Here is a 56,143-nt window from a genome sequence, read left to right on the forward strand (position 1 = left end):
GCACGCTGGCCGAACCCGACTTGCAGGCGCTGGCGCGCTGGCTGCGCACGGCGCCCGCAGCCACGCCGCAATGGAAGGCAGAGGCCATTCGCGCCAGCCATATCGTCCACCACGCCCCCGGCAGCCTGCCGGCACGGCCCGTGTTCAGCGCCGATCCGCAAAACCTGTTCGTGGTGGTGGAGGCCGGCAGCCATCATGTGACCGTGCTGGACGGGGATCGGCTGGCACCGGTCCATCGCTTTGCCACCCGCTTTGCGCTGCACGGCGGCCCCAAGTTCAGCCGCGACGGCCGCTATGTCTACATGGCCAGCCGCGATGGCTGGGTCAGCAAATACGACGTGTGGAACCTGGCCTATGTGGCGGAGATCCGGGCCGGTGTGAACACGCGCAACGTCGCCGTCAGCGACGACGGCCGCTGGGTGCTGGCCGGCAATACGCTGCCGCGCACGCTGGTGCTGCTCCATGCCGAAGACCTGTCGCTGGCGCGGGTGATCGACGTGAGGGGGCGCGATGGCGAGGCCTCGCGCGTCTCCGCCGTCTACGACGCCGCGCCGCGCCACAGCTTTATTGCCGCGCTGAAGGATATCGCCGAGGTCTGGGAGATTCCGTATGCCGATGCGGCCGGCGCGCCGCTGCCCGCGCTGGCACCGCGCGTAGTGGTGCTGGATGATGTGCTCGATGACTTCTTCTTCGACCAGTCCTATCGCCATATCCTGGGCGCTTCGCGCAAAGGTGGCGGACAAGTGATCGACCTGCAGAAGGGCCGCAAGGTTGCGGCGCTTGCGCTTGGCGGCATGCCGCACCTGGGCAGCGGCATCACCTGGCAGCGCGATGGCCGTGAAGTGATGGCCTCGCCCGACCTCGGGCAGGGGCGCATCACGGTGATCGACATGCAGGCCTGGCATACGATCGCCACCATACCAACCAACGGCCCGGGCTTTTTCCTGCGCAGCCATGAAAACAACCCCTACGCCTGGGCCGACGCCATGATGAGCCCGAAGCGCGACACGCTGCAGGTGATCGACAAGCAAAGCCTGCGGGTGGTCGGCAGCGTCACGCCGAGCCCTGGGCGCACCGCCGCCCACGTCGAATTCACGCGCGACGGGCGCTACGCGCTGGTCAGCCTGATGGAGCGCGACGGCGCCATCGTGGTGTACGACGCGGCCACCTTGCAGGAGGTCAGGCGCCTGCCGATGGACAAGCCAATCGGCAAGTACAACGTCTTCAACAAGACCACGCGCTCGGCCGGCACCAGCCACTGAGCCGGCGTGGTGATGCCCCATTGCAGGAGGCCAAGATGAATTCCCCCCTGAAGCCCGGCAAGGTCTGGCTGGTCGGCGTCGGCCCCGGCAGCCCGGACCTGGTCACGGTACGCGCCATGCGCGCGCTGGCCGCGGCCGAGGTCTGGCTGGTCGATGACCTGGTCGCGCCGGAGATGTCCTGCTATGCCAGCCCCGGCACCCATGTGGAGTGGGTCGGCAAGCGCGGCGGGCGCTGCTCGGTCAGCCAGGAACGCATCCAGCAGCTGACGCTGCAGCATGCGCTGGCCGGCCGCAACGTGGCGCGCGTCAAGGGCGGAGATCCGCTGCTGTTCGGGCGCGGCGGCGAAGAAGCGGCCTTCCTGCGCGGCCACGGCGTGGCCGTCGAGATCGTCAACGGCATCAGCAGCGGCATGGCCGCCGCGCAGGCACTGGGGATTGCGCTGACCCACCGCGCGCACTGCCATGGCGTGACCTTTGTCACCGGCCATACCAGCGCGCACGGCTCGCCCGACTGGCAGGCGCTGGTGCGTGGCGGCACCACGCTGGTGATCTATATGGGCATGAGCCGGATCGCGGCGATCCGCGACGGCTTGCTGGCGGCGGGCATGTGCAGCAACATGCCAGCGGCGGTGGTGATGCATGCCGGCAGCGAGCAGTCACGCAGCTGGACCGGCTCGCTCGGCACGCTCGCCGAATCGCTCGCAGCGGGGCTGGCCAGCCCGGCCGTGGTGCTGGTGGGTGGGGTGGTCGGAGACACGCTGCAGGCGGTCCAGGCGATGGTGCCGGGTGCCGGCGCGCTGGTAGCGTAGCGTTGGCTGCCGGCAAGTGCTACCGAGTTCCGGGAACCCGATTGTTTGCTCCCTCTCCCGCTCGCGGGAGAGGGAGCAAACCCGCAGCATGCAAAAGCTGTCAGCAATCGCGCAGCGCACTCAGCTCAATACGGCAACCCCACATAATTCTCCGCCAGCGCCCGCGACGCCGCCTCCGACCCCACCAAATAGTCCAGCTCCGCCCGCTGCATCCGCAACGAGAACGCATCCGCATCCGGAAACCGGTGCAACAGCGAAGTCATCCACCACGAGAAGCGCTCGGCCTTCCACACCCGCTGCAGGCAACGCGCGGAATAGCCATCGAGGCCGCTGGCATCGGCATGGCGGTAACGGGCTTCAAAACCCTCGGACAACGCCAGCACATCACTGGCCGCCAGGTTCAACCCCTTGGCCCCGGTAGGCGGCACGATATGCGACGCGTCGCCCGCCAGGAACAGCCGGCCAAAACGCATCGGCTCGCACACAAAGCTGCGCAGCGGCGCAATGCTCTTCTCGATGCTGGGCCCGGTCACCAGCGCGCTTGCCGTCTGCGGATCGAGCCGGCTGCGCAGCTCCTGCCAGAAGCGCTCATCGGACCAGTCTTCCACGCGCTCGCTCGACGCCACCTGCACGTAGTAGCGGCTGCGGTGGCGTGAACGCATGCTGCACAGCGCGAAGCCGCGCTCATGGCTGGCGTAGACCAGCTCATCGGCAACGGGTGGCGTCTCCGACAACAGCCCCAGCCAGCCAAACGGATAGACGCGCTCGAACACCTGCCGCGCCGCCACCGGCACGCTCTCGCGGCAGATGCCGTGAAAGCCGTCGCAGCCGGCGATGTAGTCGCAGGCAACCTCGTGCATGGCGCCATCCTTGCGATAGCGCACCGACGGCGTGCTGCCGTCGAAGCCCTGCACGCTGACTTCCTGCGCTTCATAGATGGTGGGGGTGCCGTCGGCGCGGCGCGCTTCCATCAGGTCGCGCGTGACCTCGGTCTGCCCGTACACGGTGACGCTGCGCCCGATCAGCGCATGCAGGTCGATATGGTGGCGCTGCCCGCCGTACGACAGTGCGATGCCGTGGTGGACCAGGCCTTCCGCATGCAGCCGCCGGGCCACGCCGGCGCGTTCCAGCGCGTCGACGGTGACGCTCTCCAGGATGCCCGCGCGGATGCGGCCAAGCACGTATTCGGGGCTGCGTTGTTCGATGATGATGTTGTCGATGCCGGCGCGTGTCAGCAACTGGCCGAGCAGCAGGCCGGCCGGGCCGGCGCCGATGATGGCAACCTGGGTGCGCATGTCTTGTCTCCTTGTGGGTATCCGTCTTCTGCCGCTAAAGATAGTCGGCGGTGGCCCGCCAAGGAATGGACAGATCGAACCAATGACAGGACAATCGGAACATCGCTGGTAAACACTGAAGCCACCGTGAGACCTGTCCCGACGTACTCGCTGTACGGCACCAATCCCTCGGAATTGCTGTCAAACCAGCTGCATTTTGAGTCCATTGCCGCGCGCAGCCGCCTGCACGGGTGGGAGATCAAGCCACACCGGCATGAGCGCTTCCTGCAAATTCTGTACATTCACTCAGGCGCCGGCGAAGCCTTGCTGGAGGAGCGGCGCGAACCGCTGCGCAGCGGTTCGCTGGTGACGATGCCGCCACGGCACATCCACGGCTTTGTCTTCACTCCGGACACCGACGGCATGGTTGTGACCATGACCGACAGCCACCTGCGCACGCTGCTGGCCGGTGTGCCGGATGCGCTGCCGCTGTTCGCCCGTCCGCGCCACGACCGCGTGCGCCGGGGCCACGCGCTGGCCGATACGCTGGCGCTCGTTCGTGGCGAGATGGAAACTGTGTCCGCCTGGCCGGGGGCGTCGCTGTCGGCGTTGATGACGCTGCTGCTGATCGGCATCGCGCGGCTGGCCAATGCCACCGCGCCGGCCGCGGTGCGCAGCAACAGCCGGCCCGCGCGGCACTTCCAGCACTTTCAGCAGATGCTCGAGTCAGCTTATCGTGAGCAGAAGGAAAGCGCGCACTATGCCGGCGCCATCGGCATCACGCCCACACAGCTCAACCGCGTGTGCCGCCAGGCGTGCGGGCAGTCGGCCCTGCAGATGATCCATGCGCGCGTGCTGGCCGAGGCGCAGCGCGACTTGCTCTTCAGCGACCTGGAGGTCAAGTACATCGCCCTGTCGCTCGGGTTCTCCGACGCCGCCTACTTCTCGCGCTTCTTCGCGCGGCTGGTAGGACAGTCGCCGACAGAGTTCCGGCAATCGGGGCGCGCGCGGCTGCCGGCAGCCATGCCGCCGCCCGCGGATGCGGCGGGGTGACCGGTCAGCCGGCCTGGTCCATCCCGGCGAACACCTCCTCGGCCAGATGAAAGGCCGAGTTCGCCGCCGGCACGCCGCAATAGATCGCGGTCTGCAGCAGCACCTCCTTGATCTCGTCGCGCGTCACGCCATTGTTGGCGGCGGCGCGCAGATGCAACCTGAGCTCCTCCGGGCGGTTCAGCGCCACCATCATGGCGATGGTCAGCAGGCTGCGCGTATGCCGCGGCAGGCCTTCGCGCGTCCAGATCTCGCCCCAGGCATAGCGCGTGATGAGGTTCTGGAATTCCTCGTTGAGCGGGGTCAGCCGCGCGAGCGAACGGTCCACGTGCGCGCTGCCCAGCACCTCGCGCCGCACGGCAAGGCCGGCGTCGTAGCGCGCATGATCATCGGTCACCGGCAGCCGGCCGCGCACGAAATCGAGCAGCGCTGCCGTGAAGCGGCCGGGCTGCTCGAAGCTGGAAATATGCGCGGCGGGCAGTTCGACAAAGCGGGCGCCGGGAATCGCATCAGCCAGCTCGCGGCCTTCCTGCGCAGGGGTCGACGGGTCCTGGCTGCCGGCGATGACCAGCACCGGCACTTGGATCGATGCGACCGACTCGCGGAAATCGGCGTCGCGCACGGCCGCGCAATTGGCCGCATAGCCGCGCGGATCGAGCCCGGCCAGCACATCGCGCAAGCCGTCCAGGGCGCGCTCCGCCGTGGCGGCAAACCCCGGCGTGAACCAGCGTTCGACCGAAGGCGCGACCATCACGGCCATGCCTTCGCGCAGCACGGTGTCGATGCGGGTATTCCAGCCGTCGGCATTGCCGATCTTCGCGGCGGTATTGGCCAGCACGATATGCGAGAACCGCTGCGGCGCATGGATGCCCAGCCACATCCCGGTGAGCCCGCCCATCGACAGGCCACAGAACACCGCCTGCTCGATCCCCAGCGCATCCAGGATGGCGATGACGTCCTGCCCGAGCTGCGCCACGGTAAAGGCATCGCCAGGCGCGGTCGAGCGGCCGTGGCCGCGGGTGTCGTAGCGCACCACGCGAAAGCGCCCTGCCAGCGCGGCAGCCTGCGGCTCCCACATGGTGTGGTCGGTGCCGAGCGAGTTCGAGAAGAGGATGGCCGGCGCGGAATCGGGGCCGTCAACGGTGTAGAAGAGCCGGGCGCCGGCGTGGTCGAGGTAGGGCAATACAGTCTCCTTGGGTGCGCGGCCGGCGGCGTGGCCGGCGCATCGCGGTAGTTCCGGGCTCAGGGCAGTCTCAGGACTGGCGCGCCGCCAGCGCGGATTGCCAGGCCTGCACGGCGGCGTCCGCAAAGGCCGCTGACTGGCCCGCGTAGTTGGCCGGGTCGGCAAGGCGGTCCAGCACGGCGTCATCGAGCAGGCCGGCATGCGCCGGGTCGGATTGCAGCGTGAGGGCCAGCGCGTCGCGCAGGCTGGTGCCGTCGGCCACCGCACGTTGCGAGGCACGCTCTACCAGATGGTGCGCTGGCAGCCGACCGATCCTGCTGCCAAGTTCAAGCATCGCCGCCTCGCCGAGGATCAGGCCATGGGTGAGGCCGAGGTTGGCACGCATGCGCGCCGTATCGACCTGCAGCCCCGCCACGACCTCGCCCATCTGGCGCAGCGCGCCGGCGGCCAGCGTCACGATCTGCGGCAGCGTGTCCCACTCTGCCTGCCAGCCGCCCAGGGCGCGTTCATGTTCCTGCACCATGCCCGCCAGCATCGTCGCCACCAGCGGGGGCACGCGCACCGCGGCCGTCAGCACTGCCGCGCAGCCGACCGGGTTGCGCTTGTGCGGCATGGTGCTGGAGCCGCCGCGGCCGGGGCCGGCAGGCTCGGCCACTTCCGCCACCTCGGTCTGCATCATCAGGGAGATATCGCGCGCCATCTTGCCGAGCGTGCCGATCAGCATGCCCAGCGTGGTGGCGATCTCGGCCATGCGGTCGCGATGTGCGTGCCACGGCAGCACAGGGGCGGCCAGGTCCAGTTCGCGGGCCAGCGCGGCGGTCACCGCGGGCGCGGCCTGACCAAGGCTGGCGAGCGTGCCGGCGGCGCCGCCGAACTGCAGCACGCGGGTCTGGACACGGGTGGCATCGAGACGGCCGAGATCGCGGCGCAGCGCATCGAGCCAGCCCGCGGCCTTGAGGCCGAAGCTGGCTGGCAGGGCATGCTGGAGCCAGGTGCGCGCGACCATCGGCGTGGCCCGATGCGCCGAAGCCAGCGCGGCGCAGGCTTCGCCCAGGCGCACCAGGTCGGCATTCCAGCGCGCGCAGCGCGTCGCCGGCCTGGAGCACCAGTGCGGTGTCGATGATGTCCTGGCTGGTGGCGCCCCAGTGGACAAAGCGCGCCGCCTCGGCATCGCGCGCGGCCACGGCGGCGGTCAGTTGCCTGACGAAGGGAATGGCGAGATTGCCGGCAGCGACAGCGGCTTGCGCAAGCGCGTCGCGGTCAATGATGCCAGGGTCGCGGCAGACGTCTGAAATCACGGCCGCGGCCGCGGCAGGGATCACGCCGCTGTCGGCTTCGGCGCGCGCGAGCGCGGCCTCCACGGCAAGCATACGCTGCACCGTGCCGGCGTCGGAGAAAATGTCCAGCACGGCCGGGCTGCCGGACATGGGATCGGTAAGACGCGTAGCGGTTGGCATTGGGGGCGATGGGTAGCGTGAGTGGCCGTGACATCGACGGCCACCCGATTATGCGTCTGTTGCCGGCAGCGGGGCCTTCAGATATCGAAGAACACCGTCTCGCCCTGCCCCTGCAGCGCCACGTCCCAGCGCAGCGTGCCGTTGCCGGCATCGCTGGCAATCAGCGTGCCGCGGCGCTCGGCGGGGACCAGCGCCAGCACGGCATCGGCAGCATTGGCGGCCGCTTCGTCCGGGAAGTACATGCGCGTGGCGACATGCTTGACCAGCCCGCGCATGAACACCGACACCATGATGTGCGGCGCCTGCGGCCGGCCGTCCGGACCGGGCACGGTGCCGGGCTTGACGGTGACAAAGCGGAACGAGCCGTCGGCCTCGGTCGGCACGCGGCCGAAGCCGGTAAAGCCAGGCACCAGCGGCAGCTCGCGCGCATCGTCGGGGTGGCGGTAGCGGCCGGCGGGGTTGGCCTGCCAGATCTCGACCATGCCGTCCGGCACGGGCTCGCCGTCGGCGTCGGTCACGCGGCCTTCGATCACGATGCGCTGGCCAGCCAGTTCCGGCGCGCTGGCGGTCAGGTCGGCGCAGTTCAGGCCGTTCAGGCCGATATGGAGATAAGGGCCGACGGTCTGGGATGCGGTGGCGTAAAGCATGGTCTTACTCCATCGGCGTGGCATCGCGGCCACGCAGCACGATATCGAAATGGTAGCCGAGCGCGTATTCGGGCTGGGTCGTCTCCCAGTCGAGGCTGGCCACAAGCCGGTCGCGCGCCTTTTCGTCCGGCACGCAGTTGAAGATCGGATCGAACGGCAACAGCGGATCGCCGGGGAAATACATCTGCGTCACCAGCCGCGTGGCGTAGGCGTTGCCGAACAGCGAGAAGTGGATATGCTGCGGCCGCCAGGCATTGTGGTGGTTGCGCCAGGGATAGGCGCCCGGCTTGATGGTCTTGAACTGGTAGCGCCCGCTGGCATCGGTGACGGTGCGGCCCTCGCCCGAGAAATGCGGGTCGAGCGGCGCATCATGCTGGTCGCGCTTGTGCACGTAGCGGCCGGCCGCATTGGCCTGCCAGACCTCGATCAGCGCGTTCGGCACCGGCCTGCCATTCTCGTCCAGCACGCGGCCGGTCACGAGGATGCGCTCGCCGATGGGCTCGCCGCCGTTGCCGACGGTGAGGTCGTTATCGCCTTCACGGACGAACTCGGCGCCAAAGGTGGGACCGGTCACTTCAGACAGCGACTGCGGCAGCGCAATCAGCGGCTGGCCCGGCGAGCGCTTCTGCGTCGAGGCATAGGGATCGAAGCGGTATTCGGGCTGGGTGTCCCAGTAGGGACGGCGGTACTGGGCAAGACGGGTCATCGCGCAGTCTCCTTGTCATTGGAATGGTTTGACTTTAAACAACACATAAAGTCATGTAAATTAAGAATTCGTCGAAATACGATAACTTTTTGACATGAAACTCCAAGGCCCACTCGCGCTCGAAATCTTCCGCAATCGCGTGCGGCTGCGGCACCTCTATTGTTTCGTGGCCGTGTCCCAGACCCAGCACCTGGGCCGCGCCGCCGAACGCCTGGGGCTGACGCAGCCGGCTGTCTCCAAGACACTGAGCGAGCTCGAGGAACTGGCCGGCACCCGCCTGCTGGTCCGGCAGCGGGCCGGCACTGAACTGACCACCGCCGGCACGCGCTTCCTGCGCCACGCCCTGCGCATCCTCGCGGATATCGATGCCGCGGCGGACAGCATGGCCGGCGCGGATGCGCTGCCGCAGGAGCGCATCCGGCTAGGTGCGCTGCCAAGCGTGGTGCCGGCGGTGTTGACTGATGCCCTGCTGCGTTTCCGCGCCGCGCATCCCGAGGTCGGTCTGGCCGTGCAGACCGGCATGAACCGCAACCTCATCGACCAGCTCAAGGCGGATGTGCTCGATCTGGTCATTGGCCGGATGGACGACCCGGTGGCCATGGAGAGCTTGTGGTTCGAGTCGCTGGGCCCGGACTCGCTGGCACTGGCGGTTCGTCCCGGGCATCCCCTCGCCGCCGTATCGCGGCCAACGCTGGTTGACGCACTGGCGTGGCCGCTGGTGATTCCGGCCGCAGGCTCGATTCCCCGCCACAACACCGAAAGCCTGCTCGCCCGGCACGGCCTGCCGCTGCCGGACGGCTGCGTGGAAACTTCGGACGCCTATCTCGGACGGCTGCTGGCCCGGCAGAGCGACAGCGTGTGGGCAGCGCCGCTCTCGGCCACCAGCCGTGCGGTATCCGAGGGGGATCTGGTACTCCTGCCAATCGATACGCAGGGCACCGAGGAACCGATCGGCCTGCTGCGGCACGGCGACCGCACGCTCACGCCGATGGCCGAGGCGCTGGCGAACTGCATTCGCGCCGCGGCGCAGCCTGCTCCCGCTCAGTGACTTGCCACGCTTGCGCCGCCATTGACCGAGTCGGCGGCAGCCACGGGGCGGCTGTTGAAATGCTTCACCAGCAGCGCTCCGGCGGCAAGGAATGCCGGCACGGTGAGCAGCGTAAAGATCGTGTCGAAGCCCAGGTGCAGGCGCAGCAGTTCGGCACCGAGCAGCGCACCGGTGATGCCGCCGAAACGGCCGATGCCAAGCATCCAGGCAACGCCAGTGGCGCGGCCCTGCGTCGGGTAAAAGGCCGCGGCCAGCGAAGGCATCGAAGACTGGGCGCCGTTCATGGCCGTACCGGCGAGGAAGATCAGCACGCCCAGCAGCACCTGGCTGCCGGTGCCGTGGCCCACGGCGTAGATCAGTACGCCGGTTGCAGCGTAGGTGATGGCGATGACCTTGTTCGGATTGAAGCGGTCCATGAACCAGCCGGCCGCGATGGTGCCGATGCCGCCGCCGAGCGGGAACAGCGCCGTCAGGAATGACGCGTGCTGGATCGAGAAACCGGCGTCCTTCATCAGCGTAGGCATCCAGCTCGTCAGCAGGTAGAAGATGACAAGGCCCATGAAGTAAGTGGTCCACAGCATCGCCGAGCCCAGGCGATAGCCGGGCGCCAGCACGGTGCCGATGGCGGATCGGGTCGCAGGGGCCTGCTCGCCGATGATGAAGTTGTTGGCCTCGGACAGGTCTGCGCCAGTCACGCGCCGCAGCACGTTGCGGATCTGGGTGGCAGGATAGTTGCGCAGGACCATGTAGCGCACGGACTCCGGCAGCAGCACCACCAGCAACAGCGCGAGCGCAAGCGGCACGATGCCGCCAAACAGCAGCACGCTGTGCCAGCCGAAGTGCGGAATCATCGCGGCGGCGACAAAGCCGCCGGCCGCGGAACCAAGCGGAAAGCCGCAGAACATGGTGTTCACGAGCACGGCACGGCGGCGTTGCGGCGCAAACTCCGATGTCAGCGTCACGGCATTGGGCATGGCGGCACCCAGGCCCAGGCCGGTCAGGAAGCGCCAGACCGTGAGCCAGCCCAGCGTGGGCGCAAACGCGGTGGCGAGGCTGCAGGCGCCAAAGAAGAAGACGGACAGCACCAGCACCTTCTTGCGGCCGACACGGTCAGCCAGCGGACCGGCGAAGATCGCACCGAAAGCAAGACCGAACAGCGCCGCGCTCATGACGGGCCCGAGGGCTGCTTTCTCGATCCCCCATTCCTGCACCAGCGCCGGCGCGATATATCCGATTGCGGCGGTATCGAAACCGTCAATGGCAACGATCAGGAAGCACAGCACAAGAATGAGCCACTGGTAACCAGTGAATCGCTGTCCGTCGATCAGGGCCTGGACGTCCGTGACGCCGCCCTTCATTTGGGTGGGATGTTGCACTGCTGTCTCCGTTTGCCTGGAAATCGCACGAGCCGTCCTGCGGGCCGGACATGCGATATTGTTCTAATTGCGAACTGCTGTTCTCCAATTGAACGGAATCTTAGGCAACGGGCGTTGGGACTCAGAATTAGCGTTAACCCGGCGGGAAATTGGCCATCCAGCGTGTGGATTTCGCCGGAAGGCGCCATTTTTGTGGAACCAGACTGAACATCTGGATCACGGAACAGTGCTTTCTATCAGAAAACTGGCTGATCGTGAAATTTACTATCAGACTAACCTTGCGGCATTCCGGCGGTATAACCAAATTTCATGCAAAGAGCGCCAACTCTCAATTTACATTCCGAAACCCGCGACCTATAGTCCCTGCCCCCGGTGCGCCGAGCCGATGCAATCCTGCGGCGAAGTGCCTGTCCAACGTCTCAGGACCCGGGGCGCCACAAGCCGCCGGCCCGAACAAATCCATCCGATCATGCAACGCCTGCTTCTCATCCTTGGCTGCCTGCTGATCGCAGCCGCCGCTGCCTGGCCCTGGCTGTCGAAGCTGCCGCTCGGGCGGCTGCCCGGCGATATCCATATCGTCCGGGACGGGTTCAGCTTCTACTTTCCGATCACGACCTGCATCCTGGTGTCGGTGCTGGTGTCGGTCGTGATCTGGGTCTTCCGGCGCTGAGCACTGCGAGGTGCACTAGGCGTGCGCCTCGGTCCGGAACACCGCCACTGCCCGCTGCATATGCAGCGCCTGCTCCTGCAGTGACTGCGCCGCCGCGGCGGCCTCCTCCACCAGCGCCGCGTTCTGCTGCGTGACCTGATCCATCTGCGTCACCGCCTGGTTGACCTGGGCGATGCCGCTGCTCTGCTCGCGCGAGGCATGGCTGATCTCATCCATCATCGCCGTCACGCGGCCGATGGCGGCAACGGTGTTCTCCATGGTCGCGGCAACGTCCAGCGCCAGCGTGTTGCCCGACGCCACGCGCTGCGCCGATTGCGAGATCAGCGTGCGGATCTCCTTGGCCGAGCTGCCGGCGCGCTGCGCCAGCCCGCGCACTTCAGTCGCCACCACGGCAAAGCCGCGGCCTGCCTCGCCCGCGCGCGCGGCCTCCACCGCCGCGTTCAGCGCCAGGATATTGGTCTGGAAGGCAATGCCGTCGATCACCGCGATGATGTCGACGATGCGCCGCGAATCGGCCTCGATCTCCTGCATGGTCTGCTGCATGCGCCCGACCGCATCGCCGCCGGCGCGCGCCACGCCAGACGCCTCGCGCGCCAGCTCGCTGGCCTGGCCGGCATTGCTGGCGTTCTGCTGCACGGTTGCAGTCAGCTGCTCCATGCTGGCCGCGGTCTGCTCCAGCGACGAGGCCTGCTCCTCGGTGCGCTGCGACAGGTCGATATTGCCCTGCGCGATATCGCCCGCCGCCGCCAGCACGTTGTGCGCGCCGGCCTTGGTGTCGCCGATCAGCGCGCGCCAGCTGTCCACCAGCGACAGCAGGTGCCGCTTGATCTCGCTCAGTTCGTCGCGCCCGCGCACCGCGATGCGCAGGGTCAGGTCGCCCGCGTTGATGCGCTCGACCATCTCCGCCACCTGCCGCACGTCGCCGCGCATGCCGCGGCTGAAGCCGATGAACAGGTAGAACGCTGCGGCCACGGTCACCAGCGCAATGCCCGCCAGCAATACGAACTGCCCTTCCTGCGCCGCGACACGCTGTGCCAGGATGGTGTCCACGATCCCGGCAAACGCCTTGTTGGCGGCCGCCACGCCTTCGATGGCCGCGGTGGCCTCGTCGAAGTAGGTCTTGGCATCGATATCGATGCCGGTCGCGCCCAGCATCCGCACCTTGAGCGTGCGATGGAAGTTGTCCATCGCGGCGAGCCGCGCCAGCGCGGCATCGATGCGCGGCCGGTACGCGGGTGCCGCGTTCCCGACGCGCGCGATGTCGCGCCGCACCGTTTCCAGCCCCTCGTGGATCTGCTCGGCGAGCGCGCCCAGGCCCGCCTGCTGCGCGGCATCGGCATAGCCGCCCTGCGCGATGATGCCGGCCCCGCGGCCGCGCGCCAGCGCGCTCAGCTCAGCCAGGCGCGGCATCGGGCCCACCAACAGGTTGAGCAGGTAGTACGAGCCCGCTTCACTGTCCAGCGCCAGCTGCGAGCGCTCGGCCACGTCGCCGATAAACGCCTGCGTCTGCCGCACCAGCGCGCTGTGGCGCTCGAACAGCGGCCCCGCCGTGGTGTCCAGGCCAAGCCCGCGCAGATGCTGCCAGTCCTGCTCCAGCTTGCGCGCCCCGGCCGCCAGTTCAAAGGCAGGATTCTCCGCGATGCTGCGCGTCAGCCCCGCCAGGCTGGCCGCGGCCTTGTTGTCGGCCGCGTCGAAGGTGGCGCGAAAGGCCGCATTGCCCGACAACACCGCATTGCCGGCGCCGCGCCGGACCTGGGTCTCGCGCATGAAGTCGAGCGCATGCCCGGCCACGGCAAGCCCCCGCACTTCATCGCCGGTGGTGCGGATCGATCGCGCCGCATCGCTCAGCACCACGTACATCGCGCCGCATAGCGGCACCAGGAACAGCACGGCGATCAGCGCGAGCTTGCGGTTGATATTCAGGCGCGCCATCAGGCGCTCGGCGGGAAGGAAAAAGGGATTCATGGCGGTCACAGAACCTGGCTTGGATTTCCTCCTATCGGCCTTGATTTGCAGGCCTGAAGCGCGGATTTCGAAGGCCTTGATAATGCGCAAATCCAGTGCAGAAAACGCGCTGAAGTGGGGCAGAAAGCACGGGTTGCGGGCAGCGTCGGCACCGCTGCCTGCCCACCTGCACCGAAGAGGTGTGGGGCATTGGGCAAAGGGTCACAGCGGCCTGTCCGGCCTTGTGCCCTTGACGGCGTCGTCTTCCGCGCCTCCCTTAGCGCGCTCATGCGCGACGGGTCCGCTCGCCGCGCTCGCGCCGCCGCGGGCCCGCGCTCCCGACCATACCCGGCGTGGGAATGGCTTGCCGCATGGCATCGACAAACGACCTGAGCTTCGCCGGATAGAAGCGCGCATAGGGGTAGACCAGGTAGATCGGCAAGGGATCGGCCTGCCACTGCGGCAGCAGGTGCAGCAGCCTGCCGCTGGCAATGTCGTCGGCAAAGATCCAGGCCGAGCCGACGGCAACACCCAGCCCCAGCCGGGTCGCCGAATGCAGCGCGTAGAGGCTGTCCGTGCTCATGCGCGGCTGGAATGCGATGCCTTGGCGCGCCTGCGTCTGCGTGTTCTGCAGCACGACCTCATTGCGATAGAAGGTGCGCAGCGCCAGCCATGGCAGGCCCTCCAGGTCTTCCGGCCGGCGTGGCAGCGGCTTACCCTCAAACAGCGACGGTGCGGCAATGACCGCGCGCGGCACGTCGGCGAGCCGCACCGCCACCACGCCGGGTTCATGCACCTCGCCTACATGGATCGCGCAATCGATGGCCTCGGCGATGAAATCCGGGGTACGGTCATGCAGCAGCCATTCCACCGAGACTTCGGGGTACTGCTGCAGGAAGCCGGCCAGCGGGCCGACCAGCAGCTCCTGCCCGAAAGCGTGCGGCACCACCACGCGCAACGTGCCTGCCGGCGCATGCCCGACCCCGCGCACGTCGGCCTCGAACATGGTCCAGTCGGCCACCAGCCCCTTGGCACGCTCATAGCAGCGTTCGCCGTCCTCGGTCAGCTTCATCGCATGCGTGGAGCGCTGCAGCAGGCGCACGCCGAGCAGCCGCTCCAGCGTCTGCAGGCGCCGGCTGACGGTGGGCTGGGTCGTCTGCAGCTGCGCTGCCGCCATCGACAGGCTGCCCGCCTCGACGATGCGCACAAAGGTCTGCATCAGCTCGATGCGGTCGGCACTGGTGGCGCCGCGGGCAGCTGCCCTGCCCTGCGTGGCGGGGGTTCGCGGCAATGCTGGCTGGCGTTTCATACGTATCTCGTATAACCATTGTTCATCCCGCACGTCTACCAGAATCTGCCCGCGTGGACAACACTTCGAGCCATCCAAACCCGCCTGCGGACCACGCAACCCCAACATGTCCTCTGCTCCCGCCACCCCATCCGCCGCCACCGTTGCCAGCCCGTCCTTGCCGGCACGCCTGGTGCTGCTGCTTGCCGTCGGCGCAGGCCTTTCAGTCGCCTCGCTGTACTACAGCCAGCCCATGCTCGGGGTGATGGCACCCGACCTGCATGCTTCCGATTCAGCAACCGGCGCCATCCCGACCCTGACGCAGCTCGGCTATGCGCTGGGCATCCTGCTGCTGGCGCCGCTGGGCGACCGCTATGACCGCCGCCGCATCATCGTGGCCAAGGCGGTGGCGCTGGTCGGCGCCTTGCTGCTGGCGGGCCTGGCGCCCGGCATTGGCGCGTTGCTGGTATCCAGCCTGGTGGTGGGCCTGGCCGCCACCATGGCCCAGGACATCGTGCCCGCTGCAGCGGCGCTGGCGCCCGCGGCGCAGCGCGGCAAGGTGGTCGGGACGGTCATGACCGGACTGCTGCTGGGCATCCTGCTGTCGCGGGTGGTGAGCGGCTTCGTCGCCGCCCACTTCGGCTGGCGCGCCATGTTCATGATTGCGGCGGCCAGCATCGCGGCGGTCGCGCTGGTTGCCCGGCGCCAGTTGCCGCGCTTCACGCCCACCACGGTGCTGCCGTATCGTGCGCTGCTGGCCTCGCTGGCGGCCCTGTGGCGCGAGCATGGCGCCTTGCGCCGCGCTGCGCTGGCGCAGGGGCTGCTGTCGGTGGGCTTCAGCGCGTTCTGGTCGACGCTGGCGGTGATGCTGCATGGCGCACCGTTCCATCTTGGCAGTGAAGCCGCGGGCGCGTTCGGCCTGGCCGGCGCCGCCGGCGCGCTGGGCGCGCCGCTTGCCGGGCGCCTTGCCGACCGCAGCGGGCCGGAGCGGGTGACCCGGCTGGGCGCGGCACTGGCGGCGCTGTCGTTTGCCGGCATGCTGCTGACCCCGCTGGTATCGCCGCATGCGCAGCTGTGGCTGATCGGCGCCAGCGCCATCGGGTTCGACCTGGGTGTCCAGATCGCCCTGGTCGCGCACCAGACCATCGTCTATGGCATCGATCCGGGCGCGCGCAGCCGCCTGAATGCCGTGCTGTTCGTCTGCATGTTCACCGGCATGGCCGTCGGCGCCGCGCTCGGCAGCCTGGCACTGGCGCGTTTCGGCTGGACCGGCGTGGCCGCGCTGGCGACCGCCGCCGCGCTGGCTGCGCTGGCCGTGCGGCTGGCGCCGCGGCGTGGCGCGCGCTGAGCGCCAGCCCCCGGCCTGGCATGCTGAGCCTTCGCGCCCAGCCCGCCCGGGCCTCTACGCGGCGGGCGCGATGCCCTCCCGGTCGGTGCCAGCCTCATCGCCGTCTCCCGGCGCCAGCGGCACCTCCACCGTCAGCGCCGTACTGCCCGGCGCCGACCGGATCTGCAACCGCCCGTCGATGGCCGCCGCGCGCACCTGCATATTGCGCAGCCCGCGCCCGCCGCGCGTGGCCTCGGTGTCGAAGCCGCGGCCGTTGTCGGCCAGCGTGATCCGGATCACCTGCGCGTCCATGTCCGCATGGGCGGTCACGGTAAGGGCGGTTGCCCGTGCGTGCTGCAGCACGTTGGTGATGCCTTCGAGCAGCAGGTATTGCAGCTCCTGCACCTTGCGCGCGGTGAAATGCGCCAGCGTGGGCAGGCGCTCGACCTCCCAGTGGATATCGAGGCCGCCATCGGCGATGCGCGGCCCCAGGCGGTAGCGCAGGTTGCCCAGCACCGCCGCCAGGTCGCCGCCGGTGTCCTGCATGGCGTCGATGGAAAGCTTCAGCGAATCCAGGGCGTGCCGGACCTGCACGGCGATTTCCGGCGAGCTGGCCTTGCCGGATTCCAGCATCGAGATCGTGGTGACAAGCTGGCTGCCCAGGCCATCGTGCATGTCGCGCAGGATGCGGCCACGCTCGCGCAGGGCGGTCTCCTCGGCAGCGATCTTCTGCGTGCGTGCGAAGGCCGCGCGCAGCTGCGCCTCGCGCTGCGCGACGCGCTCGGTCAGCACCTGGTTGGCGTCCTGCAGGCTCTGCACCGCGCTGGTGTAGCGCTCCACCAGCATCCACGCCATCACCACGCTGAACGGCACCGACACATAGCGGGTCATGGAATGGACCCAGTAGTAGTCGCCGGTCAGCCAGACCTTGATCCAGTCCGCCAGGAACAGCACCGCCGACACGCCCACGGTGGCGGCCAGCAGCGTTGCCTCGCGGCTGGGCCGGCGCAATGCGCCCCATACCATCGCGCCGGCCACGGTCAGGATGATGCCCACCTTGACCAGCCAGCTCAGCGGAAAGACCATCGGGTGGCTTGACACGGCGGCCAGCGGCGCGATCACCGGCAGCGCCAGCCACAGGTAGGCATTGAGCGTGCGATGCAGCCAGCGCCACGGCACGCGGATCACCAGCAGGCAGAACCGGGCGATGGCGCCCAGGAACACCTCGCGCGCGGCGGCGACGATATAGCTGCGCAGTTCCGCGGGAATCGCCAGGTCATCGACAAAGTAGTCGAGCAGCCGCACGCTCCACGCGACCTCGGCCAGCCCGTACAGGCCGAACAGCGGATCGCGCTGGCGCCACCAGATCAGCAGCGCGAGGCCGCCCAGCACGACGCTGAGCACCGCCGCGATTAACGGGCCGACCACGCGCAGGCGGAAGGCCTGCTCGAACTGCGCGCGCACTTCGGCGGCCGGGCCCACCGTCACCGGCAGCAGGCCCGAGCGCGCATAGGCGCGCGCCGCCACGGTGATGCGCAGCAGGTTGCCGTGCGTGCTTGCCAGCTCGGGCGGCATGGCCACGTAGTAGGGTCGCTTGGCCAGCGCCGACGAGGGTGCGTCCAGGCGCCCGCCGGCAGCGATCAGCACGCCATTGAGCCGCACCTCGTAGCTGCCGCCGGCCCATGGTACGAACAGCCCCCCAGGGTCAGCCGCGGGCCATTTGCGGTCAAAGCGCAGTTCGTAGACTAGCGTGCCGGACTTGCCCGGCATCTCCCGGTCCCAGTAATCAGGCAGCGTCAGCGGGAGCGCCGGCAGCACCGTGCCGTCGGTCAGCGTGGCCGAGCGCGTGGCCGCGGCCAGTTCCATCGTGCCCGCGGCTGCCGCCATGCCGGACAGCATCAGGCAGGCCCATGCCAGCAGCACGGCAAGCAAGGTCCGGAGGTGGCGCGGTCGATGCAGCATTAGGTGGGGTCACAAGGACTTGAGCAGGCCCAGCTTGGCCGCCTCGAACACGGCCTCGCCGCGCGAGCGTACTGCCAGCTTGCCGTAGATGTTCTTGATGTGCGATTGCACGGTATGCACGCTCAGCCCCAGGTAGCGGGCAGTCTCGGCATAGGTATAGCCGCGCGAGATCAGGTCCAGGATCTCGTTCTCGCGCACCGACAGCACCACGGCGCCGGTGGCCGCGGTATCGCGCGCAACCGCCTCGGCCGGCGCGCCGCGCAGCCGGTTCACCACCTGTCGCGCGATCAGCGGGCTCATCGGCGAGCCGCCCGCGCGCAGCTCGCCGATGGAGGCGGCGATGCGGTCCGTGGTTTCGTCCTTGAGCAGGTAGCCGATGGCGCCCGCCTCGATGCTGGCCAGCACGTGCTGGTCGTCGCCGAACACCGTGACCACCATGCAGTCGCAGGCGGGATAGCGCTCGCGCGCGTCGCGGATCACGTCGATGCCGCTGCCGTCCGGCAGGCCGAGATCGCACAGCAGCACGTCGGGCTGGTGCTGCGCCAGCCAGGCCAGGGCTTCCGCCGCACTGGCGGTACAGCCGGCCACCACGGTGGCCGGCGCATGCATCTCAACGGCCTGCACCAGCCGGCTCAGTGCCGCGGGATCGTCCTCGACGATCAGGACTCTTGTTGTGCTTGCCATGCCTGTGTTCCCGAGCCATGCCGTTGTGCTGCCCGTTGTGCTGCCCGTTGTCGGGCCAGTCTTGCTGCCCGTACTACTGCATGCTGTGCTCCGGGCACGACGGCGGATTCTGACATATCCGCCCGCGCATGGGACGGCCGGGCGGATCCCTTCAGGGTAAACGCCGCCGCGCTTACTCATCGCATAGCCGCGCGTCGTTGCCCATCCCATATTCTGGGGAGGCGTCGAACCGGCCGGCTCCTGAGCTTGCGCCGGGACAGCCCCATTCGGGGGATGCCACCCCATTTTTGCCGAAAATAGAGCGTTTTTGCCAGTTCTGTTGGATTTTGCAGGCTGTACGAATACAATGCCCCGGCGCTGGCCGAGGGTGCTGGCGGACCTGGAGAAAAAAAGAATGAAGACGGGAAAACTGGTGGTAGGGCTAGCGCTAGCCGGGTTGCTGGCGGGGTGTGAATCGATGGACGGCGCAATGTCCTCCATCAGCGGCGTGCTCGACGGCACCGGCGACGTGCTGAGCGGCGACTTCCGCATGCTGGCGGATCCGAAGCCGGCTTCGCTGGGCGATATCTGGTCGGACTGGAAGAAGAACGAAATCACCGCGAAGAAGAAGTGGGATTCGCAGGCGATCCTGGTAACGGGTACGGTCGCCCGCATCACCAAGGTGGATGGCCTGCGCAAGTCGGACGACACCATTGCCGTCTACTTCAAGGACTCGGTCAATCCGCAGTGCACCGGCAAGGCGCTAATGCGCGACGCGCTGATGGTCAACCAGAAGAAGATCAGCAACCTGCAGACCGGGGACAAGATCAACGTCACCGGCGTGCTGGCCACAAGCGATTCGGAAACGTACAACAACAGCAATACCGAATGCTATTTTGCGTTCGCCAAGTCGAAGATCGAACCGGCCCCGGCGACCACGGCCGCTGGCAGCGCAGCCGCCCCTGCGAAAGCCACGGCCACCAAGTCGACCAAATCGACAAAGTCGACCAAGACCAGCAGCACGAAGTAAACCGGCAAAAAGGTGGCGACGGGCGGCAGTACGGCCGCCCGGCACGCCTGCCCCGGTGCGCGTGGCGCCCTGCCTCGCGCCATGTGGATACTGCGGCACGCCCCGCCCATCCGGACCGGCATCCCTTACAAGCTCTGAAACCCTTGCATGGATGGCAATGCGCCAAAGTGCCGGCAAACCCCCGTCCGCGGGGCATCCCGCCGCACGGTACGAATCTTGCCCCTTCTTGATTACCCGCCAGCGGTTCGCGCACGGCGTGTGCGCCTGCGCCCGCACATGGCGCCACACGCACACTGTCAGGAAAACAGCATGGGCTACTACTACGATGAGCGCAATGCGCGCGCCGCGCGCCAACGCCGCCAGGCATGGGAAGACGATGACTGGCAACCTGAATCCGAACAGGAGCGCTGGCAAGCGCGGCGTCGGCGCCAGCAAATGGCCCCGGGCCAGACCAGCTACGGCGGCTCCGCCCGCCCGGACCGGGATTTCAACGAAGCGTACGGCGCCCGCAGGTACCCGGAACACCCGTCCGGCGCACGCTCCGGCAGCAACCTGCGCTACGGCCTGAACGGCGGCTATGGCTGGGAACGCGCCAGCGAATGGCGCGATCCGCAGGCATGGCAACGCGACGACGAGTACGCCGAGCGCCAGTGGCGCCGCAGCGCCGAACGCGCACGGGATCCGCGTGAATCGCCTCACGCGCGCGGCCATGACACCTACTTCAGCGACTTGCGCAGCGACACCCGCTACTGGGTCGACCCGCACGAGGACTGGGAAGAAAAGCAGCGCTATGAGGCCCGGCGTCACAGCCCGGGCTACCGGGAATATGCGCAGCGCCGCGGCTGGGAAACCGACAATCTCGATGACGAGCGCGAAGGCTCGCATGGCGTGCTCTACAACCTGGGCCGCCGCATCGGTGAAGCCGTGGGCGACTGGTTCGGCACCTCCGAACGCCACACTGGCCCACGCGGCTACCAGCGCAGCGACGAACGCATCCGCGACCAGATCTGCGAGCAGCTGAGCTATGCGCGCGGCGTTGACGTCAGCGACGTCAGTGTGGACGTCAGCGAAGGCGTGGTGTCACTGACCGGCACCGTGCGCGACCGCGGCCAGAAGTTCTATATCGAAGACCTGGCCGACGGCACCTACGGCGTCAAGGAGGTCAACAACGACATCCGCGTGCGCCGCGAGCTCCCCGAAGCCCGCAGCACCGGCGATGTGACCGGCAGCACCTGGCGCGGATGACGCCAGCGATGGCGGGCGCCGCAGGCCAGCTTCGGCCTAGGCGCCCGCCACGCCAACCTCCGCCGCCAGCCGTTCGCGGATAAACCCCAGGAACGCACGCACGCCCTCAGGCAGCGTGCGGCCGGCCAGTGTCTGCAGTTCGACCGCGCGGCTGCGCATGCCGCGCTCCCGGATCGAGGCGGCGCGCAGTTCGCCGCGGCGCAACCTGTCGCCCACGGTGACGGCGCCAGAGATCGACAGCCCGCCACCGTGCAGCACGAAGTTGGTCAGGGTCTCGAAGTGATTGGTCACCAGCACCGGTTCAAACACCATGCCGCGTTCGCCACAAGCGATGTCGAACAGCTGGCGCACGGTGTTGTCGCCCTCCGGCAGCGCCAGCGGGTAAGGCTGCATCTGCGCCAGCGTGACGCTGCGAAAGCGCGCCAGCGGATGGTCCGGACGCATGATGGCAATCACCGGCGCGGGCTGGCGGTGCTCCACCCGGATGCCCTGCTCCGCGGCGCGGCTATAGGTGATACCGATGTCCGCATCGCCATGCAGCACGATGCCGGTGACTTCGGCCGGCGGCGCCACGCGCACATGGAACTGCAGGCCCGGATAGCGCTGGCGGAACTCGGCAATGATGCGCGGCAGGAACTCGATCGCAAATCCCGCCGAACTGGCCAGCCGCACCCGGCCCCGGCGCAGGCCCTGCAGCGCGGCAATCTCTGACACCACCCGATCGGCTTCCAGCGCGCCGCGCAGGGCATAGGCCGCCAGCAACTCCCCGGCCGCGCTGGCCACCATGCCACGCGGCCGGCGGTCGAACAGCGGCACGCCGAGCAATGCCTCGAGCGCGCCGACCTGGCGGCTCACGGCCGACACGGTGACATTCAGCCGCTGCGCCGCCTCGGTCAGCGAGCCGCTGCGTATCACCTCCAGGAAATAGCGCAGCGAGGTTTCCTGCAGGCGATGCGACAGCATGGGCGGCTCCGGCGGCTGGTTTGCGTTTTACGCAAGGATATTTGAAAAAAACATCGATTGCGGGAAACCGTGCGCCGCCCGTATGCTTTTTCCCGACACCACAGGAGACACCCGAGCCATGGCGCCCACCCAGACCCCTGATCCCATCACCGAACTCGATGCCGTCGCCCTGTCGCGCGCCATCCATGGACGCGAGGTCTCGTGCGTGGAAGTGCTCGATGCCTTCCTTGGCCAGATCGACCGCCACAACCCGCGCGTCAATGCCATCGTGGCGCCGATGGAGCGCGACACCCTGCGCGCGCAGGCCGCCGGGCTCGACGCCGAACTGGCACGCGGCACCAGCCGCGGCCCGCTGCATGGCTTCCCGCAGGCGCCCAAGGACATCAGCCCGGCCGCGGGCATGGTCACCACCAAGGGCTCGCCGATCTTCGCCGGGCAGGTCAGCGAGGCCGACGCCGTGATCTTCGAGCGCATGCGCGCCGGCGGCGCGGTCTTTGTCGGGCGCACCAACTCGCCGGAGTTCGGCCTGGGCGGCCATACCTACAACCCGGTTTACGGCACCACTCGCAACGCCTTCGACCCGGCACGCTCCGCCGGCGGCAGCAGCGGCGGCGCCGCGGTGGCGGTGGCGCTGCACATGCTGCCGGTGGCGGATGGCTCGGACATGATGGGGTCGCTGCGCACGCCCGCGGCGTTCAACCACGTGTATGGCCTGCGTACCTCGGTCGGCTGCGTGCCGCACGGCCCGGGCGACGAGGTCTTCTTCCAGCAGTTCAGCGTGGCCGGCCCGATGGCGCGCAACGTGCCGGACCTGGCCCTGCTGCTGTCGGTGCAGGCCGGCTTCGACGCGCGCCTGCCGCTGACGCACCGCGCCGAAGCACCCGGCACCTTCAAGCTGCCGCCCGAACGCGACTGGGCCGGCGTGCGCATCGGCTGGCTGGGCAACCTGGGCGGCCACCTGCCGACCGAAGCCGGCGTGCTCGATACCTGCGAGCAGGCGCTCGCGCACCTGCGCACGCTCGGCTGCACCGTGGACGCCGCGCTGCCCGAATTCGACCTGGAGCGCCTGTGGCGCGCGTGGATCGACCTGCGCAGCTTCTCGGTGGCTGGCGCCAGCGCGGCGCTGTACCACGACCCGGCCAGGCGCGCGCTGCTCAAGCCCGAGGCCGCATGGGAGATCGAGCGAGGCCTGGCCCTGCCGGGCACGCGCGTGTACCAGGCCCTGTGCGAGCGCAGCGCGTGGTACCAGGCACTGCTCGCGCTGTTCGAGCGCTTCGACTACCTTGTGCTGCCGGCCGCGCAGGTGTTCCCGTTCAATGCCGACTGGGACTGGCCGCATGTCATCGACGGCCGCGACATGGACACCTACCACCGCTGGATGCAGGTGGTGGTGCCGGCCACCATGGCCGGACTGCCGGCCCTGGCCGCACCAGCCGGCTTCAGCCCCCAGGGCCTGCCGGCCGGCATCCAGATCATCGGCCCGGCGCAGGCCGACGCCGCCGTGCTGCAGCTCGGCCATGCCTATGACCAGGCCGGCGGCTTCTCGCGCGTGCGCAGCCCCTGGCTCGATTGAGCCTTCGGCTAGTCCTGGCCCCGCTTCGTATTGCTTCCGATTGCCTTCTATTCCTACAACTGCCGGCAGGAGTGCCAACGATGACCGCAATGCCCCCGAAGCTGTTTCTCGCCTGCGCCGCCGCCCTGACCGCGGTGCTGTCCACAACGCCCGCCGCCGCGCAGGCCCAATCCTGGCCGGACCGCCCGATCCGGCTGGTGGTGCCCTTCGCCGCGGGCGGCGCCACTGACGTGCTGGGCCGCCTGCTGGCGGTCGGCCTTGGCGAAAAACTCGGCCAGTCAGTGGTGGTCGAGAACAAGCCCGGCGCCAGCACCGTGATCGGCGCCACCCAGGTATCCAAGGCCGCGCCCGACGGCTACACGCTGCTGCTGGCGGCCAGCACCACGCTGACACTGAACCCGGCCATCCGCCAACACCTGGGCTACGACCCCATCAAGAGCTTCACCCCGCTGGGCCTGGTCGCCGACATGAGCCTGGTACTGGTGGCCAACCCGGACACGCAGATCACCTCGCTCAAGGATCTGGTGACGCAGGCCAAAGCCCACCCGGACAAGTTCTCCTATGGCTCGTTCGGCGCGGGGTCTTCGGTGCATTTCGGTGCGGAGATGCTCAAGTCCGCCACCGGCATCCGCATGGTCCACGTGCCCTTCAACGGCAGCGCCCCCAGCCTGACCGCGCTGGCCGGCGGCCAGGTGCCGGTCGCGGTCGATACCGTGGTGGCCACCCTGCCGCTGATCAAGGGCGGCAAGATCCGGCCGGTGGCGGTGTTGTCGCCGCAGCGACTGCCAGCGTTGCCGCAGGTGCCTACCGTCGCGGAGAGTGGCTACCCCGGCTTCCAGATGGGCACGTGGTTCGCGCTGCTGGCACCCGCGGGCCTGCCCGCGCCGGTGCAGCAGAAGCTGGAGAAGGCCCTGGCCGACGTCGCCAACGCGCCGGCTACCAAGGCGCGCATGGTCGAACTGGCGCTGACGCCGGCTTATGGTAATGGCGCAGCAGTGAAGGCGCGGGTGGAGAAGGAATTGCCGGAGATGCGGGCGGTGGCGGCGCGGGCGGATATTCGGGCGGACTAAGTCCACCGGGGCGGCCATCGGTTGCCGCCCTTACTCCACATGCGCCGCGAACCCCACCGTTCCCGGCGCCACCTCCTCGCGCAGCGTCAGCTGCGGAATCCGGTAGTCCCCCGCGTTCTGCCGCCGGAACGGGATCGGTGGGGTAGTCCTGAGGGTATCCAGCCGCTGGCCCAGTTCCTCGCGAATCTCCGCGAAGCGCGCCTCATCGACCTTGCTGGTCCGATAAACCAGATACGGCGGCAGCACGTCAAACCCGGGGTAGTACAGGATGCCGTGGTGGATCGGGAACAGGATGTCGTCGATCGGGCCATTGATGCCTCGCGCGCTGTAGTGGGATTCCCAGCCGCCGGTGGTGACGACCAGCATGGCACGCTTGCCAGCGAGACTGCCTTCGCCATAGCGGTCGCCCCAACGCTCGTCGGAGTGTTCACCTACGCCGTAGGCAAAACCATAGGCATAGACGCGCTCGACCCAGCCCTTCAGGATGGCCGGCATCGAGAACCACCACAGCGGGAACTGCAGGATGACCGTGTCGGCCCAGCGCAGCTTTTCCTGCTCATGCGCAATGTCATCGCTCTGCAGCCCGTTCTCGAAGGCATGTTTGGAATCCAGTGACGGGTGGAAGGGCGCATCGCCCGGCTGCGCCTTGGTGTCGGCGCCGTCGATCTGCGCCTTCCATTGCATCGCATACAAGTCCGAGACCTGGACCTGGTGCCCGGCATCGCGCAAGCGCTGCACGGCAAAGTCGCGGATCGCCCCGTTGAGCGACCTCGGTTCCGGATGGGCATAGACAAGCAATACGTTCATGACAGCGGCTTCCAATGATTGAGTGAAGCCAGCATAGGCCGTCGTCCGCTATATTAGAAATGAATATCCAATATCCCTGGTATTGTCATGACTAATCTCAGGCGGCTGGACCTGAACCTGCTGGTGACGCTGGATGTGCTGCTGTCCGAGCACAACGTGACCCGCGCGGCGCAGCGGCTGCACCTGTCACAGCCTTCGGTCAGCGTCCACCTGTCCAGGCTGCGTGATTACTTCGGCGACCCGTTGCTGTTGCCGGGCCCGCGCGGCATGCGCCCCACCGCCAAGGCCGAATCGCTGCGCGAACCGTTGCGTGAAGCGCTGGGCGCGCTGGAGCACGCGGTCTCGTCCGATAGTCCGTTCGATCCCGCTGCCTCGACCCACACCTGGCGCGTGGCCGCGACCGACTACGGCGAATCGACCATCGTGCTGCCGGCGCTGCAGGCGCTGCGCATGGCGGCTCCCGGCGCGCGCCTGGCCGTAGTGGAGATGGTGCCGCCGCGCATCGCCCGGCAGGCCGAGCGTGCCGAACTGGACCTGGCCCTCCACACCACCGATGGCTCGCCGCCGGGCCTGCACCGGCGCGCCCTGTTCACCGAGCGCTATGTGCTGGTGGGTCGCGCCGGTCATCCGCGGCTGAAGCGGCGGCCCACGCTTGCGCAGTTCTGCGCGCTCGACCACGTGATCGTGTCGCCGGACGGCGGCGGCTTTTACGGCGTCACCGACGAGGCGCTGGCGCTGGCCGGCATGCAGCGGCGTGTCGTGCTGTCCGTGCCCCACTTCCTGTTTGTCACGTCGGCCGTCGCCAGCACCGATCTGGTGGCGATGCTGCCCGAGCGGTTGGTGCGCGGCGTGCCGGCAGTAAAGGTGGTGGAACCGCCAGTCGAAGTGCCGGGCTATGAGATGTCGATGTTGTGGCCAGAGCGCGTGCATCGCGATCCGGCACACCGCTGGCTGCGTGAACTCATCGCCACATTGGTCTAGCCGACAGCGCCCCGTACTTTTGCATACAAACCTGGAATACAATCAACGCTTTCAACGCCGCGGCATGGGGTGGATAACCCGGTGCCGCCCCAGTTTTGGAGGAGACCATGACGTATTCAGAAACGGGCCTGACTTCCCGCCACGTGGCCGCGCTCGCGCCGATCGAGGACTACCTGCAGGGCCATATCACCGGCAAGGCCGAATTCATGTACAAGGCGTTTGCCGCCGACGCGCGCATCGTCTCGTTCCGTGACGGCAAGCTGCATTCGCTGACGGTTGAGGAGTTCACCTCGGCGCGCTGCCCCGGCCATCCCGCGGCGGACGAGGCGCAGCGCAAGCGCCTTATCACGCAGTTCGATGTGGTGGGCAATGCCGGCGTCGCCAAGGTGGTGCTGGAATACCCGGGCGTGACCTTCACCGACTATATGACGCTGCTGGAGATCGACGGCGTCTGGAAGATCGTCAACAAGACTTTCAGCGCCGCACCGCGCTGAAGATAGGACATCCGCTGCGGCAAAGCGCCGCAGCACAGGCCTACTTTGCGGCTGCAGGCAATCCTGCCTTTGACATCGGCCCGAAGAACATTGCCTTCATCCGCCCGCGCCCGACCACGCGCGCCACTTCGGCAATCACGCAGTCGTTGAGTTGCGTTCAGCCCGGCAGCACCGCCGTCGCTTCGATCTCGAACAGCATATTGTCCAGCGCCAGCCGCGGCACCGGAATCAGCGTGCAGGCCGGCGTTGGCTTGTCGCCCCACATCTCGCGCAGCGCCGCGCCGAAGGTGCGCAGGCGGTCGTGCGAGTGGTCGACCACCAGCACCGTGAGCTTAGCCACATCGCCCACGTCGGCACCTGCCGCTTGCAGCGCGATGCGCAGGTTCTGCATGGCGCGCGCCACCTGGCGCGGAAAATCGAGCGGCAGGCAACCGGCCGCGTCCTCACCGCCCTGCCCCGCGATATAGACGATGCGGGCCGGGCCTTCCACCATGGCCACATGCGAATAGCCGTTGGGCCGCGGGTCGTACAGCCCCTCGGGATTGATGAGGCTCAGCGAGGGATTGGGGCGGGCGACCGGCATGGTGGGCATGGAAGGCAGCGCGGGCATCGAGGGTGAACGCAAGGATGAGGGCGAGAAGGGGAACATGATCATCAGCTCTGTATTTGAGGCGTGGCGAACAGTGGAGTCGCAAGTATCAAACCTCAACTTAGCTTGAGGTCAAGCGCGGCCTTGGTGGTAGCATGGACATTCCTCCGTTCCACTGGTGTCTTCCACTGCCGATGGCCTCCGCGAACAAGCCCCCTTCACCGCGCCGGCGCCGTACCGCGCCCTCAGAAGAACTGCTCTCCGTCGGCGAAGTCGCCGCGCGCACGGGCATCGCCGTGTCCGCCCTGCATTTCTATGAATCGCGCGGCTTGATCGCCAGCACCCGCAGCGGGGGCAACCAGCGCCGCTATGCGCGCGCCGTGCTGCGGCGGCTGGCCGTGATCCGCGTGGCGCAGCGCATGGGGCTGCCGCTGGCGGTGATCGCCGATGCCATGCAGAAGCTGCCGGACGGGCGTGCGCCCACTGTGGCCGACTGGCGCCGGCTGTCGGCCAGCTGGCGCGATGACCTGGATGAACGCATTCGCACGCTCACGCAATTGCGTGACCAGCTAGATGGGTGTATCGGGTGTGGGTGTCTGTCGTTGAAGGCGTGTCCGTTGCGCAATCCGCATGACGCGCTGGCCGGGGAAGGGCCGGGGCCGCATTTCCCGCCTACTGGAATGTCTGCAGGTAAGCCAGCAGATCGCTGATCTGCTTGTCATCACTGAGACCCCAGAAGCGCATCTTCGTGCCAGGCACGACCTTGCCGGGCGAATGGATGAAGGCACGCAGCGTGTCATGCGACCACACCACCTTTGAAGCGCGCATTGCCTCCGAATACTGGAAATCACTGGTGCCGCCCGCGGCACGGCCGAAGATGCCGTTCAGCTGCGGGCCAAAGCCTGCGCGCGCGTTGCGGCCGACGTGGTGGCACGAGGCGCAGCGCGTGGTGAACAGCGCCTTGCCGGCCTGGATATCGGCGGCGGCAGTGGCTGCGGTGGGGATGGCGGTGAAGGCGGTCAGGGCCAGCAGGACAAGGGCGGTACGGGGCATGGAGCAGCTAAGGAAGGAAAGAGCTTCGGCAACGGGGTTGCATGATACAGGCGTAGCCAAGACGTCCCAGCCCTGCAGCAGGGTTACACCACGTCACACTTGCAACACTTCGCGCGCCCCATATTACAAGCCCGCCCCCTACAGTGAGCCCATGTCCAACGCCCCTTGGGAGGCAACCATGAAACGAATCATCGCAATGGCGGTAGCAGGTGGTGCAATGCTGGTGGCCAGCGCCGGGGCTCACGCCGGTGTGAATATCGATATCGGCATCGGCGTGCCGGGCGTGGTGGTGGCCCAGCCGGCGCCGGTCTATCGTCCGGCCCCGGTCTATGCTCCCGCGCCGGTATATGCGCCGGCTCCGGTTGCCTATGCGCCCAGCCCGGTAGTGGTGGCACCGCGCCCCGTCGTGGTGGCACCGGTGCCGGTACGCTATGACTATGACCGCGGCTATCGCAGGGACTACCACCGGGACTACTACCGGGAAGGCTATCGAGACAACCGCCGCGACTGGCGCGAGCGCGAATGGGCATATCGTCATGGCGACAATGACGGCCACGGCCACGGGCGCCGCTGGGACTGACGGGACTGATGGGACTGATGGGACTGATGGGACTGATGGGACTGATGGGACTGATGGGACTGATGGGACTGATGGGACTGATGGGGCGGGCGCCCGGCCACGGCCGCGGCGCCCGCCTGCAAGGATTCGCCAGTCAGGCTACCCTGTCGGCAATTTCCAGATCCGGGCCGGGGCCACGCCCCTGCCCACGCCAGGAGTAGCCATGCCCCAACCCATCAAGATCGACTTCGTCTCCGACATTGCCTGCCCCTGGTGCGCCATCGGCCTGTCTTCACTGCAGTTGGCGCTGCAGCGCCTTGGCGATGCGGTGGATGCCGAAATCGTCGTGCATCCGTTTGAACTCAACCCGGGGATGCGCCCGGAGGGCGAGGCGATCGTCGATTATCTAGGCAGGAAGTACGGGCGCACCCCGGCGCAGATCGCAGAGACCCAGGCCATGATCCGCGAGCGCGGCGCCGGCGTGGGCTTTCCGTTTGGCGAGCGCACACATGTCTACAACACCTTCGATGCCCACCGGCTGCTGCACTGGGCAGGCCTGGAAGGCAAGCAGCTGCCGCTGAAGCTGGCGCTGCTGCGCGCTTACCATGCCGACGGCAAAGACCCGAGCAATCACGAGGTACTGGTCGAAGCCGCGCAGGGCGTTGGCCTGGATGCCGCGGCGGCGCGCAAGGTGCTGGACAGCGATGACTATGCCAATGCGGTGCGCGCGGAAATCCAGGAGTACCAGCGCATGGGAATCCAGTCAGTGCCGTCCATCATCTTCAACAACCGCTACCTGGTTACCGGCGGGCAGCCGGTGGAGGCTTTCGAACAGGCGATCCGGGAGATCGTGGCCGAGGCGCCGCAGCAGCCCGCGAACGGGTGAACCAGCCTCGATCGCAGGGCGACACCTCAGTCGCCCTGCCGACGTTCCTCCCGGGACTCAAGGCATGACCGGTGGATGGTAAGGCAGCGTCGTGGCGAACGCCCACAGCATCAGCAGCACCAGCGGCGTGTGCACCAGCAACTGCGTGAAGGTGAAGCCGACCACATCCTTGGCCCGGATCCCCAGCACGCCGAGCAGCGGCAGCATCCAGAAGGGATTGATCAGGTTCGGCAGCGCCTCGGCCGCGTTGTAGACCTGTACCGCCCATCCCAGGTGGACTTGCAGTTCATTGGCGGCCTGCATCACGTACGGAGCCTCGATGATCCACTTGCCGCCGCCCGACGGCACGAAGAACCCCAGCACGGCCGAATACACGCCCATGACCGCTGAGAACGATTCGGTGGTCGCCATCGTAACAAAGGCCGACGCGAGATGATGGGATAGCGTCGCACCGTCGACTCCGGTCGCCTTGGTGAGGATAAAGGCGATACCGCCATACAGCGGAAACTGGATCAGCACGCCTGAGGTCGACGGCACCGACCTGGCCACGGCGCGCAGGAAGCGCTTCGGGCGCCAGTTCAGCAACATGCCGAGAAGCAAGAACAGGAAGTTGTAGGTGTTCAGGTTGGAGATGGCGAGGATCGGGTCTTTTGCGGAAAACTCCTGGTAGAGCCAGCTTGCGCCCATCGCCACCAGCGCCAGCGTCAGTAGCGGGCTGTATTCCAGCCACTCGCCAGGGCGCGACGGCCACGCGACGCCGTCGTCGGCATCGTTCAGGTCTACACCCATATCGGCCGCGGTGCGGGCCCGCTCCCCGGTGGGCGCAGAAAAATATGCAATCAGCAGTGACGCGACAATCAGCACGACGGTCATCGCCATCGATTGCCACAGGAAGATCGTTTCAGCGAACGGGATCACCCCGGTGATATCCAGCAGCGACTTCGGCAGGCTGACAGGATTTGCCTGTAGCTGCGCGGCCGAGGAACTGAGCCCTAGCGCCCACGTTGCGCCCATCCCCAGATAGGCCGCCGCGCTCGCGGCCCGATAATCCACGCGCAAGCCCCCACGTCGGGCAATCGCGCGCACCAGCAAGCCGCTGAAGATCAGGCTGATGGCCCAGTTGAGCAGCGACGTCAGCAGGCTCACCAGCGCCACGAACGCGACTGCGCCGCGGGCCGTACGCGGCAGCGATGCCAGCCGCGCGATCAGCATCGACGCTGGCGGCGAGACCGCCACCACATAGCCGGCGATCGCCACCACCGCCATCTGCATCGTGAACGGGATCAGGCTCCAGAAGCCGTCACCGAATGCCTTCGCCACGGCCGGTGCCGACGCCCCGACCAGCATAGCGCCGAGCGCCACCACCACGACGGCGATCGCGGCAAAGATGTAGGAATCCGGAAACCAGCGCTCTGACCAGTTCGTCACCCGTACGGCCAGGCTCTCCAGGCCACCTTGCTGCGGCTTGCCGGCATCGGCAAATGCCATCCTCGTTGTCTCTTTCATGCTGAACTCCTTGGCAGTTTCCTTGATCGTTCTAGTTATTTGCCACGGCTTCGAAACACATCGCCGCGGCGGCAAGATCTTCCAGGGCGGTACCGACAGCCTTGAAGACCGTAATCTCATCGTCTGAAACTCTTCCTGCGTGCCGGGCCCGACAGAGACCGGCAAGGTCGCTACGGATATCTTCCCGGGCGATCACGCCGTTGCCGAGCGGGGACAGCAGGTCGCCGGCCTTGGTTGCCGCCTCGTCCGTATCGACAAATACAGAGGTGCCCGCAAAGCAAGCGTCATCGGTTTCACGCATCGCTGGCGTAAAGCCACCGATCAGGTCGACATGGGTGCCGGGACGAAGGTATTCGCGACGGATCAGCGGTTCGGTCGAAAGCGTCGCCGCGCTGATGACGTCCACGGCGCAGGTGTCCGTCTCGAGCCTGTCCACCACGTATGCGTCGAAGCCATCGCTGCAAAGCTGTTCGGCCAGCCGGCGGCCCTGAGCAGGGTTGATGTCCCACACCCCGACCCGCTCGATCTGCCGAACGCTGCGCCAGGCATACGGCACCAGGCTGGCCACCCGACCGGCGCCCAGCAAGAGCATGGATCTGGCGTCCTTGCGGCTCAGGAAGGATGCGCCGAGCGCCGACGCGGCCGCGGTGCGCCGGGACGTGATCTCGTTGCCGTCGATCAGCGCCAGTGGCTCGCCGGTCTCCACGCTGTAGAGGATGTAGGTCGAGAACAGTCCCGGCAGCGAGCGCGCGGAGTTGCCGGGATAGATCGAGACGGTCTTGACGCCAAGGTATCCCTGCGACGGGCTCCAGGCCGGCATCAGCAGCAGCGTCCCCTGCTGGCCCTGCGCGGTGGTGACGGTATGGTTATGCCGCAGCGGCACCTCGCAGCCAGAGGCAAACGCTTCCTTGAGTGCATCAACAAGCCGGTCAAAAGGGAGCGACGCGCGGGCGCTCTCTGCATCGATATTCAGCATGGCGTTATCGGGTCAGAAGTAGAAAGGGAGTCAGGCATCGATCACCAGGTCACTGGCCGGTACGGCCTGGCACGCGAGACAAATACCGGGGTCATCAGGTACCTCGCCTTGCAAGTGGTGCGCCGACCCGGAAACGATCCTGACGGCACAGCTTTCGCATTGCCCGACGCGGCATCCGCTGGGCAAGCGCACGCCACGCGCCTCGGCAAAGCCGAGCAGAGCGCCGTCCTCGGAACGCCATTGGTGGACGACCCCCGACTTGCGGAAATGCACCTGGAATGCCTGTCCGTGCTCGATCTTCGCGACAGCCGGAGAGCGAAAGATCTCCTTGTGGATATCGAAGTGCGGCACGCCTCTGGCGGCCATGCCCTCGGCGAAGGCAGTCATCATCGGGACCGGGCCGCACATGTAGATCAGCGGGCGCATGGCGAGCAGCGCTTGCGGGACCGCGTCGGCGGATACGCGCCCATGCACGTGGAAGTCGCGCCCCGCGATGTCCCCGTCAGCCGGCGCATCGTAGTAATTGATCACCGACAGCGTGGGAATCGCCGCTTCCAGTTCGCGAATCCTGCGCTTGAAGGCGTGCGTCGCACCGTTCTGGTTCGCATAGAGCAGCAGGATCCTGGGCGGCTCCGCCTGGCCGGCCAATGACTCCAGCAAGTTGATGAAAGGCGTGATGCCGATGCCGCCGGCAAGCAGCACAAGGGGCCGCGCGGTACGGGTCGGCATGACAAAGGTGCCGCCGGGCGCGCGCAGTTCGACAACGTCGCCGACTGCGAGCTGTTGGTTGATGAACGATGAGGCGCGGCCGGACACCAGTTCACCATTGGCGAGCCGCGCCACTGTCTGTCGCACCGAGATCGAATAGCACTGGCGGTCTGCCATGATCGCGGGTCCGGTCAGCGAGTAGGACCGGATCACCTCCTGCCCCCCGCCGCCGATGAACAACCGGATGGTCGCGTGCTGGCCCGGCAGAAAGTCGGGCAGGCGGCCGCCATCGGTGGGTGCCATGTACACCGATGTGACATCGGCGGCTTCCTTGCACAGCGCCACCACGCGGAACACGCGGAAGTCCTCCCACGGCCGGCGCCGGATATCGAAAGCGGTTTCGCGCTCGATGCTGCAGCGATAGGCGCGCAACGGCGACGAGCCGCTGACCGGATCCTGGCGCTGCGCGTCGATCAACCCGTTGAAGTTGACACTGTCCGCGCCACACACGGCGAGCGGTGCTTGCCCCATCGCGTCGCAGCGTTGCCACCAGCCGTACTCGCCCACCAGCACGGCGGGATGCAGGCCCGGATCGATGCGTGCCGTGAACAATGCACTGCCGCCCGGCGTCGAGATGCGCACGGGGTCGCCGCTGCGGATGTCCCGTGCCGCGGCGGCTTCCCTGGAGATATCCAGCCGCGGCAGCATCGCCTTGCGCCGCAAAGACGCGACACCGCGCTGCTGGCTATGGCAGTAGTAGCCATTCTTCGCCGACGTCAACAAATAGGGGAACGCAGATCGCGCGGCATCTCCCTGTTCAATCGAAGGTTCCTGGTAGCCGGGCAAAGGCGAATAGCCATGCGCCAGCAGCCCTTCGGAGTACAGCTCGACCAGGCCTGTCGGCGTATTGAAAGGCCTGGCGGATTTGCCCATGCGGTATTTCATCTCGGTGTCCTCGACCGGGATGCGAACCCCTTCTGGCTTGGCGCGTAGCGCTGCCACGGTCAGCCCCATCGGCGCGAGCATGTAGTCCCAGCCGGCTTCCAGGCTTGCGCCGAAGAATGCTTCCTGCAGCCCGATGCGCGCCGCCAGCGCAAACACAATCTCGTTGTCCGAACGCGCCTCGCCGCGCGGCGGGACCATGCGCTGACGCAGCTGCACCAACTTCTCAGCCTCGGCAGAAACCTCGAAGCCGATGCGCAGCCCCTCGCGTTCCCATGGCGTGCTCACGGGCAGCAGGATGTCCGCATACTTCGCGCTCGGATTTTCAAAGAGATCGCAATGCACGTAGAACGGCAGCGCGCGCAGTGCCCGCTCCCCCATTGCCACATCCGGCTGCGAGAGCAGCGGATTCGTGCCGAACGCGATCAGCGTCGTCACCGCATAGGGCTTCTTGTCGGTAATGGCGCGATACAGGTCGCGCGCGGTGATCCAGCCCTGCGCGGGCGGCCCCAGCGGGCGTTCTGACAATCCCAGGGCCTTGCGCCCCTGCTCCGGACTCAGCAGGTCCAGGCGGCTCACCGCATTGAACGGCGGCTTCTGGTAAATGCGGTTGCCACCGCGCCGGTCGAAGCTGCCCGTCAGGGCGTAGAGGCAGGCAATCGCACGCTCGGTCTGCGTGGCGTTCTCATGCTGCCCGACGCCGGACCAGGCGTGATAGGCAACGCGCCGTGCCGTGCCGATCATGCTCGCGGCATGGCGGATATCGCCCTCCGGAATCCACGTCAGCCGGGCCGCGCGATCGGCGGGATAGCGCGCGCATTCCGCCGCATAGAGCTCGAACGCCGGCTGGCACATCAGCATGGACTGGTCATGGCGATCGCCAACGGTCACCTCAAAGGTTCCGCGCAGCGCGATGCGGCCGGGAACATGGCACTGGCCGCCCGCCGGCACGGCCATGCGCTGGTGGGCGTCCCAGACGACAAAGGCGTCTGTCTGCCCGATACCGATGTCGCGCCCGCGCAGGAAGGCGCCATTGTCCTTGCGTACCAGCAGCGGACCGTTGGTCCATTGCCGCACGAAATCGATATCGAAGGCATTGGCCTCGATCAGCAGGTTGGCCAATGCCATGGCCAGCGCGGCATCGCTGCCAGGTTTCACACGCAGCCATTGATCGGCTTCTTCCGCCAGTCCGGTCTGCCGCGGGTCGACCACGATCAGCCTGGCGCCGGCGGCCCGTCCGGCGCCGATTGCCTCTGCCTGCGACAGCCACGTGTTGGCGGGATTGTGTCCCCACAGAAGAATCAGTTCGGCATTGCGGTAATCCGCCGTCGGCATCCCGCAGCCAAAGGTAAAGGCATGCGCGAAGTCCTTGTGCCAGTTGCAGATCTCGGTGGCGTAGCAGATGTTGGGGCTGCCGTAGAGGCGGACGAAACGCTCGATCCAGTCGATGCTGTCCGACAGCGCCGTGCCACTGGGTGTGGTCACGGCGAAGGCAACCGACTCCGCACCCAGCGTGGTGCGCGCCTCGATCAGGCGCGCCGCGATCTGATCGAGCGCCTCCTCCCATGAAATGCGCACCCACCCTGGATCCGCTGCGTCTTTTGGGTTCGTCCTGCGCATCGGATGCAACAGCCGCTCGGCGCTGTGCACGAGTTCGGGCGCTGCCTTTCCCTTGAGGCACATCGCCTTGCCCGTGGGGTGTTCGCCATCCGGGCGGACCGCAACGAGGGTGTCTCCGTTCACGACATTGATCGTTCCGCAGCGGGAACGACACAGCGTGCAAAACCCCTTCTTTTCGACTTCGCTCATCGCCACTTCCAGCAACTTGTATTTGTGCTGGATGCTAGCTAGCATGGGGCGATATAGCTAATTCATAGTTCTGACATTGCAATATCGGAAAAATCGATGCTCCCAACCTTGAAACAGATACAGCACTTTGTGGCGATTGCTGAGACGGGCCAGGTATCGAGAGCGGCGCAACGCTGCAATGTTTCGCAATCGTCCATGACCGCCTCACTCAAGGGATTGGAAGACGTCGTAGGCGCCCCGCTGTTCTCCCGGCACGCAGCCGGCGTAAAGCTGACCGCGGCCGGCATCCGCTTCCTGCGGCATGCCCAGCAGATCGAGGCTGCGGTACGGGATGCCGTCAGCGCTGCGGCGGTGACCCCCAGCACGGTGACAGGCGCCATCCGCCTCGGTGTCACCGAAACCATCACGGCGTACGTGCTGCCCAAGCTGCTGCCGGCGCTTGAACAAAAGTTTCCGCTACTCGAACTCGAAATCCTGGAAAGGCCTCGCGGCGATATCGAGGCCGATATCCAGGCCGGCAAGCTCGACCTGGCATTGCTGCTGGTTTCCAACCTGCCGGAGATGCATCACATCGGCTGCGAAACCCTGCTTCGATCGCCGCGGCAACTCTGGGGCCATCCTGACCATCCTCTGATGCAGCTCGAGCAGATTAGCCTGACGGACGTGGCGCGGCACGACTACATACTGCTCGACATGGACGAGCATATTGCCACCGTGATCAAGTACTGGAGGCAGTACGGGCTCACGCCGAGCGTCCGCCTGCAAAGCTGCTCGATCGAAGCCGTCCGCAGCCTGGTAGCGGCGGGACGCGGCGTCTCCATCCTGTCCGATCTGGTCTACCGGCTGTGGTCACTGGAGGGCCAGCGCATCCTGCGCCGCAGCCTTTCCGACCGGGTCCCATCCATGGACGTCGGCCTGATCTGGAGACTCGATCCAGGACCTGACGAGCACACGCATGCGCTGCGGGAGTTCCTGAGGATCGCGCTGCTGGAGACCATGCGTTAGACGTGTTGGCAAAAAAAGCAGCCCGCCGCGTACCCCCGGCGGGCCAAGCATTGCTTCTCGTTAAACCGGCCGTCAGCGCACCGCCGTCTTCATCCGCGCCGGCACCGCATCCGCCGCCAGCGGCGTCCGATTCGCCAGCCCCAGCACCACCTGCCAGGCAAACGACACCGCGCCGACGATAAACACCACGTCGCCGAAGGTGCGCACCCAGCGCAGGGTCTGCAGGATGGGCTGCTGCATGAATTCCTCACTGCGCGCATACCAGGTGCCATGCTCCACGCTGGCCAGGAACTGGATGATGCCGATCGGCAGCAGGCTGGTGCCGATCATCAGCACCAGGCCGATGTTCAGCCCCCAGAAGGCGGTCTTCATCAGTGTTGGGCTGAGCCGGTAGGCCGGACGCACGTAGCGCAGCACCAGCAGCGTGAAGCCCAGCGCCAGGAACCCGTACACCCCGAACAGCGCGGCATGGGCGTGCACTGGCGTGGTGTTCTGCCCCTGGATGTAGTACAGCGCGATCGGCGGGTTGATCATGAAGCCGAACACCCCGGCGCCCAGCATGTTCCAGAACGCCACCGCGACAAAGCACATCAGCGGCCACTTCAGGTCTGCCATCCACGGCGCGCGCTGCTTCAGGCTCCAGTTCTCCCAGGCTTCATGGCCCAGCACGATCAGCGGCACCACTTCCAGCGCGCTGAATGCGGCGCCCACCGCCATCACTGGCGTCGTGGTGCCGGCAAAGTACAGGTGATGGAAGGTGCCGGGAATGCCTCCGAGCATGAACAGCGAGGCCGAGGCCAGGCTGGCGGCCGTTGCCATCGGGCGCGACACCAGGCCCAGCGTGGAGAAGATGAAGGCCAGCGCGGTGGTGGCAAAGACTTCGAAGAAGCCTTCCACCCACAGGTGCACCACCCACCAGCGCCAGTACTCCATCACCGTCAGGCTGGTACGTTCGCCGTAGGCCAGGCCCGCGCCGTAGAACAGGCCGATCGCCACCACCGACGAGGTCAGCAGCGCCAGCAGGTTGCGGTCGGTGCCGCGCGCGCGCAGCGCCGGCAGGATGCCGCGCATCATCAACACCAGCCAGATCAGGATGCCGGCGAACTTGCCGATCTGCCACAGCCGGCCCAGGTCGACATACTCATAGCCCTGGTGGCCCAGCCAGAAGTTCAGGTGGGCCGGCAGCTTCTGCGCGATCGCCAGGTAGTTGCCGGTGAACGATCCCACCACCACGACCACCAGTGCCCAGAACAGGATGTCCACGCCCAGGCGCTGGTACTTCGGGTCCTTACCGCCGTTGATCAGCGGCGCGAGGAACAGGCCCGCGGCCAGGAAGCCGGTGGCGATCCAGAACAGCGCGCTCTGGATATGCCAGGTTCGCACCAGTGCGTACGGGAACCACTGCGAGACGTCGATGCCGTAGAACTTCTGGCCCTCGACGGTGTAGTGCGCGGTAAAGCCGCCCAGCAACACCTGGAACACGAACAGCGCCACCACCAGGAACAGGTACTTGCCGAGCGCGCGCTGCGACGGCGTCAGCGCCACGGACAGCAGCGGATCGCGCGCCGGCGCCTGCGGCGGCGCATCTTCCTTGCCGCGCAGGAAGGCCCACGCCCATACCAGGAAGCCGACCCCGGCCAGCAGCACCACCACGCTGATCACCGACCACACCACGTTCTCGCTGGTGGGCTGGTTGCCGATCAGCGGTTCATGCGGCCAGTTGTTGGTGTAGGTGGCTTCGTGCCCCGGGCGCGCGGTCGATGCGGCCCACGCGGTCCAGAAGAAGAAGTGCGTGAGTTGTTCGCGACGCTCGGCGCTGGGCAGCGTGTTCTCCTTCATCGCGTAGTGCTCGCGCGTGGTGTGCAGCGCGGGCGCATCGGAGAAGAGCTTGTCGTAGTAGGCGGCTGTATTGGCAATGGCCTGCGCGCGGCGCTTCGACACAGTCAGTACCTTGGTGGCCGGATCGGCGGCATTGCCGCGGTACTCGGTGCGCAGCTGCTCGCGCAGCGCGGCCTGCGCCGGCGCGTCAAGTTGCGCATAGGGCCGGCCGTAGGCGTCCTGCGCGGCCAGCTCCAGCCACGCGGTCAGTTCGCGGTGCAGCCAGTCGGCGGTCCAGTCCGGCGCCTGGTAGGCGCCGTGGCCCCAGATGGAGCCAAGCTGCATGCCGCCCACGGACTGCCAGGCGGTCTGGCCGTCGAGGATCTCTTCACCGGTGAAGAGCGTGCGGCCCTCGGTCGTGACGACCTTGGCCGGCATTGGCGGGGCCTGCCGGTACACCTCGACGCCGTAGTAGCCGAGCAGGGAGAACGTGACCGCCAGCACGGCGATCAGCAGGAACCAGAGTCTGCGGTAGGAACCCATGATGCGAAGTCGTTGGTTATGGTGGCGGGAGGGCTCAGGCGTGCGTCGAGCAACCGCATCCGGTGGCTTGCGCGGCGGCGGGTGCCGTGGTGATCTCGAACAGCACGTTGTTTTCCAGGTGGATGTGTTCCATCAGGTCTTCGCGCAGCGTGCGCAGGCCCAGGTAGAGCGCGCGCCAGGTATTGCAGGCCGCGCGCGGCAGCGTGATGTCGTTGGTCAGCGCCGCCAGCCGCTGCAAGGCCACGCCGTGGTCGTCATGCTCGGCGCGCATCACCATGATCGGCCGGCCCGCGGCGGCATGCAGGCCGCGCGACAACATCGGGAACAGCACCTGCTCTTCCTTCTGCATATGCATTTCCAGCTCGCCCAGCATCTCGCTCAGGTGGTCGGCCAGGCCAAGCGGGCAATCGGGCCGGTCACCGTGCACCTGCTCTACGCGCCGCGCCAGGCGGATCAGCTCGGGCAACTGCTCGCGATGGCGCGCATGGAAGCGCGTGAGGATATGGTCGATCAGCTCGGCCGGCGCCGCCGTGTTCCAGTCCTGCGCCGACGGCCCGGTTTCGTCCTGCAGCGCACGCAGCCGGGCGTCGATGGTGCCGACGGCAGCCGCATCGAGACCCTTTTGCTGCGCGGCGTCGCGCAGGGTCTGCTTGCCCCCGCAGCAGAAGTCCAGCCCGTAGTCGTGGAAGATCCGGGTGGCACCGGGGATCAGACGGGCCAGTTGGCCAAGCGAGTGGTCCTGCAAAGTCATGATGGTTGCTCCGTGTCGAAGTTATGCCTGCATGACTTACGCGAGGAGCGTGCCTGAAAAAAACCTATCCGGATCAATGACTTGAAACAGTGATGGTGATTAATACCTTATACTTCTCGTGGTACTAATTACCCTGACGGTGTTTTTCACCATGCTACCGAGCGCGATGTATCCCGAGTTGCTGGCCGACCTTGTCACCGACCTGCCGCATGCGGTGCGCCTGCAGCGGCTGGTCAGCATGCTGCGCACGCATTTCCGCTGTGGCGCGGTGGCGCTGCTGCGGCTGGAGGAAGACCACCTGCGCCCCGTCGCGGTCGATGGCCTGGTGCGCGATGCGCTGGGCCGGCGCTTTGCAGTCGGCCTGCACCCGCGCCTGGCCGCCATCCTGGCGCGGCGCGGCGTGACCTGCTTTCATCACGACAGCGTGCTGCCCGATCCGTACGACGGCCTGATCGACGAGCACGTCGGCGAGCCGCTGCCGGTGCATGACTGCATGGGCACCAGCCTGGCCGTGGACGGCCAACCCTGGGGCGCGCTCACGCTGGACGCGCTGGCGATCGGCACCTTCGATGCGGCGGCCCAGGCCGAGCTGCAGCGGCTGACGGTGATCGTCGAAGCGGCCATCCGCACCACCCGGCTGGAAGGCGAGATCCGCGCGCTGCAGCTGGCGCGCGGCACGCCCGATGCCGACGAAGGCACGGCCCAGCATGGCGACATCGGCGGCGAGATCATCGGTCAGAGCGAGGCCATCGCCAACCTGCTGCATGAGCTGGAAGTGGTGGCCGATACCGACCTGCCGGTGCTGCTGCTGGGCGAGACCGGCGTGGGCAAGGAGCTGTTCGCGCACCGCCTGCACCGCCAGTCGCGCCGGCGCGCGCAGCCGCTGGTGCATGTCAACTGCGCGGCGCTGCCGGAGTCGCTGGCTGAAAGCGAGCTGTTCGGCCACGCGCGCGGCGCCTTCTCCGGCGCGACCGGCGAGCGCCCGGGGCGCTTCGAGGCCGCCGACGGCGGCACCCTCTTCCTCGATGAAGTCGGCGAACTGCCGCTGGCGATCCAGGCCAAGCTGCTGCGCACGCTGCAGAACGGCGAGATCCAGCGGCTGGGCTCGGACCGCCCGCGCCGCGTCAACGTGCGCGTGATCGCCGCCACCAACCGCAACCTGCGCGAGCATGTGCGCGACGGCTCGTTCCGCGCCGACCTGTACCACCGCCTGTCGGTCTACCCGATCCCGATCCCGCCGCTGCGCGAGCGCGGCAACGACGTGCTGCTGCTGGCCGGGCGCTTCCTGGAGCTGAACCGCGCGCGCCTGGGGCTGCGCAGCCTGCGGCTGTCAGGTGGTGCGCAGGATGCGCTGCGCAGCTACCGCTGGCCCGGCAACGTGCGCGAGCTGGAACACGTGATCAGCCGCGCGGCGCTGCGTGCCGTCAGCCGCGGCGCGGGCCGCAACGACATCGTGACGCTGGAGCCTGAACTGCTCGATCTCTACGGACTGGATGTGCCCGCGGCACACCATGCCGGCGCCGGCATGGCCAGCGCGTTCGCCGCCCCGGCACTTGCCGCAGGCATCACCCTGCGCGACGCGGTGGAACAAACCCAGCGCGCCTGCATCGAACAGGCACTGACGGACCAGGGCGGCAATTGGGCGCAGGCAGCGCGCCAGCTGGGTATCGATGCCAGCAACCTGCACAAGCTGGCCAAGCGGCTGGGGTGCAAGTGATTAACACACTCGGGTGCCAGGATGCCGGCATGGCGATGCGCGCCGTTACCGCATAAGCTAGTCCGGGTGCAGCCCGCATCGCGGCATCGCCGTGTGCAGCAACTGCCGCCCCGCTGCGCGCACGCCCACCACCGGAGGTTCCCGTGATGATGACCGCAACGCAAGTCTTCTGGCCGCTCGGCTTCTGGCCGTTTCCCACCTTCTACTCCGGCGCGCACCAGTTTGAGGCCATGCAAGCCGACCTGTCGGACAACTGGCGCCGCATGGCCGAGCTCAACCTGGACTTCGCCCGCACCATGTATGAAGAACTCCAGTTCGATGCCATGGGCCCGATCCTCGCGCCGGAGCCAGAGGCCTTCTACGCGCGCGAGATTGCCTGCGAGCTGCCGCTGATCGGCGGCCCGCTGCACTATGCGTCGGCCATGCTGGAGCTGTGCGCTCGGGCCCAGCAGAAGTGGATCGATGGCTGGGGCCACCTGTTGACTCAGGGCCTGATGCCTGACTGGCAAGGCATGCAAAGGGACGTCACCGATATCCCGTTCTGGCTGGTCCGCGAAACCCCGCGGCCGGCATGACCCGGCCACCCCCGCCTTGCCCCGTCGCGGCGATCATCGCGATCGATTCGCTCGACGCCAGGTAGCGGGGCGCCCCGCGTCCCTTGCCTGCCAGCTGTTGCATCGGCGCACCCACAGCCAAGCCAGCCGCGCAGCCCGGTATCATGCTGGCTGACGAGATCGCGGATCGCCGGAACCAACGCCCGGGTCTCGGGACGCGCTCCGCCCTCAATGCCCTCATATTCCCTGGTTCTCCTGCTTACCGTCGCCGTGGTTGCCTGCATCGGCATGGCCATCGCCACCTGGCCGCGGCGCGACGATCCGACCGTCCAGGCGTTCCTGGTGCTGGCATTCGGCGCGGCGACCTGGAGCGGCGGCCGCCTGCTCGAGATCAGCGCCACCGACCTGGAGGGGCGCATCCTGTGGGCCAAGATCCAGTACCTCGGGATCGTCGCCGTGCCGATCGGCTGGCTGGTGGCGATGGTGCACCTGAGCCGCCCGCGCTATGTGGTGCCCTGGTCCAGGCTGTGGCTGCCCGTGCTGGTGGCCGTCGTCACCGTGGTGATGGTCTTCACCAACGAGCGCCACCGGCTGATCTGGCCGCGCATCACGCTGATGCCTCCCGGCGTATTGCCCGGCGCGGTGTTCGACCATGGCATCGGCTATGCCGCAGTGGCCGTCTGGTCATACCTGCTGCTGGGGGTGAGCCTGTATTTCCTGGTCACGGCCGAAGTGCCCAACGGGGCCTTGTCGCGCCGGGGCCGCGCCATCCTGGCGTCGGGCCTGGCCCTGCCCCTGGTTGCCAATGTCGCCTACCTCAACCGCTGGACCGGGCCGCTGGGCGGGGACCTGACGCCGGCGACGTTCTCGCTGATGGCGGCGCTGGTCTGGTTCTGCGCGCTGCGCACGCACCTTGACGATATCGGCCACTACGCCCGCCTGCGGGTGTTCGATGCCCTCAGCGAAGGCTGCGTGATCGTCGACAGCCATGGTGTCATCGTCGAATTCAATCCGGCCGCGGCGCAGCTCTGGCCGGCCCTGCGCCGCGGCGACCTCCTGCCCTCCGGCTGGGAAGCCGCGCTGCAGCACTCGCCTGCCGACACTGCCAGCCACGCGGCCACGCCTTTCGTGCCGCCGGGCGCGCCCTTCGAGCTTACCGTGGAAGGGGTTGCCCGACTGGACGGCAGGCAGATCGGCAGCCTGCTGTTCCTGCGCGACATCAGCCGCTTCCAGTCGCGTGAGCTGGCCCTGACCGCGCGGCTCGGCCAGACCGAAGAGCAGTTGTGGCAGGTGCAGGCCGACCTGGACATCGACGCCCTGACCGGCATCCGCAACCGGCGCTACTTCCAGCGCGAGTCGATCGCGGCCGTGACCCGGGCGTGCGAGCGCAACCAGGCGCTGGGCCTGCTGATCCTGGATGTGGACCAGTTCAAGCAATACAACGACCTGCATGGCCACGTGGCCGGCGACGACTGCCTGCGGCAGATTGCCGGCGCGCTGACCCGCACGCTGTCCGGCGAGCAGTTCTGCGCCCGGCTGGGCGGCGAGGAATTCGCGGCGGTGCTGCCCGGCGCCACGCGCGACGAGACCCGTGACGTGGCGCGCCGCATGGTGGCGGTTGTGCGCGATCTCCGCATCGCGCACAACGGCACGCCGGTGCAGCCGGTGGTCACCATCAGCGTGGGCGCGGTCTGCACCGTGCCGGAAGCGCCGCGGCTGGAGCCGCTGCTGCACCGCGCCGACAGCGCGATGTACCGGGCCAAGCGCGCGGGACGCAACCGCTTCATGCTGGACGGCGACGCCTGAGCGCCACGGCTACGACGCCGCACCGGCCCGCCCCACGGTGGCCCCGTGCAAGGCCACCAGCCGCGCCGCGGCCTGGCTGACCCATGCGGGCCGCGGCGCGGCATCGAGCCAGTATTTGACCTCCAGGCCCAGCGCGGTATCGCCGCTGATCACCAGCCGGCGCTGGAAGAACAGCGTGTCGGTATCGGCCTCGCCGCCCAGCAGGCGCAGGTAGTCGACCGCGCAGGCGCGCAGCGTCAGTTCAGGCTCGGCGTCCGCTGCAGCGGCGCGAAAGCACCCGCCTTCGCAGCGGAACGGCACGGCCAGCCCAAGGTCCTGCACCGTCAGCAGGAAGGCGTGCCCGTCCAGTGCGGCCGGCGGCTCCAGCCATCCCGCGCGGCGCGCCAGCTCCAGCGCCGCCACCAGCGGCAACGCCCGCGCACGGGCGGGCATGCGCCGGTGCACGCCCGCGATCAGCTTGTGCAGCGCGCTCATGCCCGGGCCTCCCAGGCGATGCCCGCGCTGCCGTGCCAGTAGCCGTTGCACGGCTGGGCGCCGGCCGGCGTGATGCCGCTGGCAGCGGGTGCCTGTTCACCTGCACGAATCGCCGCGAGCTGTTGCACCACCTGCAGCGTGCCGGATGAATGCGGGCTCACGCGCAGCATCCCCACCCCCATCCGCGCCATCGCCAGCGCCTCCGCGCACAGGTCCAGGCAGGTGGCGCTCTGCGTCTGCACGCCGTTGAGCGTGAAGAACGCCTGCCCTTCGCCGGTGGCGGCCACCAGGCCGTCGGGATAGTCCATGCAGCGGAACTCGCAACTGTCCTTGCGCAGCCGATGGTGGCGCGCGGTAAAGCAGCGCGCCGAGAATGCCAGCGGCAGGCGGCCCCAGACAAAGGCTTCCAAACGCATGCCAGTGGGGCGCGCGGCTGCCAGCGCGGCCAGCGTGCCGCCGTCCATCTCCACCGGCGCGACGCAGCCGGCCGCGCCCAGCCCGGCCAGCCACGCCAGCGTATCGGCGTGGTAGACATTGAGGTGGGGGCCGCCGACAAAGGGCCGCCCTGCCATGCAGCGCACCGCGCCAAGGTCGTTGGCCTCGACCAGGTAGTCGTCCTGCGCGCAGGCGCGGCGCATCCAGGCGATATCGGTGTCGGACTCCACCAGCACCGGCGTCGACAGCACCACCTCCTTGCCGGCATCGCGCAGCATCTGCGCAATCTCCAGCCATTGCGCATGGCGGACTTCATGGCGGCGCGTGCAGACGGTCTCGCCGAGGTAGACGCGGTCGACCGGCGCATCGGCGACCGACGCATAGAACTGCATCACGGCCTCGCGCGGCCAGTAGTACAGCAGCGGGCCCAGGGCGATGCCGAAGTCTGGCATCGCTACGGCTTGCGGCATCGCGGCCGCGGCAATCTCTGGCATGGGAAGCTCCGTCATGGCCGGTTCAACGCAGATCGATGTCATGGGTGTCACCGCCATGGCCGGTCGTAGGCGCCTTGCGTGACCTGGTCGCCTTCGGCATGGCGCCCCAGCGTGCTCTGCCACTCTTGCCGCGGCACGAAGCGCGCCGGATCGGCGCAGGCGGCGTCGATGGCCGCGCGCAGCACGCCGACCACATCGCCCACATAGCGCGGGCTGCGCTGCCGGCCTTCGATCTTGATGGCGGCGATGCCCATGTCGATCAGCGCCGGCAGCAGCGACAGCGCATTGAGGCTGGTCGGCTCTTCCAGCACGTAGCCGCGCTCGCCCTCCACCTCGAAGCGGCCCTTGCACAGCGTGGGATAGCCGGCCGGCTCGCCCGGCGCATAGCTGTCGATCAGGATGCCCGACAGGCGAGCCTGCATGGTGCCGTCCTGCTCGGTCCAGCGCACCGCGTGCGCGGGCGAGCAGACGCCCTTGTTGTTGGGCGAGTCGCCGGTGGCGTAGGACGACAGCAGGCAGCGCCCCTCGGCCATCACGCACAGGCTGCCGAAGCCGAACACCTCCAGCTCCACGCTGGTCTGGCGCGCCAGCTTGCCGATCTGCGCCAGCGACAGCACGCGCGGCAGCACCACGCGGCGGATATGGAAGCGCTCGCGCATCAGCTCGATGGCGTCGGCATGCGTGGCCGAGCCCTGCACCGACAGGTGCAGCCGCAACTCAGGATGGCGCTCGCACGCATAGCCCATCAGGCCGGCATCAGCCATGATGACCGCGTCGGCGCCAAGGTCCGCCGCCGCATCGACCGCGCGCTGCCATTGCGCCACCGCGCCCATCTGGGCGAAGGTGTTGATGGCGAACAGCACCTCGGCGCCGCACGCGTGGGCTTCGGCCACGCCGGTGCGGATGTCGGCCTCGGTAAAGTTCAGGCCGCCGAAGTTGCGCGCGTTGGTGGCATCGCGCAGGCCCAGGTAGACCGCGTCGGCGCCGTGCTGCAGCGCCATGCGCAGGGCCGCCAGCGAACCGGCGGGCGCAACAAGCTGGGGCCGGCGCGGCAGGCTTGCCGCGGCGGATGGGGCTGGGGAGGCAGGGGTCATCGGTGATGGCGCCGGCGGCGGCGCGAAGATGAAGACAGCGGCCGATGCTAGCCAAGCGCTTGCAGCAGGGGCTTGACCGCGCGCAAACCCACGCCAACGGCACACCGCCCGCGTTGGCCTATGCCGGTTGGCGTAGGCCGATGGCAGGCCACCACCGCGCGCTTGACCTGCGGCAAACGCCGGCCCGTGCCGCTGTGCCACGCTTGCCCGGTCATCCCCGCGGCTGGCCGCACGCCGGCCCCGCGCCCATCCTCTCCCGGAGACGTATTTATGAATCAACCCTGGCTCAAGCTGGCCGGCCGCCGCCTGCTGCCCATCGTGCAGGGCGGCATGGGCATCGGCATTTCGGCCCACCGGCTGGCCGGCGCCGTCGCGCGCGAGAACGGCGTCGGCACCATCGCCAGCATCGACCTGCGCCACCACCACCCCGACCTGATGGAACGCACCCGCGGCAGCCGTGACAAGCCCGCCATCGAAGCCGCCAACCTCGAGGCGCTGGATCGCGAGATCCGTGCCGCGCGCACGGCGTCCGAAGGCCGCGGGCTGATCGCCGTCAACGTGATGAAGGCGGTGGGCTCGCACGCCGCGCTGGTGCGGCAATCCTGCGAAAGCGGCGCCGATGCCATCGTCATGGGCGCCGGCCTGCCGCTGGACCTGCCCGAGCTGACCGCCAGCCACCCCAGGGTGGCGCTGATCCCGATCCTGTCCGAGGCACGCGGCATCGGCCTGGTGCTGCGCCGCTGGATGAAGAAGGGCCGGCTGCCCGATGCCATCGTGGTCGAACACCCGGCGCATGCGGGCGGCCACCTGGGCGCGGCCACCATCCAGGACTTGTCGGAGCCGCGTTTCTCGTTTTCGCGCGTGCTGGCCGAATGCCGCGAGCTGTTTGCGCAGCTGGGACTGGCCTGGGACAGCATTCCGCTGATCCTGGCCGGCGGCATCGACAGCCATGCCAAGGTGCGCCACTGGCTGGGCGAGGGCGCCGCCGCGGTGCAGCTGGGCACGGCCTTCGCCGTGACCGAGGAATGCGATGCCCACCCGGCCTTCAAACAGGTGCTGGCAACGGCGCGGCCCGAGACCCTGCGCGAGTTCACCAGCGTAGCCGGGCTGCCCGCGCGCGCGGTGCTGACGCCGTGGCTGTCGCGCTACCTGTCGAGCGAGTCGCGGCTGCAGCGCCGCGCCAAGCCGCGTGAATGCCTGGAGGGCTTCGACTGCCTGCAGGCGTGCGGGCTGCGCGACGGCATTGCCCGCATCGGCCAGTTCTGCATCGACCTGAAGCTGGCGCAGGCCGTGCGCGGCGACGTGGAGCGCGGCCTGTTCTTCCGCGGCCGGGGTGCGCTGCCCTTCGGCGAGGCGATCCGGCCGGTGGCGGAGCTGATGCACTACCTGTTGACCGGGGAAAAGCCTGCGGGGCTGACTCAAACCCCGACACCAGCCTGACGCATGCCTGTTGTGCGTGCCGTGCCCAACGCCGCGCGAACAAGGCTCCCCTCGCCCGCTTGCGGGAGAGGGGTGGGGGAGAGGGCCGGAGTGTCTACGAAGTGAGGCGCGTCGGTGTGCCAGCGCCTGCCCTCTCCCCCGGCCCCTCTCCAGCAGGCGGGAGAGGGGAGCAAACCGGCAGCATGGGAACCTTGTCTGCAATGCGCGGCGGTAATCCGCCGCGCTTCTTCATCTCCCGCATGCACCGCAACGCTCCCAGCAGCTGCCACCCCAGCCACGCATTGGCGCCCGCCAGCAGCAGGCCGCCAGCGCGGGCCAGCGGCGCCGGCGCCAGCGGTACCGCCAGCAGCAGCACGTAGGCCGCCAGCAGCAGCCATGCCTGCCGCCGTTGCCGGCCCGGCACGATGATGGCCTGCATGGCCGGCACCCGCGCGCGCGGCGGCAGCAGCCGGCGCAGGTGCAGCCAGGCCAGGAACGGCACGATCTTGCCGAGCATGGCCGTGACCGGCAGCACGCCCACGCCGACCAGCGCCATGGTCCCGGCCCACCATGCCAGCGGCAGCCCGGCGGCGGGCAGCACGACTGCCGCCGCCCCCAGCAGCGCCGCACCCATCATGCTGGCGCATGCTACCGGCCAGAGCAGCCACAGTGGATCATGGCGCCGCCGCGCGCACAGGGTGCCGGCCAGCCCGCATGCTCCCACCACCGCCAAGAACGCCAGCCACGCGAGCAGCACGCCATGCGCCAGTGCCCGGTGATCCGGCCACAGCATTGCCGCGGCGCTGAACAGCGCCAGCGGCAACCAGTGCGCCATGGGCAGCCAGCGCCCGATCGCCGCCGGCAGGCGCGGCGCCTGCCAGAACATCGGCAGCACGGTGGTGGCCACGCCGGTCACAAGCGCGGCCAGCCAGCCGCCCAGCGCCCACGCCATATGCAGGTCAAGCCAGCGCGCCACCGGCACGTGCCACCAGCCGCCGAAGGCGCCGGCCAGCACCATGCCGCATAGCACCGCGACCATCAGCGGCGCGCCGATGCCGGCAAGGGTGCGCGTGGTGGCATCCACTGCGGCCACGCGCCGGCCAGCAGCCAGCAGAATGGCCCCGGCCAGCAACAGGATCACGGCCACGGCCACCGCCGCCTGCATCGCCACAGGTTCGCCGCCGAGCAGCCCAATGCCCAGGGCGGTGGCCACGCCCGCGCCTGCCGCGGCCATGCACGGCGCAAGCAGCCCCGCACCCGGCACGGCCACGCCGGCCACCACCGGCATCATCTGGAACAGCGCGCCCACCATGACCGGCAGCAGCATGCCCAGCGCCAGCACATGCACCGCCACCAGCGCCAGTGGCGCAAAGCGGTCCGGCAAGCCGTCGGGCGGACCGGCGGCAAGCAAGACGCCCGCCGCGGCGCCAAGCCACGGCGCCGGCATCAGGCAGCCGAACACCACGGCCAGGCGCGGGGCGCGTTCGTAGTCGAAACTGGCTGCCTTCAAGAGCTTCTCCCATCAATGTTGACCGGATGCTAGGCCAGGGCAGGTCGTGGGGATTTGACCGCAGCCAAGTTTGACGGCATATCCCCGCCCCATGCGGCGGATCGATATATCACGACGTGACAGGTCTGGTGGGATCCGCCGATGCGCCGCCGACCGCACATACACTGCACCAAAGCCGGACTTTCTTGATCTGGCGCAGGAAGCCCCGTCTGCTACGCAGGGAAAATGGCTTCCACTGCCAGCGCACAGTCATGCACGCGCCGGCCGCCGGGCCAACACCCGGCTTCCCCGACTGGTAGCCCCCGATACCGCCATGTTCCGAACCGATCCTCCAGCCGCCAGCGCCACGGCGGCCTCCGGCGCTGCCGGCCTGCCGGCGCTGCGCGACCGCCTCTCCACCCGCATCATCTCGCTCTCGCTGGCCGTGCTGCTGGTGGTGCTGGGCATGATTGCCGGCACGCTGTGGCTGTCATGGAAGCTGGAAGGCGCGGGTGCCGCCATCAATGACGCCGGCAGCCTGCGCATGCGCGCCAACCGCGTGGCGATCGAACTGACGCTGGCACAGGCGCGCCAGGACAATGCACTGGCCGAACAGGTGCAGGCGCTGGACGCCACGCTGGCCCTGCTCAGGAAAGGCGACGCAGCGCGCCCGCTGTTCCTGCCGGACGAACCCGCCATTCATGCGCAGATGGCCCGCGTCACGCAGGACTGGCAACAACGGCTGCGCCCGCTGGCAGTGGCCGGAGCGGGCAACGACGCTGCGCCGGCACGCTATATCGCCGCACTGCCCGGCTTCGTCGCGCAGGCCGATCGCCTGGTCGGCATGATCGAGCATGACAGCGCGCGCAAGACCGACTGGCTGCGCGTGTCGCAGATCGCGCTGGCGGCAATGGCGTGCGTGGGCACCGTGGCCGTGATCTACCTGCTCTACCTGTGGATCATCCTGCCGGTGCTGCGGCTGCAGGACGGCCTGCGGCGCATGGCGGCGCGCGAGTTCTCGCTGCGCCTGCCGGTGGAAAGCCGCGACGAGTTCGGCACCCTCAGCGAAGGCTTCAACCGCATGGCCGGCGAACTGCAGGGGCTGTACCACGACCTGGAGACGCGCGTGGCGCAGAAGACCGCCGAGCTGGAACGCCAGAACCGCGACCTCGAGACGCTCTACGACATGGCCGCCTTCCTGAACCAGGCCGCCGATGCCGAGGCCATGGCGCGCGGCTTCCTGGAGCGCGTGATGCGCCAGTTCGATGCCGATGGCGGCAGCGTGCGCGTGCTGGACAGCCGCCACGGCAGGATGCACCTGCTGGCAGCCGCAGGCCTGCCGGCCGCGCTGGCCGAATCCGAATCCTGCGCGGCGGCCAACGCCTGCCATTGTGGCGACGCCACGCGCGAGGCCGTGGTCGCCATCGTCGACCTGCGCGCGGCGCAGCGCCAGGGCGCCGCCGCGGATGCCACGCCCTGCAGCCGCAACGGCTTCCAGTCGCTGGCGGCCTTCCGCATCGAAAGCCAGCGCGGCGCCACCGGCGTGTTCGCGCTGCACTTCCGCACGCCGCGCGCGCTGCCCCCGTCAGACCGCCAGATGCTGGAAACACTGGGCCAGCACCTTGGCACCGCGCTGGAACACCTGCGCCTGTCCGCGACCGCGCGCCAGCTGGCGGTGGTGGAAGAGCGCAACCTGGTAGCGCAGGGCCTGCACGACAGCATTGCCCAGGGCCTGAACTACCTGAACCTGCAGGTGCAACTGCTGGACGCCGCGGTCGAGCGCGACGACCTGGCCGAGACCCGCGAGATCGTGCCAATGCTGCGCCACGGCGTGGAAGAGAGCTACCAGGACGTGCGCGAACTGCTGAACAACTTCCGCTCGCGGCTCGGCACCGGCGAGCTGCGCCCGGCGGTGGAAGAGACCGTAGGCCGCTTTCGCCGCCAATGCCGCACCGAGGCCACGCTCTCCATTGACGAGAGCGGCGGCGCCTGGCCGTTGGCGCCGGAGCAGCAGCTGCAGGTGCTGTTCATCCTGCAGGAGGCGCTCTCCAATGTGCGCAAGCACGCCATGGCGGCACACGTGGCGGTGGCGCTCAGCCACGGCCCCGATTTCCGCCTGGTGGTGCAGGACGACGGCGAGGGCTTCGATCCGGAGGAACTTGCCACGCGCGCCGAAGCGCATATCGGCCTGAACATCATGCGCGAGCGCGCGGCGCGGCTGGGGGCGCAGCTGCACGTGCAGGCCCGCCCCGGCCACGGCGTTCGCATCGAACTGGTGCTGCCCGCCGGCCGCGCTTCCGGCGCCCGCAAGCTCGCCGACACCCGCCCCGCCCCCACGACCACCGAGACCCAGCCATGACCATCCGCATCCTGCTGATCGACGACCACACCTTGTTCCGCTCCGGCATCCGCGCGCTGCTGCAGCGGCAGGCCGACTTCGAGATCGTCGACGAAGCCGCCGACGGCGTGGAAGGCATCAAGCGCGCCAAGCAGCACCGCCCCGACGTGATCCTGCTGGACCTGAACATGCCCGGCCTGTCCGGCCTGGAGGCCCTGCAGCTGCTGGTGGAGGACCTGCCGCAGACCGCCGTGATCGTGCTGACCGTGTCGGAAGAAGCCGAGGAACTGGCCACCGCGCTGCGCGGCGGTGCGCGCGGCTACCTGATCAAGAATATCGAGACCGAGGCGCTGATCGCCGGCATCCGCCGTGCCGCGGCCGGCGAGCCGGTCATCTCCGACAGCATGACCGCCAAGCTGGTGGCCCAGTTCCGCGCTCCCGCACCGGTGGCCGCGGCGCGCCAGGACGAAGCGCCACGGCTGACCGCGCGCGAGCGCGAGATCGTGCAGGGCCTGGCGCGCGGCGAAAGCAACAAGGAGATCGCGCGCGACCTGGGCGTGGCGGAAAGCACGGTGAAGATCCACGTGCAGAACATCCTCAAAAAGCTGAACCTGGCCAGCCGCGTGCAGGTGGCCGTCTATGCCGTCGAGCACGGGCTGAACGCAGCGTGCTGAACGCGGCGCGGCGTCCGCCACGACAGCCCTGCATGTGCCCCCCGCGCCCCAGCGTCGTCCGATTCCTACACCGATATCAGCCCTAGTCCGGGGGGATGCCGGCGCCCCCTGATCTAGGCTGAACAGTAAGCAGTTGGTTCTCCGAGGCCACCCGGTCCGGAAGCCCCCGGCTTGCCAGATCCACAAACAAGGAGCACGCCATGGGAATCGGCACCATCCTCCTGATCATTCTTGTCCTGCTGCTGCTCGGCGCGCTGCCGGCCTGGCCCTACAGCTCCGGCTGGGGCTACTGGCCTAGCGGCGGCCTGGGCCTGATCGTCCTGATCGTGGTGCTGCTCGTGGTGCTTGGCCGGATCTAGTGTTTCCCGGCCAGCCTGCGGGCGATGCACGCCGGCACGCGCACGCAGCGGCGCCGGCGCGGGGCGACCCTTGTCGCTGCCGCGCCGGCGCCCTATAACGAAGCGCGGGCGTGTGTCACCGCATCGCCCGGTTCCTTCCCCCCCTTTCGCAAGGAGACTCAGATGCCAGCAAAATCCAAGGCGCAACAACAGGCCGCGGGAGCGGCGCTCTCCGCAAAGCGCGGCGAAAAGAAGGCCGGATCGCTCAAGGGACCTTCCCGCTCAATGTATAAGTCGATGAGCGAGAAGGAACTCGACAAGATGGCTTCGACCAAGACCAAGGGCATGCCGAAGCACAAGTCAGACAGTTGATCTGGAACCAGCGTCAGCAATGCTGCCGGTTTGCTCCTCTCTCCTGCTTGCGGGAGAAGGGAGCACCCAAGCGGTTTGCCAGACTGGCTGATTATCCGGCACCGCCCTTCTTTCCCCCGACCCTCCCCCTCACCGGCCCGCCGCAATAGCCCGGCAGCCGTCTTGCGCGGGCGCTGCGCGCCAGCCGGATCGACTCCGTCAGCGCCAGCCCGAATCCCGCAACACTGCCCAGGTCCTCTTCCACCCGCTCGCGCAGGAAGCGGACCCAGGAGAAGTCGCCAGCCGCGCTGCCAGGCTTGCGGTAGGCCCCGGCCTCGCGCGCAAAGGCCGCCAGGCTGCGATAGGGATCGTCGCGCATGCCCCGCACAGTGGGCGGCAGTGCCTTCGGGCCCAGCAGCCTGCCGTGCTCGTCATAGGGATGGACATGGCCGAGACGGCGCATCCGTTTCCAGAACGCAGACGGGCTCAGGCGGCTGAAGTCATGCAGCACGCGCACGGGTGCCCGCTCGTAGCCGAGATCCAGCCATGCCCGCGCCCAGTGATGGTGATCGATGATATAGAGGCCGCCGCCCGGCCCGGCGACGGTCTTGATGCGATGGCGGCGCATGAAGCGCCGCAGCGCCGCGTGGTCGTCCGGGTCCGCGTGGCGCTGCGTGACGTCCATCTTGTAGCTGACGTGCGCATAGCCCAGCGTCAGCTGGGTCGGGCGCAGGCGAGCCAGTTCGGCAACGGCCTTGCTGCGCGGCGCGCGGTGTTCCGCGCTGTCGGCAGCGCGGCGCTCAGTCGTGCTCGGCACGCTTCTGGTCAACGAAGTGCTCAAGCTCGCTGCCCGGGTCTTCGTTGCCGGTGCTCTCTTCGGCAATCGCTTCGCGTGTGAGCGGGCGCGGCCAGTATTCGCCCTCACCGTCATGTACGGGCTCGCCGTGGCGGGCGGGATTGAAATCCGTCCACTGGCCGCATTCCCAGTTGCCTTGCGCACGTTCCAGTCCGCTCGCACCGGCCTCGCGCAGCACGTCCACGGCGACGGAACCGAGGCCGTTGTTGACGCACGCCGCCAGCATGACGCGGTCCGGCGCAGTGTCCGGCCCCACCGACATGATGGATACGTCCCACACGGAGAAGCCGCGCGAGAACAGGGTCCGTGCCACGTCTTCGGCGCTGGCAATCGAATCGAAACGTCCGGCTACGATCGCTGACATGATGACTGACTCCCATGAGATAGTGGCGATGGTCATGACTGCTGCCATCCACATTGCAAGAGCCACGCCCGCGCCCGCTGTGCGTCACGCCGCGCGCACGGCCTGCATGGCGCGCACGCCGGCGTGCAATATTTGCAAAGGCGGCCCCGGAACTACATGCCTTGCCCTGGCGCCTCAGCCGTTGACGACCTCGCCGCCGTTGATGTGCAGGATCTGCCCGGTGATGTAGCTGGCCGCGTCGGAGGCCAGGAACACAAAGCCCGCCGCCACCTCGAATGGTTGTCCCGGGCGGCCCATCGGCGTCTTCCTGCCAAACTCGGCCACTTCTTCCGCCGTGAAGGTCGACGGGATCAGCGGCGTCCAGATCGGGCCCGGTGCGACGCCGTTGACACGGATGCCGCGCTCGACCACCTGCAGCGCCAGGGAACGCGTGAACGACACGATCGCACCCTTGGTGGCGGAGTAATCCAGCAGGTGCTTGCTGCCGCGATACGCGGTCACCGAGGTTGTGTTCAGGATCGACGCGCCCGCCTTCAGGTGCGGCAGCACCGCGCGCGTCAGGTGGAACATCGCGAACACATTGGTGCGGAAGGTGGCCTCCACCTGGCTGGGGTCGACTTCTTCCAGCGAGGCCTTGGGGTGTTGCTCGGCGGCATTGTTAACCAGGATGTCGAGCTTGCCGTACTGCTGCAACGCCTGCCGCGCCACGGCCTCGGCATGCGCGTGGTCGGCGAGGTCTCCCGCGATTGCCAGGCATTTGCGGCCTGCCGCCTCGACCAGCTCGACGGTCTCTCGCGCATCGGCATGCTCATCGAGATAGGCGATGGCGACATCGGCGCCTTCACGCGCAAAGGCCACCGCAATGGCCCGCCCGATGCCGCTGTCGCCGCCGGTGATCAGCGCCACGCGCCCGCGCAGCCGGCCGCTGCCGACATAGTCCTCGGCACCACTGTCCGGCTGCGGCCGCATGGCGGCCTCCAGGCCCGGCTGGCGTGGCTGGTGCTGGGGCGGGATGCTGGTCGGTGTGGACATGGCTGGCTCCTGTCTGCGTGGCCGCATTACGGCCCTTGCAGGTGCCGCGCAAGTTCCATGCCGCAAGCGGCGAGCCCACGCCGCGCCGCAGTTCGCGCGTCGTGGCCACGGCCCGCCGCCATGGCCGGCACGCCGCCCGCAAACCTTACATCGCCCGGCAATCCTTACAGCGCGCCATGCGCGACAGCCAGCATGGCCTCGCCCGCGCACCGGGGCACGGATATTGCGGCCATTGCAGGCATGAACGTCACCGGCCCGGCGTGCCTGCGGCAGTTGCCGCACCGGCCTGCCGCACCAGGCAGTGCGGCGGAGGACGCCCGGGCCCCACAGCCAGGAGGCAACCATGTTCAACTTCCGTAACGAGCGCAGCCGCAGCGGCCCCCGCAGCGGCACCGAAACGCAGCGCCGCGAGCGCGGCCCGGCGCAACGGATGCGCGACCAGGACCAGGGCCGCGGCTCGGAGGACTGGGGACAGGAATGGGGTGAGGACTGGCGCGGCGACAGCAGCAGCCAATCCGCTCCGGCGGGCCGCGACAGCGAGTCCGCGCGCCATGGCGGGCCGTGGTACCAGCAGGACACGCCTGCCGGCCAGCGCCGCGGTAGTTGGGGCGAACAGGGCTATGGCGCGGCCGACACAGGCGGCACCGGCCATCCGTACAGCAGCGGCTACGGTGGCTACCGGCCGGCCCCGCAGGACAGCGGCTACCGCAGCGAAGAACGCGAATCGGGCTATG

Annotated in this window: 50 protein-coding genes and 1 pseudogene (2 of these 51 cut by a window edge); 25 read left to right on the plus strand and 26 right to left on the minus strand. The window is 68.1% G+C overall.

The window, feature by feature from the left end; translation table 11 throughout:
- Together CNE_RS29070 and cobA are read left to right on the plus strand one after the other, a co-directional pair.
- Positions 1-1,262, plus strand: partial view of a nitrite reductase gene (locus CNE_RS29070; protein WP_013953875.1) — the 3' portion only. The gene continues 238 nt to the left of window position 1, outside the view; 1,262 of the gene's 1,500 nt are visible here — the last part of the coding sequence; its start codon lies off the left edge, out of view; the stop codon is at positions 1,260-1,262.
- 35 nt (positions 1,263-1,297) lie between these two features.
- Positions 1,298-2,071: a uroporphyrinogen-III C-methyltransferase gene (gene cobA / locus CNE_RS29075; protein WP_013953876.1), complete on the plus strand. Its 774-nt coding sequence runs from the start codon at positions 1,298-1,300 to the stop codon at positions 2,069-2,071.
- Between the two features lie 125 nt (positions 2,072-2,196).
- Here cobA and pobA read toward each other — a convergent pair whose 3' ends face one another.
- Positions 2,197-3,366 (minus strand): 4-hydroxybenzoate 3-monooxygenase, encoded by a 1,170-nt coding sequence (pobA, locus tag CNE_RS29080; protein ID WP_013953877.1) that lies wholly within the window; start codon positions 3,364-3,366, stop codon positions 2,197-2,199.
- 126 nt (positions 3,367-3,492) lie between these two features.
- Here pobA and CNE_RS29085 point away from each other — a divergent pair, with 126 nt between their 5' ends.
- The gene (locus CNE_RS29085) at positions 3,493-4,398 is read left to right on the plus strand and encodes a helix-turn-helix domain-containing protein (RefSeq protein ID WP_013953878.1); all 906 of its coding nucleotides are present in this window, start codon (positions 3,493-3,495) and stop codon (positions 4,396-4,398) included.
- A 4-nt stretch (positions 4,399-4,402) separates the two neighbouring features.
- Here the strand turns inward: CNE_RS29085 and pcaDC are convergent, their stop codons facing one another.
- The 4 genes and pseudogenes from pcaDC to pcaH all read right to left on the minus strand — a co-directional run bounded on the left by pcaDC (position 4,403) and on the right by pcaH (position 8,388).
- A complete protein-coding gene (gene pcaDC, locus CNE_RS29090) occupies positions 4,403-5,578 on the minus strand; it encodes a bifunctional 3-oxoadipate enol-lactonase/4-carboxymuconolactone decarboxylase PcaDC (protein ID WP_013953879.1) in 1,176 nt (391 codons plus the stop codon).
- A 70-nt stretch (positions 5,579-5,648) separates the two neighbouring features.
- A pseudogene (locus CNE_RS29095) lies at positions 5,649-7,005 on the minus strand (3-carboxy-cis,cis-muconate cycloisomerase).
- A gap of 107 nt (positions 7,006-7,112) precedes the next feature.
- Positions 7,113-7,682 carry a protocatechuate 3,4-dioxygenase subunit alpha gene (gene pcaG, locus CNE_RS29100; RefSeq protein ID WP_013953881.1) on the minus strand — a complete coding sequence of 190 codons (570 nt, stop codon included), beginning with the start codon at positions 7,680-7,682 and terminating at the stop codon, positions 7,113-7,115.
- A 4-nt stretch (positions 7,683-7,686) separates the two neighbouring features.
- Positions 7,687-8,388: a protocatechuate 3,4-dioxygenase subunit beta gene (gene pcaH / locus CNE_RS29105; RefSeq protein ID WP_013953882.1), complete on the minus strand. Its 702-nt coding sequence runs from the start codon at positions 8,386-8,388 to the stop codon at positions 7,687-7,689.
- A 94-nt stretch (positions 8,389-8,482) separates the two neighbouring features.
- Between pcaH and CNE_RS29110 the strand changes: the two genes are divergently transcribed.
- Complete coding sequence (locus CNE_RS29110; RefSeq protein WP_013953883.1) at positions 8,483-9,436, plus strand: LysR substrate-binding domain-containing protein; 954 nt, start codon at positions 8,483-8,485, stop codon at positions 9,434-9,436.
- Here CNE_RS29110 and CNE_RS29115 read toward each other — a convergent pair.
- A complete protein-coding gene (locus tag CNE_RS29115; RefSeq protein WP_013953885.1) occupies positions 9,430-10,794 on the minus strand; it encodes an MFS transporter in 1,365 nt (454 codons plus the stop codon). The genes CNE_RS29110 and CNE_RS29115 overlap by 7 nt on opposite strands.
- Positions 10,795-11,281: 487 nt before the next feature.
- Between CNE_RS29115 and CNE_RS29120 the strand changes: the two genes are divergently transcribed.
- Positions 11,282-11,482, plus strand: coding sequence for a DUF2905 domain-containing protein (locus CNE_RS29120; protein ID WP_041228724.1), 201 nt, complete (start codon positions 11,282-11,284; stop codon positions 11,480-11,482).
- Between the two features lie 15 nt (positions 11,483-11,497).
- Here CNE_RS29120 and CNE_RS29125 read toward each other — a convergent pair whose 3' ends face one another.
- Together CNE_RS29125 and CNE_RS29130 are read right to left on the minus strand one after the other, a co-directional pair.
- The gene (locus CNE_RS29125; protein WP_041228725.1) at positions 11,498-13,447 is read right to left on the minus strand and encodes a methyl-accepting chemotaxis protein; all 1,950 of its coding nucleotides are present in this window, start codon (positions 13,445-13,447) and stop codon (positions 11,498-11,500) included.
- A 265-nt stretch (positions 13,448-13,712) separates the two neighbouring features.
- The gene (locus CNE_RS29130) at positions 13,713-14,735 is read right to left on the minus strand and encodes a LysR family transcriptional regulator (protein WP_013953888.1); all 1,023 of its coding nucleotides are present in this window, start codon (positions 14,733-14,735) and stop codon (positions 13,713-13,715) included.
- 106 nt (positions 14,736-14,841) lie between these two features.
- Here CNE_RS29130 and CNE_RS29135 point away from each other — a divergent pair, with 106 nt between their 5' ends.
- Positions 14,842-16,062 (plus strand): MFS transporter, encoded by a 1,221-nt coding sequence (locus tag CNE_RS29135; protein ID WP_013953889.1) that lies wholly within the window; start codon positions 14,842-14,844, stop codon positions 16,060-16,062.
- Between the two features lie 54 nt (positions 16,063-16,116).
- Here CNE_RS29135 and CNE_RS29140 read toward each other — a convergent pair whose 3' ends face one another.
- Complete coding sequence (locus CNE_RS29140; protein WP_013953890.1) at positions 16,117-18,003, minus strand: sensor histidine kinase; 1,887 nt, start codon at positions 18,001-18,003, stop codon at positions 16,117-16,119.
- A gap of 9 nt (positions 18,004-18,012) precedes the next feature.
- Positions 18,013-18,687 carry a response regulator gene (locus CNE_RS29145; protein ID WP_013953891.1) on the minus strand — a complete coding sequence of 225 codons (675 nt, stop codon included), beginning with the start codon at positions 18,685-18,687 and terminating at the stop codon, positions 18,013-18,015.
- 394 nt (positions 18,688-19,081) lie between these two features.
- Here CNE_RS29145 and CNE_RS29150 point away from each other — a divergent pair, with 394 nt between their 5' ends.
- Positions 19,082-19,696 (plus strand): OB-fold protein, encoded by a 615-nt coding sequence (locus CNE_RS29150; protein ID WP_013953892.1) that lies wholly within the window; start codon positions 19,082-19,084, stop codon positions 19,694-19,696.
- A 309-nt stretch (positions 19,697-20,005) separates the two neighbouring features.
- Positions 20,006-20,941: a BON domain-containing protein gene (locus tag CNE_RS29155; protein ID WP_013953893.1), complete on the plus strand. Its 936-nt coding sequence runs from the start codon at positions 20,006-20,008 to the stop codon at positions 20,939-20,941.
- Between the two features lie 36 nt (positions 20,942-20,977).
- Here CNE_RS29155 and CNE_RS29160 read toward each other — a convergent pair whose 3' ends face one another.
- Positions 20,978-21,904: a LysR substrate-binding domain-containing protein gene (locus CNE_RS29160; protein WP_013953894.1), complete on the minus strand. Its 927-nt coding sequence runs from the start codon at positions 21,902-21,904 to the stop codon at positions 20,978-20,980.
- 118 nt (positions 21,905-22,022) lie between these two features.
- Between CNE_RS29160 and CNE_RS29165 the strand changes: the two genes are divergently transcribed.
- Both CNE_RS29165 and CNE_RS29170 read left to right on the plus strand, forming a co-directional pair.
- Positions 22,023-23,477 (plus strand): amidase, encoded by a 1,455-nt coding sequence (locus tag CNE_RS29165; RefSeq protein WP_013953895.1) that lies wholly within the window; start codon positions 22,023-22,025, stop codon positions 23,475-23,477.
- Positions 23,478-23,557: 80 nt separating this feature from the next.
- Positions 23,558-24,547, plus strand: coding sequence for a Bug family tripartite tricarboxylate transporter substrate binding protein (locus CNE_RS29170; protein ID WP_013953896.1), 990 nt, complete (start codon positions 23,558-23,560; stop codon positions 24,545-24,547).
- 30 nt (positions 24,548-24,577) lie between these two features.
- Here CNE_RS29170 and CNE_RS29175 read toward each other — a convergent pair whose 3' ends face one another.
- The gene (locus CNE_RS29175; RefSeq protein ID WP_013953897.1) at positions 24,578-25,354 is read right to left on the minus strand and encodes an NAD(P)H-dependent oxidoreductase; all 777 of its coding nucleotides are present in this window, start codon (positions 25,352-25,354) and stop codon (positions 24,578-24,580) included.
- An 87-nt stretch (positions 25,355-25,441) separates the two neighbouring features.
- Between CNE_RS29175 and CNE_RS29180 the strand changes: the two genes are divergently transcribed.
- Both CNE_RS29180 and CNE_RS29185 read left to right on the plus strand, forming a co-directional pair.
- Positions 25,442-26,335, plus strand: coding sequence for a LysR family transcriptional regulator (locus CNE_RS29180; RefSeq protein ID WP_013953898.1), 894 nt, complete (start codon positions 25,442-25,444; stop codon positions 26,333-26,335).
- A 107-nt stretch (positions 26,336-26,442) separates the two neighbouring features.
- The gene (locus tag CNE_RS29185) at positions 26,443-26,829 is read left to right on the plus strand and encodes a nuclear transport factor 2 family protein (protein WP_013953899.1); all 387 of its coding nucleotides are present in this window, start codon (positions 26,443-26,445) and stop codon (positions 26,827-26,829) included.
- A gap of 157 nt (positions 26,830-26,986) precedes the next feature.
- On the opposite strand, the gene CNE_RS29190 is transcribed toward CNE_RS29185, so the two are convergent.
- Positions 26,987-27,412 (minus strand): RidA family protein, encoded by a 426-nt coding sequence (locus tag CNE_RS29190; protein ID WP_018315435.1) that lies wholly within the window; start codon positions 27,410-27,412, stop codon positions 26,987-26,989.
- Between the two features lie 200 nt (positions 27,413-27,612).
- On the opposite strand from CNE_RS29190, the gene soxR reads away from it, so the two are divergent.
- Positions 27,613-28,128 (plus strand): redox-sensitive transcriptional activator SoxR, encoded by a 516-nt coding sequence (soxR, locus tag CNE_RS29195; RefSeq protein ID WP_049800654.1) that lies wholly within the window; start codon positions 27,613-27,615, stop codon positions 28,126-28,128.
- Here soxR and CNE_RS29200 read toward each other — a convergent pair.
- Entirely contained in the window at positions 28,091-28,471 is a 381-nt protein-coding gene (locus CNE_RS29200) for a c-type cytochrome (protein ID WP_013953903.1), read from the minus strand. The two genes, soxR and CNE_RS29200, sit on opposite strands and share 38 nt — an antisense overlap.
- Positions 28,472-28,649: 178 nt before the next feature.
- On the opposite strand from CNE_RS29200, the gene CNE_RS29205 reads away from it, so the two are divergent.
- Both CNE_RS29205 and CNE_RS29210 read left to right on the plus strand, forming a co-directional pair.
- A complete protein-coding gene (locus tag CNE_RS29205) occupies positions 28,650-29,051 on the plus strand; it encodes a hypothetical protein (protein WP_041228726.1) in 402 nt (133 codons plus the stop codon).
- 202 nt (positions 29,052-29,253) lie between these two features.
- Positions 29,254-29,916, plus strand: coding sequence for a DsbA family oxidoreductase (locus CNE_RS29210; RefSeq protein ID WP_013953905.1), 663 nt, complete (start codon positions 29,254-29,256; stop codon positions 29,914-29,916).
- A gap of 57 nt (positions 29,917-29,973) precedes the next feature.
- On the opposite strand, the gene CNE_RS29215 is transcribed toward CNE_RS29210, so the two are convergent.
- Genes CNE_RS29215 through CNE_RS29225 form a run of 3 tightly spaced genes read right to left on the minus strand, consistent with a single transcriptional unit; the run spans position 29,974 to position 35,902 of the window.
- Positions 29,974-31,422 (minus strand): short-chain fatty acid transporter, encoded by a 1,449-nt coding sequence (locus tag CNE_RS29215; protein ID WP_013953906.1) that lies wholly within the window; start codon positions 31,420-31,422, stop codon positions 29,974-29,976.
- 31 nt (positions 31,423-31,453) lie between these two features.
- The gene (gene lhpI / locus CNE_RS29220; protein WP_013953907.1) at positions 31,454-32,398 is read right to left on the minus strand and encodes a bifunctional Delta(1)-pyrroline-2-carboxylate/Delta(1)-piperideine-2-carboxylate reductase; all 945 of its coding nucleotides are present in this window, start codon (positions 32,396-32,398) and stop codon (positions 31,454-31,456) included.
- 30 nt (positions 32,399-32,428) lie between these two features.
- Entirely contained in the window at positions 32,429-35,902 is a 3,474-nt protein-coding gene (locus CNE_RS29225; protein ID WP_013953908.1) for a molybdopterin-dependent oxidoreductase, read from the minus strand.
- Positions 35,903-35,953: 51 nt separating this feature from the next.
- Between CNE_RS29225 and CNE_RS29230 the strand changes: the two genes are divergently transcribed.
- A complete protein-coding gene (locus CNE_RS29230; protein WP_013953909.1) occupies positions 35,954-36,862 on the plus strand; it encodes a LysR family transcriptional regulator in 909 nt (302 codons plus the stop codon).
- 72 nt (positions 36,863-36,934) lie between these two features.
- Here the strand turns inward: CNE_RS29230 and CNE_RS29235 are convergent, their stop codons facing one another.
- The gene (locus tag CNE_RS29235; protein WP_013953910.1) at positions 36,935-39,223 is read right to left on the minus strand and encodes a nitric-oxide reductase large subunit; all 2,289 of its coding nucleotides are present in this window, start codon (positions 39,221-39,223) and stop codon (positions 36,935-36,937) included.
- A 34-nt stretch (positions 39,224-39,257) separates the two neighbouring features.
- The gene (gene ytfE, locus CNE_RS29240) at positions 39,258-39,974 is read right to left on the minus strand and encodes an iron-sulfur cluster repair protein YtfE (protein ID WP_013953911.1); all 717 of its coding nucleotides are present in this window, start codon (positions 39,972-39,974) and stop codon (positions 39,258-39,260) included.
- 151 nt (positions 39,975-40,125) lie between these two features.
- Between ytfE and norR the strand changes: the two genes are divergently transcribed.
- From norR to CNE_RS29255, 3 genes are all read left to right on the plus strand, one after another.
- Positions 40,126-41,691 carry a nitric oxide reductase transcriptional regulator NorR gene (norR, locus tag CNE_RS29245; RefSeq protein WP_041228948.1) on the plus strand — a complete coding sequence of 522 codons (1,566 nt, stop codon included), beginning with the start codon at positions 40,126-40,128 and terminating at the stop codon, positions 41,689-41,691.
- Positions 41,692-41,837: 146 nt separating this feature from the next.
- The gene (locus CNE_RS29250; protein ID WP_013953913.1) at positions 41,838-42,266 is read left to right on the plus strand and encodes a polyhydroxyalkanoate granule-associated phasin; all 429 of its coding nucleotides are present in this window, start codon (positions 41,838-41,840) and stop codon (positions 42,264-42,266) included.
- A 210-nt stretch (positions 42,267-42,476) separates the two neighbouring features.
- Positions 42,477-44,051 carry a histidine kinase N-terminal 7TM domain-containing protein gene (locus CNE_RS29255; RefSeq protein WP_013953914.1) on the plus strand — a complete coding sequence of 525 codons (1,575 nt, stop codon included), beginning with the start codon at positions 42,477-42,479 and terminating at the stop codon, positions 44,049-44,051.
- A gap of 9 nt (positions 44,052-44,060) precedes the next feature.
- Here CNE_RS29255 and ubiT read toward each other — a convergent pair whose 3' ends face one another.
- From ubiT to ubiU, 3 genes are read right to left on the minus strand one after another with little or no spacing between them, the layout of a single operon-like run.
- The gene (gene ubiT / locus CNE_RS29260; RefSeq protein ID WP_013953915.1) at positions 44,061-44,525 is read right to left on the minus strand and encodes a ubiquinone anaerobic biosynthesis accessory factor UbiT; all 465 of its coding nucleotides are present in this window, start codon (positions 44,523-44,525) and stop codon (positions 44,061-44,063) included.
- A complete protein-coding gene (locus tag CNE_RS29265; RefSeq protein ID WP_013953916.1) occupies positions 44,522-45,454 on the minus strand; it encodes a U32 family peptidase in 933 nt (310 codons plus the stop codon). Before CNE_RS29265 ends, ubiT begins: the two co-directional genes overlap by 4 nt.
- Positions 45,455-45,501: 47 nt before the next feature.
- A complete protein-coding gene (ubiU, locus tag CNE_RS29270) occupies positions 45,502-46,548 on the minus strand; it encodes a ubiquinone anaerobic biosynthesis protein UbiU (protein ID WP_013953917.1) in 1,047 nt (348 codons plus the stop codon).
- A 270-nt stretch (positions 46,549-46,818) separates the two neighbouring features.
- Here ubiU and CNE_RS29275 point away from each other — a divergent pair, with 270 nt between their 5' ends.
- A complete protein-coding gene (locus tag CNE_RS29275) occupies positions 46,819-47,988 on the plus strand; it encodes an NAD(P)H-dependent flavin oxidoreductase (protein WP_013953918.1) in 1,170 nt (389 codons plus the stop codon).
- Between the two features lie 94 nt (positions 47,989-48,082).
- Here CNE_RS29275 and CNE_RS29280 read toward each other — a convergent pair whose 3' ends face one another.
- The gene (locus tag CNE_RS29280; protein ID WP_013953919.1) at positions 48,083-49,477 is read right to left on the minus strand and encodes a hypothetical protein; all 1,395 of its coding nucleotides are present in this window, start codon (positions 49,475-49,477) and stop codon (positions 48,083-48,085) included.
- A 313-nt stretch (positions 49,478-49,790) separates the two neighbouring features.
- Here CNE_RS29280 and CNE_RS29285 point away from each other — a divergent pair, with 313 nt between their 5' ends.
- The 4 genes from CNE_RS29285 to CNE_RS29295 all read left to right on the plus strand — a co-directional run bounded on the left by CNE_RS29285 (position 49,791) and on the right by CNE_RS29295 (position 53,178).
- Positions 49,791-51,815, plus strand: coding sequence for a type IV pili methyl-accepting chemotaxis transducer N-terminal domain-containing protein (locus tag CNE_RS29285; RefSeq protein WP_041228729.1), 2,025 nt, complete (start codon positions 49,791-49,793; stop codon positions 51,813-51,815).
- Positions 51,812-52,468 (plus strand): response regulator, encoded by a 657-nt coding sequence (locus CNE_RS29290; protein ID WP_013953921.1) that lies wholly within the window; start codon positions 51,812-51,814, stop codon positions 52,466-52,468. Before CNE_RS29285 ends, CNE_RS29290 begins: the two co-directional genes overlap by 4 nt.
- 200 nt (positions 52,469-52,668) lie before the next feature.
- Complete coding sequence (locus tag CNE_RS39550; RefSeq protein WP_013953922.1) at positions 52,669-52,827, plus strand: DUF3309 family protein; 159 nt, start codon at positions 52,669-52,671, stop codon at positions 52,825-52,827.
- Positions 52,828-52,989: 162 nt separating this feature from the next.
- Positions 52,990-53,178: a DUF3008 family protein gene (locus CNE_RS29295; RefSeq protein WP_010810654.1), complete on the plus strand. Its 189-nt coding sequence runs from the start codon at positions 52,990-52,992 to the stop codon at positions 53,176-53,178.
- A gap of 91 nt (positions 53,179-53,269) precedes the next feature.
- On the opposite strand, the gene CNE_RS29300 is transcribed toward CNE_RS29295, so the two are convergent.
- The 3 genes from CNE_RS29300 to CNE_RS29310 form a co-directional block, all read right to left on the minus strand.
- Positions 53,270-53,974 carry a ParB-like protein gene (locus tag CNE_RS29300; RefSeq protein WP_041228731.1) on the minus strand — a complete coding sequence of 235 codons (705 nt, stop codon included), beginning with the start codon at positions 53,972-53,974 and terminating at the stop codon, positions 53,270-53,272.
- On the minus strand, positions 53,958-54,377 hold the full coding sequence (locus CNE_RS29305) for a hypothetical protein (RefSeq protein ID WP_041228949.1): 420 nt from the start codon (positions 54,375-54,377) through the stop codon (positions 53,958-53,960). Before CNE_RS29305 ends, CNE_RS29300 begins: the two co-directional genes overlap by 17 nt.
- Positions 54,378-54,551: 174 nt before the next feature.
- Positions 54,552-55,409 (minus strand): SDR family oxidoreductase, encoded by an 858-nt coding sequence (locus tag CNE_RS29310; RefSeq protein ID WP_013953926.1) that lies wholly within the window; start codon positions 55,407-55,409, stop codon positions 54,552-54,554.
- A gap of 343 nt (positions 55,410-55,752) precedes the next feature.
- On the opposite strand from CNE_RS29310, the gene CNE_RS29315 reads away from it, so the two are divergent.
- Positions 55,753-56,143: the beginning of a BON domain-containing protein gene (locus tag CNE_RS29315; protein WP_013953927.1), read on the plus strand. Its footprint extends 662 nt past the window's final position; the window shows 391 of its 1,053 coding nt (coding positions 1-391); it begins with the start codon at positions 55,753-55,755; its stop codon lies beyond the right edge, outside the window.

Origin of the sequence: Cupriavidus necator N-1 (assembly GCF_000219215.1) — a bacterium.
GTDB classification, from domain to species: Bacteria; Pseudomonadota; Gammaproteobacteria; order Burkholderiales; family Burkholderiaceae; genus Cupriavidus; species Cupriavidus necator.

Coding starts and splice junctions, on each gene's coding strand:
- CNE_RS29205 (WP_041228726.1), top strand. CDS start 28,650: ATGAAACGAATCATCGCAATGGCGGTAGCAGGTGGTGCAATGCTGGTG.
- CNE_RS29125 (WP_041228725.1), bottom strand. CDS start 13,447: ATGAATCCCTTTTTCCTTCCCGCCGAGCGCCTGATGGCGCGCCTGAAT.
- pcaH (WP_013953882.1), bottom strand. CDS start 8,388: ATGACCCGTCTTGCCCAGTACCGCCGTCCCTACTGGGACACCCAGCCC.
- CNE_RS29170 (WP_013953896.1), top strand. CDS start 23,558: ATGACCGCAATGCCCCCGAAGCTGTTTCTCGCCTGCGCCGCCGCCCTG.
- CNE_RS29190 (WP_018315435.1), bottom strand. CDS start 27,412: ATGCCGGTCGCCCGCCCCAATCCCTCGCTGAGCCTCATCAATCCCGAG.
- CNE_RS29150 (WP_013953892.1), top strand. CDS start 19,082: ATGAAGACGGGAAAACTGGTGGTAGGGCTAGCGCTAGCCGGGTTGCTG.
- CNE_RS29140 (WP_013953890.1), bottom strand. CDS start 18,003: ATGCTGCATCGACCGCGCCACCTCCGGACCTTGCTTGCCGTGCTGCTG.
- CNE_RS29305 (WP_041228949.1), bottom strand. CDS start 54,377: ATGTCAGCGATCGTAGCCGGACGTTTCGATTCGATTGCCAGCGCCGAA.
- CNE_RS29310 (WP_013953926.1), bottom strand. CDS start 55,409: ATGTCCACACCGACCAGCATCCCGCCCCAGCACCAGCCACGCCAGCCG.
- CNE_RS29200 (WP_013953903.1), bottom strand. CDS start 28,471: ATGCCCCGTACCGCCCTTGTCCTGCTGGCCCTGACCGCCTTCACCGCC.
- CNE_RS29265 (WP_013953916.1), bottom strand. CDS start 45,454: ATGCCAGAGATTGCCGCGGCCGCGATGCCGCAAGCCGTAGCGATGCCA.
- CNE_RS29145 (WP_013953891.1), bottom strand. CDS start 18,687: ATGGCAAGCACAACAAGAGTCCTGATCGTCGAGGACGATCCCGCGGCA.
- CNE_RS29230 (WP_013953909.1), top strand. CDS start 35,954: ATGCTCCCAACCTTGAAACAGATACAGCACTTTGTGGCGATTGCTGAG.
- CNE_RS29110 (WP_013953883.1), top strand. CDS start 8,483: ATGAAACTCCAAGGCCCACTCGCGCTCGAAATCTTCCGCAATCGCGTG.
- CNE_RS29165 (WP_013953895.1), top strand. CDS start 22,023: ATGGCGCCCACCCAGACCCCTGATCCCATCACCGAACTCGATGCCGTC.
- CNE_RS29185 (WP_013953899.1), top strand. CDS start 26,443: ATGACGTATTCAGAAACGGGCCTGACTTCCCGCCACGTGGCCGCGCTC.
- ytfE (WP_013953911.1), bottom strand. CDS start 39,974: ATGACTTTGCAGGACCACTCGCTTGGCCAACTGGCCCGTCTGATCCCC.
- CNE_RS29295 (WP_010810654.1), top strand. CDS start 52,990: ATGCCAGCAAAATCCAAGGCGCAACAACAGGCCGCGGGAGCGGCGCTC.
- norR (WP_041228948.1), top strand. CDS start 40,126: ATGCTACCGAGCGCGATGTATCCCGAGTTGCTGGCCGACCTTGTCACC.
- CNE_RS29225 (WP_013953908.1), bottom strand. CDS start 35,902: ATGCTAGCTAGCATCCAGCACAAATACAAGTTGCTGGAAGTGGCGATG.
- ubiT (WP_013953915.1), bottom strand. CDS start 44,525: ATGAGCGCGCTGCACAAGCTGATCGCGGGCGTGCACCGGCGCATGCCC.
- CNE_RS29175 (WP_013953897.1), bottom strand. CDS start 25,354: ATGAACGTATTGCTTGTCTATGCCCATCCGGAACCGAGGTCGCTCAAC.
- CNE_RS29155 (WP_013953893.1), top strand. CDS start 20,006: ATGGGCTACTACTACGATGAGCGCAATGCGCGCGCCGCGCGCCAACGC.
- CNE_RS29210 (WP_013953905.1), top strand. CDS start 29,254: ATGCCCCAACCCATCAAGATCGACTTCGTCTCCGACATTGCCTGCCCC.
- CNE_RS29275 (WP_013953918.1), top strand. CDS start 46,819: ATGAATCAACCCTGGCTCAAGCTGGCCGGCCGCCGCCTGCTGCCCATC.
- CNE_RS29180 (WP_013953898.1), top strand. CDS start 25,442: ATGACTAATCTCAGGCGGCTGGACCTGAACCTGCTGGTGACGCTGGAT.
- CNE_RS29285 (WP_041228729.1), top strand. CDS start 49,791: ATGTTCCGAACCGATCCTCCAGCCGCCAGCGCCACGGCGGCCTCCGGC.
- CNE_RS29215 (WP_013953906.1), bottom strand. CDS start 31,422: ATGAAAGAGACAACGAGGATGGCATTTGCCGATGCCGGCAAGCCGCAG.
- soxR (WP_049800654.1), top strand. CDS start 27,613: ATGGCCTCCGCGAACAAGCCCCCTTCACCGCGCCGGCGCCGTACCGCG.
- ubiU (WP_013953917.1), bottom strand. CDS start 46,548: ATGACCCCTGCCTCCCCAGCCCCATCCGCCGCGGCAAGCCTGCCGCGC.
- CNE_RS29135 (WP_013953889.1), top strand. CDS start 14,842: ATGTCCTCTGCTCCCGCCACCCCATCCGCCGCCACCGTTGCCAGCCCG.
- CNE_RS29290 (WP_013953921.1), top strand. CDS start 51,812: ATGACCATCCGCATCCTGCTGATCGACGACCACACCTTGTTCCGCTCC.
- CNE_RS29130 (WP_013953888.1), bottom strand. CDS start 14,735: ATGAAACGCCAGCCAGCATTGCCGCGAACCCCCGCCACGCAGGGCAGG.
- CNE_RS29250 (WP_013953913.1), top strand. CDS start 41,838: ATGATGACCGCAACGCAAGTCTTCTGGCCGCTCGGCTTCTGGCCGTTT.
- pcaG (WP_013953881.1), bottom strand. CDS start 7,682: ATGCTTTACGCCACCGCATCCCAGACCGTCGGCCCTTATCTCCATATC.
- CNE_RS29120 (WP_041228724.1), top strand. CDS start 11,282: ATGCAACGCCTGCTTCTCATCCTTGGCTGCCTGCTGATCGCAGCCGCC.
- CNE_RS29235 (WP_013953910.1), bottom strand. CDS start 39,223: ATGGGTTCCTACCGCAGACTCTGGTTCCTGCTGATCGCCGTGCTGGCG.
- lhpI (WP_013953907.1), bottom strand. CDS start 32,398: ATGCTGAATATCGATGCAGAGAGCGCCCGCGCGTCGCTCCCTTTTGAC.
- pobA (WP_013953877.1), bottom strand. CDS start 3,366: ATGCGCACCCAGGTTGCCATCATCGGCGCCGGCCCGGCCGGCCTGCTG.
- CNE_RS29160 (WP_013953894.1), bottom strand. CDS start 21,904: ATGCTGTCGCATCGCCTGCAGGAAACCTCGCTGCGCTATTTCCTGGAG.
- CNE_RS29255 (WP_013953914.1), top strand. CDS start 42,477: ATGCCCTCATATTCCCTGGTTCTCCTGCTTACCGTCGCCGTGGTTGCC.
- CNE_RS39550 (WP_013953922.1), top strand. CDS start 52,669: ATGGGAATCGGCACCATCCTCCTGATCATTCTTGTCCTGCTGCTGCTC.
- CNE_RS29115 (WP_013953885.1), bottom strand. CDS start 10,794: ATGAAGGGCGGCGTCACGGACGTCCAGGCCCTGATCGACGGACAGCGA.
- cobA (WP_013953876.1), top strand. CDS start 1,298: ATGAATTCCCCCCTGAAGCCCGGCAAGGTCTGGCTGGTCGGCGTCGGC.